This window comes from Polaromonas sp. (assembly GCF_030680935.1).
In the GTDB taxonomy this organism is placed as follows: Bacteria; Pseudomonadota; Gammaproteobacteria; order Burkholderiales; family Burkholderiaceae_C; genus Polaromonas.
In genome coordinates, this window is the sequence record NZ_JAUXUP010000028.1 from 1 (window position 1) to 45,440 (window position 45,440).

Genomic DNA, 45,440 nt, shown 5'->3' on the forward strand with positions numbered 1-45,440 from the left:
GCCATAGGCCTGGGCTGCATGAACCTGAGCCATGCTTACGGCACACCGCCCACGGCAGAGCAGGGCGAACGTGTGTTGCTGGCTGCGCTGGATGCCGGTGTGACGCTGTTCGACACGGCGGCGCTGTATGGTTTTGGCGCCAACGAAACCCTGGTCGGCAAGGTGCTGTCAAAACACCGCAGCCGCTTCACGCTGGCCAGCAAGGGTGGCATGGCGGGTGTTCAGTTTGACGATGGCGTCAAACGTGTCATCGACGGCCGGCCGGAGACCATTCGCAAAAACTGTGAAGACAGCCTGCGGCGCCTGCAGACCGATGTGATCGATTTGTACTACCTTCACCGCTGGGATAAAAAAGTGCCTGTCGAAGACAGCGTGGGTGCCATGGCTGAACTGGTGCGCGAGGGCAAGGTGCGCAGCATCGGCCTGTCCGAGGTGTCGGCCACCACGCTGCGCAAAGCCCATGCGGTACACCCGATTGCTGCGGTGCAGACCGAGTATTCGCTGTGGACGCGCAACCCCGAGATCGCGGTGCTGGATGCCTGCAGCGAGATTGGTGCAGCTTTTGTCGCTTTCAGCCCGGTGGCGCGCGGCTTTCTGTGTGATGCGCTGCATGATGTCGGCACGCTGCAGCCCAAAGACATACGCAGCGCGATGCCACGTTTTACGCCCGACAACTATGCAGCCAACCTCAAGCTGCTGCCGGCCTACAAGGCCCTGGCGCTGGAGGCGGGTTGCACACCGGCGCAACTCGCGCTGGCCTGGCTGCTGCACAAGGCGCCGCACATCGTGCCGATTCCTGGCACCACCAGTGTGGCGCACCTGCAGGAGGACCTGGGCTCGGCGACGGTGCAACTCAGCACCGAGGTTGTCGCTAAGGCGGAAGCGCTGATCAACCAGGACACGGTCACCGGTCATCGCTACAGCACGCAAAGCTGCAGCGAGGTGGATACCGAAGACTTTTAAAGCGCCTGTCGGGGCCGGGCGCTTCAGGTTTAAGTGCTATTGAAACAGGAGCTAGGTGCACACGAACTGGAAAGGCTGGAGGCCTATGTCTTGTAAATCAAGCGGCGCGACCGACCGCGTGGGCGTCGCCGCAACAGCGCAGCACCACGCGGCCGTTGATCTGGCCGCGCCGCATGCGTTCGAAGACCGCGTTGACCTCGGCCAGCGGCTGCGTGTCGATGATGCAGCGCAGCTGGCCGTCGGCGGCCATCTGCAGCACCGCGCGCATGTCTTCGCGTGTGCCCACTGACGAGGCGACAATGCGCGCCTCCAGCCCGACCAGCGCCAGTGCCGGAAAGCTCAGCGGCTCGGCGGGCAGGCCCACCACCGACAACACGCCGTTGGGCCGCAGGCACTTGAGCGCCGTGTCGTAGGCGGCCCGCGCGGCCGAGGTGACCACGGCCACGTGCACGCCGCCGGCCTTGCGCAGCGCCTTGATGTCGTCGGCGCTGCCGGCGTTCAGCACCTGCGCGGCGCCCAGTTCCTTGGCCAGCACCAGCTTTGCCGCATCCAGGTCGAGTGCAATTACCTCTGCGCCCCAGGCCCGCGCGATCTGCACCGCCAGGTGGCCCAGGCCGCCGACGCCGAACACGGCGACCTGCTGGCCGGCCGCGACGCCGGCGCGCTTGAGCGCCCGGTACACCGTCAGCCCGGCGCAAAACAGCGGCGCGGCTTCTTCGGAACTCAGCGTGGCGGGAATCGGCAGTGCATGGCTGGCACGCGCCACCATGTAATCGGCGTAGCCACCGTCCACCATCACGCCGGTGATGACGGCCCGGCGGCAAAGGTTTTCCATGCCCTCCAGACAGGGCGCGCAGATGCCGCAGGTGCTGTGGTTCCAGGCCACGCCCACGCGTTCGCCCAGGGCCAGGTGCGTCACGTTGGCACCGCGCTCGACGACACGGCCGACCACCTCATGGCCCGGAATCAGGTCAGGCTTGGTGATGGCCTGGAGCGCGGGCTGGTCGCCCTCGGCCACGTGCAGGTCCGAGTGGCAGACCCCGCAGGCCTCGACCGCAATCAGCACATCGTCCGGCCCCGGGACCGGGCGCGGCACCTCTTCGATGCTGAGGGTGTGACCGAAGGTGTGAAGGACAGCAGCTTGCATAAGAACTCCTGGTTCGTCACGGCGCCTGCCGCGCTGGTAATGGGATTGTAGGGAGCTGGCCCGGAGGACACGGGCTCCTGCGCCAAAGGCTGTGGCCAGCAACTTGCAGTTGCTATCGTTTGAGTAGCTGGTAGCGCCCGTCCAGAATGGGCTGGAGGCCGACTTGATTGAGATTTTGAGATGATGGCCAGATCGCCTGCCTGGCATCGTTTACCAATAAAAAAGCCCCAGGACCGCTGGACGCAGGCCTGAGGCTTTTTTTATCCAGCCCGGGACAAGCCCGGGCAGCGGATCAGAGCGTGTCGATGAAGCTGCGCAGCTTGTCCGAACGCGAAGGGTGCTTGAGCTTGCGCAGCGCCTTGGCTTCGATCTGGCGGATGCGCTCGCGCGTCACATCAAACTGTTTGCCGACTTCTTCCAGCGTGTGGTCGGTGGACATTTCGATACCAAAACGCATGCGCAGCACCTTGGCTTCGCGCGGTGTCAGGCTGTCGAGGATGTCTTTCACCACATCGCGCAGGCCGGCCTGCATCGCGGCTTCCAGCGGTGCGGTGTTGGCGCTGTCCTCGATGAAGTCACCGAGGTGCGAATCGTCGTCGTCACCGATCGGTGTTTCCATCGAAATCGGCTCTTTGGCGATCTTCATGATCTTGCGGATCTTGTCTTCCGGAATCTCCATCTTCTCGGCCAGGATGCTGGCGTCGGGCTCAAAGCCGAACTCCTGCAAATGCTGGCGCGACAGGCGGTTCATCTTGTTGATGGTTTCGATCATGTGCACCGGGATACGGATGGTGCGGGCCTGGTCGGCGATGGAACGCGTGATCGCCTGGCGAATCCACCAGGTCGCATAGGTCGAGAATTTGTAGCCACGGCGGTACTCAAACTTGTCTACGGCTTTCATCAGGCCGATGTTGCCTTCCTGGATCAAGTCCAGGAACTGTAGACCGCGATTCGTGTACTTCTTGGCGATCGAGATCACCAGGCGCAAGTTGGCCTCGATCATCTCTTTCTTGGCATCGCGCGAGTTGGTCTCGCCTTCGTTCATGCGCTTGTTGATGTCCTTGAGCTGGCCCAGCGGCACCACCACACGGGCCTGCAACTCACCGAGTTTGGTCTGCAGATCCTGAATAGGCGGAATGTTGCGCGCCATGATGACCGACCAGGGCTTGTTGGCCGCGACCTGCTTTTCGACCCACTTCAGGTTCAGCAGATTCGGGGGGAAGTCCTTGATGAACACTTCCTGCGGCATGCCGCATTTTTCGACGATGATGCGACGCAGTTCGCGCTCTTTCTTGCGCACGTCCAGCACCTGGCCACGCAGCAAATCGCACAGTTTTTCAATCGTCTTGGCGGTGAAACGCACCGTCATGAGCTCGTCGCTCAGGGCTTTTTGCGCTTTCGTATAAGCGGGTGTGCCGTAGCCCTCTTTGTCGTAAGTCTTGTGAACCTTCTCGAACAGCGAGGCGATGGTGTCGATACGCGTCAGCGCTTCCTTTTTCAGCTCTTCCAGCTTTTTGGTCAACGCCTTGGAGCCGCCCTTGCCGTCGTCGTCGTCTTCTTCATCGAACTCGTCAAAATCTTCCTCAGCCACGTAATCGTCGGCTTCGTTGGGGTTGGAAAAGCCATCAACCACCGTAGAGATGACAATTTTTCCTTCGCGGATGTCTTCACCGAGGCGCAGGATTTCGGCAATCGTCGCCGGGCTTTCAGAGATGGCTTCCATCATCTTCATCAGGCCACCCTCGATGCGTTTGGCGATCTCGATCTCGCCTTCACGCGTCAGCAGCTCGACCGTGCCCATCTCGCGCATGTACATGCGGACCGGGTCGGTGGTGCGGCCGAACTCGCTGTCCACAGTGGACAGGGCGGCCTCGGCCGCTTCTTCAGCCTCTTCTTCGGTGGCGCCGGCCGGCGCGTTGGCGGTGATCAGCAGGGTTTCTGCGTCGGGTGTCTGTTCATACACCGCCACGCCGAGGTCGTTCAGTGTGACGATCACTGCGTCCAGGGTCTCCGCGTCGATCAACTTGTCGGGCAGGTGATCTGAAATTTCGCCGTGGGTCAGGTAACCGCGCGTTTTGCCGAGTTTGATAAGCGCCTTCAGGCGCGCACGGCGCTTGGCCATGTCTTCTTCGGACAGCACTGTTTCATCCAGGCCGAACTCTTTCATCAAGGCGCGTTCTTTCGCCTTGCTGATTTTCATGCGCAGCGGTTTGACCTTCTCGGTGGTTTCCACCACAGGCTCGCCAACCAGATCGTCCTCGATGTCGGACATGTCCTCGTCGCCTTCACCTTTGCCGACCACCTTGGGCTTGCGGCCACGCTTGGCGCCCCCGGCTTCCACTGCAGCGGCGGGATTTTTGGGCGGGCGGCCGGGCTTTTTCTTCACGGGCAGGTCGGTGCCGGCTGTGGTCGGTGTGACCTTCAGTTCGGCTTCTTTTTTGGCGGCGGGCTTGACGGTGGAGGCAGGAGACTTGGTCGGCACAGGGGGCACTTTCTTGACGGGCTTTTCGGATTTCAGGGGCGCTTTTGCAGCAGGTGCTTTTTTGCCGGTCACTGGTCTGGATATGGCGGGTTTTGCGGGTTTTTCAAGCTTGCTGGCGGTCTTCTTGACAGGCGGTCGGGCTGCAGGCTTGGCTACGGCTTTGGGCTTGGTCACGGTTTTGACGGACTTGCTGGACTTTTGAGCAGGCATGGCGAACTCCCGGGTGAAAACTTTCCTCAACAGACTGGTTTGCCGGCACCCGACGCAGGTCAGGGCACAGCCGCAAAAAATGCCCGGGCCGGGTGGCTGGGCATTCAGGGGCCTTGAAGGGCCCCAGGCAAGGTGTTTGGGCGAACATTTGGTGTGCAGTCCTTGCGGGGATGTAGCCCTTCAACCTGTGAGGTCCCGTTCTTGCGGGGGGCTGTTACCGGAGGTGCTGCTGTCGCGCTTGCCGTGGCGGAAAATCGGATTATACCCGAATGCCTCATTTTTAGGCATTTCCAGACCGCGCGAATCAGCTTTTTTTCAGCAGTGCCGCAAGGGCTTCATAACGCTGGCGGGCGGCCGGATCGGCCATCACGCTGGGCAGCAAATCGACCATTTCCTGCTGGCGTTTGAGCTTGAGCAACTGGTCCAGAATGCTGCGGACCTCGTTCCAGTCGCATTCGATGCCCTCCGGCAGCTGGGCGATCTGGTCGATGGCGTGTTTTTCCTGGGGGTGCTCACGCAGGCCCTCGCGCAGGGCGGCCCAGGGCTGCGGGCCGTGTTCATGCAACTGGCTTTCCAGCCAGACAAACAGCGGGCCGTGCGGTGCAGGCAGTTCACACAGCAGCGCATGTTCTTCGCCGCTGAGCTTGTCCCAGCTCTGCGGGTCGGTCAGCATCAGCCGCAGCACCCGGTCTTCGCGGCTGGCCGGTAACACACGCCCGGCGATACGGCGCACAGGGCGGCTTCGGGAAGAACTGGCGGGTCCGGTCAGCGCAGGCAGCGAGGCGGCGTAGGCGCCTTCGTCATGCAAGTCGGCAAAATTACCCGAAAACTCCTCCAGACCAGGACCGGCACCCGAGGTTTCAGATGATCTGTGCCTGTAGCCCTTATCTGGTGTGCGTGAGCCGCTATTAGTTTTATAGCTGTTTGCATGGGCGGGTTGCCAGATCTGCAGCAACTCGCGGCTGTCGATCTGCACCTGGTCGGCAATCTCGGCCAGCAACTGGCGTTTGAGTGTGCCGTCGGGCAGCAGGCTCCAAAGCGGGCGCGCATTGCTGGCCATGTGGGCCCTGCCCTCGGCGCTGTCGAGCTCGCAGCCTTCGGCGGCGGCTTCCAGCATGAACTTGCTCAGTGGCACCGCCTTGGCCACATAGGCGGCAAAACCTTCCTTGCCGTGCGCGCGGATGAAACTGTCGGGGTCGTGTTCTTCCGGCAGGAATAAAAACTTGACACTGCGCACATCGGTCGCAAAGGGCAGGGCGGCGTCCAGCGCCTTGCGCGCGGCGCGCCGGCCGGCGCTGTCGCCGTCAAAGCTGAAAACCACCGCGTCGGTGAAACGAAACAGCTTTTGCACATGGTCGGCGGTGCAGGCCGTGCCCAAGGTTGCCACCGCGTTGGCAAAACCGAGTTGGGCCAGCGCCACCACATCCATATAACCCTCGGTGACCAGCGCGTAGCCGTGTTCTCGCAGGGCGCTGCGCGCCTCGAACAGGCCATACAGCTCACGCCCCTTGCTGAACACCGGGGTTTCTGGCGAGTTCAGGTATTTGGGTTTTTCGTCGCTCAAAACCCGCCCGCCAAAACCAATACATTCGCCCTTGACGTTGCGAATCGGAAACATCACGCGGTCGCGGAAACGGTCGTAACGCTTGGCTTCGCCCTGGGCGTTTTCTTCGCCGGGCTCGCCGCTGATGACCAGGCCGCTTTCGACCAGCAGCGGGTCGTTGTAGTCGGGGAAGACGCTGGCCAGTGCGCGCCAGCCCTCGGGCGCGTAACCCAGGCCAAAGGTCTTCGCGATCTCGCCAGACAGGCCGCGCCCCTTGAAATACTCAATCGCGCGCGGCGAGCTGCGCAGGTGTTTGATGTAGGCGATGCCGGCTTTTTCAAGCACGCTGGTGAGCGTGGCCTGCTGCTCGCGCATCTGGGCGGCCCTGGCCCGGTCCTGAGGCGAGACGTCGTCCTCCGGCACCTGCAGGCCGACCTGCTGCGCCAGGTCTTTCACCGCTTCAATAAAAGTCATGCCGCCGTATTCGGTCATGAACTTGATCGCGTCGCCGCTGACGCCGCAGCCGAAGCAGTGGTAGAACTGCTTGGTCGGGCTGACGCTGAAAGAGGGCGATTTTTCGCCATGGAAGGGGCACAGGCCCATGAAATTGGCGCCGCCCTTTTTGAGCTGCACATGGCGGCCAACGATATCGACGATATCGGCGCGCGCCAGCAGCTCCTGAATGAATGATGAGGGAATGGCCACGGCTGTATTGTGCCCCGGGAGCCCATCCCCATGCCCCGCCACGCTGTTGCAAGACTGTCAGCCTCAGGCGCCGCTGTGGGGCTAACATGGTCGTACAACCGGCAAAGCCGGCGGCCCAACCCAGGAGACAACCATGCCCAGCATCTTTGACCAGGACCTTGCCCCGAACGCGGCCAATTTTTCCGCGTTGTCGCCACTGTCCTTCATTCAGCGTACTGCCGAGGTGTACCCGCAGCGGCTGGCTGTGGTGCATGGCACTTTGCGGCGCAACTGGGCTGAAGTCTTCACGCGCTGCCGCCTGCTGGCCAGCGCGCTGCAGCGCCACGGCATTGGCAAGGGCGACACCGTGGCGGTGATGCTGCCCAACACACCGCCCATGGTCGAGGCGCATTTTGGTATTCCGGTGACGGGCGCGGTGCTTAACGCGCTGAACACCCGGCTGGACGCCGAAAGTATTGCCTTCATGCTGGACCATGGGGAGGCCAAAGTGGTCATCGTGGACCCGGAGTTTGCCGGCACCCTGAAAAAAGCCCTGGCCCTGCGCAAGTCGTCCGCGCCACTGCTGGTGATTGACGTGGAAGACGCGATGTACGCCGGGGCGGTTGGGCGTATCGGCAGCATGACTTACGAAGAGTTTCTGGCCAGTGGCGACGCCGCTTATGACTGGCACCTGCCGGACAATGAATGGGATGCGATTGCATTGAACTACACCAGTGGCACCACGGGCAACCCCAAGGGTGTGGTGTACCACCACCGCGGTGCGGCGATCAACGCGATCAGCAACATCCTGGAGTGGGACCTGCCCAAACACCCGGTGTATTTGTGGACCTTGCCGATGTTCCACTGCAATGGCTGGTGTTTTCCGTGGACAGTGGCGGCGCGTGCCGGTGTCAACGTCTGCCTGCGCAAGGTGGAGGCCGGCGCCATTCTGGACAGCATCAGGACACATGGCGTCACACATTACTGTGGCGCCCCCATCGTGCACGGCATGCTGGTCAACGCCCCTGATGCGATGAAAGTTGGCTTGCCGCGTGGCGTGAAAGCCATGGTGGCGGGCGCCGCGCCGCCAGCCTCCATGATCGAGGGCATGGAGCGCCTCGGGTTTGATCTGATTCATGTGTACGGCTTGACCGAGACCTATGGCCCGGCCACCGTATGCGCCAAGGACGAGGCCTGGGGCGAGCTTGACATCGGCGAGCGGGCGCGCCTCAATGCCCGCCAGGGGGTGCGTTACCACCTGCAACGTGACGCCAGCGTGATCAACCCGGAAACCATGCAGCCGGTGCCGCAAGACGGCGAGACCATGGGCGAGATCATGTTCAGAGGCAACATCACGATGAAGGGTTACCTGAAGAACCGGGAGACGACAGAAGAGGCGTTTGCCGGTGGCTGGTTCCACACCGGCGACCTGGCCGTGATGTACCCCGACGGCTATATCAAGATCAAGGACCGCAGCAAGGACGTCATCATCTCGGGCGGTGAGAACATCTCGTCGATTGAAGTGGAAGACGTGCTGTATCGCCACCCGGACGTGCTGGCTGCCGCGGTGGTGGCCAAGCCCGATGCGAAGTGGGGCGAGACGCCTTGCGCCTTTGTTGAGCTGAAAGCCGGGGCCACCGTGACCGCCGCAGACATCGTGGCGCATTGCAAAAAACACCTGGCAGGCTTCAAGGTGCCGCGCGCCGTGGTGTTTGGTGAGTTGCCCAAAACCTCCACCGGAAAAATCCAGAAGTTTGAGCTGCGCAAGCAGGCGGGTTCTGCGGTGGCGATTGATGTGTGAGGCGGCGCTATTTCTCTCGAGGGAGAGGGCGGCACCGTGAACCCGGGACCGCAGGCTGCCTACGTCATCCGCCATCCGGGCGCGTTTGTGCTGCGGGTGATCAAGGGTTTTCGCGCCAACCAGGGGCTGCTGCTGGCGGGCGCTGTGGCCTATTACGCCTTGCTGTCGATTGTTCCGCTGCTGATCCTGATGGCAATTGCGCTGTCGCATGTGGTGGACCAGTCGGCGCTGCTGGAAGCGCTGGGCCGCTACATTGGCTGGCTGGCGCCCGGGCAGTCTGACTTTATCGTGGGAGAACTGGAAAACTTTCTGGCACACCGTGATTTGATGGGCTGGGTGCTGCTGGCCACCATGCTGTTTTTCAGCTCGCTGGCTTTTACCGTGCTGGAAAACGCCATGTCGGTGATTTTTCTGCACCGCGTGGCCATTCGGCGGCGCCATTTTCTGGTTTCTGCGTTGCTGCCTTACGCCTACATCCTGAGCCTGGGGGCGGGGCTGGTTCTGGTCACGCTGGTTTCAGGCAGTTTCGCGGCGCTGGGGGAAAAGAGTATTGAATTCCTGGGCTACAGCTGGTCGCTCGACGGATTTTCGGGCGTGCTGCTCTACCTGCTGGGACTGGGCGGAGAGATTTTTGTACTGACCTCGGTCTACATGGTGATGCCGGTCGGCAAGCTGTCGGTGCGCCATGCGCTGATAGGCGGTATCACAGCGGCCTTGCTCTGGGAAGTGACGCGGCACCTGCTGGTCTGGTACTTCGGCACCTTGTCGCAGGTGGGGCTGGTGTACGGCTCGCTCACCACCGCCATTGTGGTGCTGCTCAGCCTGGAAATCGCCGCCACCTTGCTGCTGTTGGGCGCGCAGGTGATTTCGGAGTATGAGCGTATAGGTACCGCCAAACAGGACGCGCCAGCGGAGCCGATGCGGACGGCGTAAGGTGGATCAAATCCCGCACCGAGTCGCATCGGGTTTGATCGGGATCCTTTTCCAGCCTCCGCTGCACAATCATCCGCTCACGCGCAAGCTGCCCCTAAAATTCATGCATGACACAAGAAGGCACCCCGGTTCGACGCGCCCGCCGGGGCAGCGGCGCAGTCACTCTGCATGATGTGGCCCGGCTCGCGGGCGTGGCGCCCATCACGGCCTCGCGGGCACTGAACACGCCGGGCCAGGTTTCTGCCGAGGTGCTGAAAAAGGTGTTGGAGGCGGTGGCCAGCACGGGTTACGTGCCCAACCGTGTGGCTGGTGGCCTGGCTTCGGCGCGCAGCCGTCTGGTGGCGGCACTGGTACCCACGCTTTCCGGCCCGGTGTTTCAGGAAACCATCAAGGCGCTCGATGAGGCGCTGGTTGAGCGCGGGTACCAGTTGATGCTGGGGCAGAGCGGCTACGCCGACTCGCGGGAAGACGCCTTGCTGGAGGCCATCATCAGCCGCCGCCCCGACGGCATCGTGCTGACCGGCATCATGCACTCGCCAGAAGGTCGCAAGCGTCTGCTGGCCGCCGGTATCCCTGTGGTCGAAACCTGGGACTTCACGCCCACCCCGCTGGACATGCTGGTGGGGTTTTCGCATGTGGACGTGGGGCGTGCGGTGGTGGATTTCCTGTACGCAAAGGGGCGTCGGCGCCTGGCGGTCGTCGCCGGTGACGATGAGCGCTCGCGGCGACGTCAGCAGGCATTCCAGGCGGCGGCCAAAGCCGCTGGTTTGTCTGACGTGCCGGTGGTGATCGTGCCTGCTCCGACCACCCTGAAAAGCGGCCGTAGCGCAATGGCCGAGTTGTTGCGGGTTTTACCCGGCATTGACGCTGTTTTTTGCAGTTCTGACCTGCTCGCGCTCGGCGTCATGACAGAGGCGCAGGTGCAGGGTGTGGCGGTGCCCGGCCAGCTCGCGGTCGTGGGCTTTGGCGACCTCGAGTTTGCCGCTGACCTGCACCCTGCGCTCACCACGGTACGTATCGACAGCTCGGCGATTGGCCGGATCGCCGCACAGTTCATTGTGGAGCGTGCGGAAGGCGGGGCGGTTGAGTCCCGCGCCGTTGATATCGGCTTTTCAATCGTGGACCGCGACAGCGCCTGAGGCGCCAGGTACAGGCTTCAAGCCCCGGCGCGATCCCCTGCTTCGCACTGCTGCGTTGGCAAGTGTCGGCTGACGGGTAGCCGAACTACGTAGATTCCCTGATCAATATTCTCTTGACTTCAGAAAAGGTAGCGCTACCATCTGGACGGAATGATAGCGCTACCAAGTGACGCATTCCACCCCAATGTGCTGCCAGGATCAGCTGAAGTTGAACCATCCGCGCAGCTGATCTCGAAACCCGGTCCCACCCAGCAAGTTGCTTATTCAAGGAGACATCGCATGATTAGATTGTTTGGCACACTCAATACCTTCACCAGCGTCGCTGCCATTGCCATCGGTCTGGCCTTCAGCGCCAACGTACAGGGGCAGGCCTGGCCCGCCAAACCCGTTTCCATGGTGGTGCCGTTTCCGGCTGGTGGCTCCACAGACACCGTGGCGCGAGCGATCAGCCCCCGTCTCACCGAAAAACTGGGTCAGTCCTTCATAGTGGACAACAAGGCCGGCGCAACTGGCACGATTGGTGCGACCTTTGTCAAGCGCGCCACTTCTGACGGTTACACATTTCTGGTGACCTCGCTCGGCCCTCTGGTGATTGCACCGCACCTGATCAGGAACATGCAGTACGACGCGCTGAAGGACTTCGATCCGATCACGGTGGCCGTGCAGGCTCCCAACGTTTTGGTGGTGCCGGCAGGCTCCTCCTATAAAACTCTTGGTGCCCTGGTCGCTTACCAAAAACTCAATCCTGGCAGGATGTCCTTCGCATCGTCTGGCAACGGATCGAGTGACCACCTCACGGCTGAGCTGTTCTGGCAACAGACCGGCACCAACGGCACGCACGTCCCCTACAGGGGCGGTGCACCTGCCGTCGCCGATTTGCTGGGCGGCCAGGTTGATGCATCGTTCCAGAACATCAACGCCGTGATCCAGCACATCAAGTCCGGCAAGCTGCGTGCGCTGGCCATCACCTCGGCCAAACGGTCCGCCTTGCTGCCCGAAGTGCCGACCCTGGCTGAAGCGGGTGTCAAAAACGTCGAGGTGTACTCGTGGCAAGCCGTGGTGGCCCCGAAGGGCCTGCCCGATGACGTGCGCAGCAAGGCCCATGCCGCCATCGTCGCTGCCCTGAATGACCCACGGATCAAGGAGCAGTTTGTATCGGTCGGCTTTGAAGTGGTGGCCAACACGCCGGCGCAATTCGCCGCCTTTCAGCGACTGGAGTTTGCGCGCTGGAAGAAAGTCATTGAAACCGGAAAAATCACCATCGATTGAGTCACCTCTGCATGTTGAACACCTCTACGCCGCTGATCACCGACTTGCGCGTGATCCCTGTCGCCGGCCGCGACAGCATGCTGCTCAATCTGAGCGGTGCGCACGGCCCGTTTTTCACGCGAAATTTATTGATGCTGACCGATAGCGCCGGGCGCACCGGCGTGGGAGAGGTGCCGGGCGGCGAAAAGATCCGCCAGACCCTGGTAGACGCCAGAGCGCTGGTGGTGGGCCAGCCGGTCGGCAACTACCTGCGCGTGCTGCAAACCATGCAACAGCAGTTTGCAGAGCGGGACAGCGGCGGCCGCGGGTTGCAGACTTTTGATTTGCGCACCAGCATCCACGCCGTGACGGCCGTAGAGTCGGCATTGCTTGACCTGTTGGGCCAGCACCTGTGTGTGCCGGTCGCTGCGCTGCTGGGCGAAGGCCAGCAACGCGACGCGGTTGAAATGCTCGGCTACCTGTTTTTTGTCGGCGACCGGACCCAGACCAAGCTGGCCTACAACAGCGAGCCAAATGCCGACAATGCCTGGGCACGAGTGCGCCATGAAGTGGCCCTGAGTCCAGAGGCCATCGTGCGCCAGGCTGAAGCCGCGCATGCACGTTATGGCTTCAACGACTTCAAGCTCAAGGGCGGCGTATTGCGCGGCGAGGAAGAAATCGAGGCCGTCACTGCCGTGCACGAGCGTTTTCCGCAGGCCAGGGTCACGCTGGATCCGAACGGCGGCTGGCTGCTCAAGGACGCGATTCGCCTGATGCGCGACACCAAAAACATCGTCGCCTACGCCGAAGACCCGTGCGGCGCCGAGGACGGCTTCTCGGGCCGCGAGGTCATGGCCGAATTCCGCCGCGCGACGGGCCTGCCGACCGCGACCAACATGATCGCCACCGACTGGCGCCAGCTGAGCCACGCGCTCTCGCTGCAGTCGGTGGACATTCCACTGGCCGACCCGCACTTCTGGACCATGGCCGGCTCGGTCCGTGTCGCGCAGACCTGCCGTGACTGGGGCTTGACCTGGGGTTCGCATTCGAACAACCATTTCGACGTATCGCTGGCCATGTTCACCCACGTCGGCGCTGCCGCCCCTGGCAAGGTGACTGCGATTGACACGCACTGGATCTGGCAGGACGGCCAGCGCCTGACCAAAGAGCCACTGCAGATCGTGGGTGGGCAGGTAGCTGTGCCGAAGAAGCCCGGCCTGGGCGTCGAGCTGGACATGGGCGAGGTCGAAAAAGCCCACCAACTCTACAAGCTGCACGGCCTGGGCGCGCGCGATGACGCAGCGGCCATGCAAAGCCTGATACCAGGCTGGAAGTTTGACCCTAAACGTCCGGCATTTGACCGCTAGGTTGTTGCACCGCGTTCAAGACGGTTTGTACGCAAAGTTGACGCAAAGCTGGTGCCCGATTGGCGCAAGCGATAACCGGGTTTTTTCCTGGGGCGAACCTCCGGGAGCCGAACGGCCGGATGCCGGGTTTCAACAGACGATAAACAACGGAGACAAGCCATGCAAGATGACACCATCAGCCACCGCCGCAGCTTCCTTAGATCAGCAGCAGGCACCGGCCTGGCGGTGCTGAGCGGCGCGGTCGGCGCACAGTCGTTCGACTTCAAACCCAACCAGCGTTACCCCGATCCGTCGGTTCTGATTCTGGACCCCAGCTTTGCCAAATACCGCATTTACAGCAGCACCGTCGAGCAGGTGGGCACCGGCATGCGCTGGGCCGAGGGTCCGGTGTATTTCCCCAGTGAGACAGCGGGCAAGCCCGGCTATTTGCTGTGCAGTGACATTCCGAACAACCGCCTGATGAAGTTTGACGAAGCGACGAATAAATTTACCGTTCATAAAGAAAACGTCAACTACGCCAACGGCAACACGCGTGACCGCCAGGGGCGCCTGATCAGTTGCGAACACTCGGTCACGCGCCGTGTGGTGCGTTTCGAAAAAGACGGCAAGCTGACAGTACTGGCCGACAGCTTTGAGGGCAAGAAGCTCAACGCGCCGAATGACGTGGTGGTGAAGTCTGACGACAGCATCTGGTTCACCGACCCGCTGTTTGGCATCAATGGCGAATGGGAAGGCTCCCGCGCCAAACCAGAGCAAGCCACCACCAATGTTTACCGCATTGGCAAGGACGGCAAACTCAGCGCCGTGATCACCGACCTGGTCAACCCCAACGGCCTGGCGTTCTCGCCCGACGAAAAAAAGCTCTACGTGGTCGAGTGGAAGGGCACACCCAACCGCAGTGTCTGGAGCTACGACGTCGCGCCAGACGGCAGTTGCGCCAATAAAACCAAGCTGATCGACGCGGATGGCCCTGGGTCGCTGGACGGCTTTCGGGTGGACCGTGACGGCAACCTGTGGTGCGGCTGGGGTTACAACGGTTCGTTCCAGGCCACAGCCACCGACGTGGGTGGCGGCATGAAAGCGCATCTGCAAAATGGCAAGACCGAAGATTTTGACGGCGTCAAGGTCTTCAATACCGCCGGCAAACCGATTGGTTTTATCCGCCTGCCAGAGCGCTGTGCCAACCTGGAGTTTGGTGGCCCCAAGCGCAATCGCCTGTACATGGCAAGCAGCCACTCGCTGTACGCGCTGTACGTGGAGGCGCACGGGGCGGTCTGAAGGCGGTACCGGTGAGGCCGTGAGCCTGGCAGCGTGTGCATCCTGGCCCAGGATGGATCGCGGGTCAGACCCGCCAGCACATCGCCACCTCCGGTCTCAGGCGCTATAAAAAAAGTAGCTGCTTGCGCCCGCCAGAAAAGGGCGGGGAGCACTTTTCCTTCTCAATCCCCCATCACCACACCTTCGCGGCGCGGATCGGCGCCGCCCAGCCACAGCGGTGTGCCGTGTGCCTGGCCGCGTGTGATGGCCTGCAGGCCGCTGGTCATGGGCATTTCGCGCACTTCGGCGCCGCGGGCTTTCAGGGCCTCCACCGTGGCGGGCGAAAAACGTTTTTCTTCCAGCAGGCTGGGCCCGTTCATTGAGGCGAAGTTGGGAAGGTTGATGGCCTGCTGCGGCATCAGGCCCCAGTTCAGCACGCCGTACAGCGTTTTGGCGGTGTAGTGGATGATCAGCGCCCCGCCAGGGCTGCCGCCGCTCATCACCAGCTGGCCTGTGGCCTTGTCAAACACCAGCGTGGGCGCCATGGACGAGCGCGGGCGTTTGCCCGGCTGCACGCGATTTGCCACCGGCTTGCCTTCGGCGTCGGCTGGGGCGTAGCTGAAGTCGGTCAACTCGTTGTTCAGCAAGAAGCCCCGGACCATCTGACGCGAGCCAAAGGCGTCTTCAATCGTGGTGGTCATGGCCACTGCGTTGCCGTAGGCGTCGACGATGCTGATGTGCGAGGTGCCGTATTCGGGCTGCGCGGGCATGGGTGCATAAGCCATTCGTGTTCCGCCGGGGCTGCCGGGTTTGGCCACCTTCATGCTTTGCCCACCGGGCTGGGTGGCAATCAGTTTGGCGCGTTCGGCCAGGTAGGCGGGGGCCAGCAGGCTCATCCAGCTGCCGCCCGGAGGCTGCACAAAGTCCGGGTCGCCCAGGTACTGGGCGCGGTCGGCAAAGGCCAGGCGCGAGGCCTCGGTGTACAGGTGCAGCCAGTCGGCCGAAGGCGCGGCGCCCACCGTGCCGGGTGTGCCACCCATGCCGGTTTCCAGGGGCAGTGTGGCCGCGTTGGTGTTGTTCAGAATGCCCAGAATCTGCCCGACGGCAATCGCGCCCGAGCTGGGCGGCGGCATGCCGCAGATGCGGTAGTCGCGGGACTGGGCGCGGTAGTCGTGGCAAATCGGATCGCGCTTTTTGGCCTGGTAGCCGGCCATGTCGGCCAGGCTCAGTTTGCCGGGGTTGGTCGGGTGTTGCTGCACCTTGCTGACGATGGCCTGGGCAATGTCACCTTCGAGCAGCGCTTTGGAGCCGCCCCCCGCGATCTTTCTCAAGACATCGGCCAGCGGCTGGTTGCGCAGCAGCGTGCCAACAGCCAGGGGTTCGCCATTGACCGGGTAAAAATAGGCGGCGGCGACCGGGTCTTTTTTCAGGTGTTGCTCGGTTTTGAGCAGGGTGGCAAGGCGCGCGCTGACCTTGAAGCCGTTTTCGGCCAGCGTGATGGCCGGCACAAACAGTTGCGCCCAGGGCAGCTTGCCGTGTTGCCTGTGCGCCATTTCCAGCATGCGCACGGTGCCCGGCACACCGACAGAGCGGCCACCGACCACACCGTCGATGAACGCCATGGGTTTGCCATCGACGCCGAGAAAGAGTTTTTCGTCGGCTGCAGCGGGCGCGGTTTCGCGGCCATCAAAGGCTTCAACCGCGCTGCCGCTGGCGTGCAGCAAAAAGGCGCCACCGCCAATGCCGCTGGACTGGGGCTCTACGAGCGTGAGCACCATCTGCACGGCAATCGCCGCGTCAATCGCCGAGCCGCCGGCTTTGAGCACCTGGTAACCGGCGTCGGTGGCCAGCGGGTTGGCTGCAGCGACGGCAAATTTGGTGCTGGCCCAGCCCGGTTTTTCGGTGTAGCCGGAAGCGCTCTCGGGCTGCTGCGGCACGTTGTAGGCAAACGGCGGCGCCGAGACACAGCCCGCCAGCAGCAGGCTGCTGACCAGTGCGACGGCCAGAAAGGGCGATACAGGGCGCAGACGCGCGGAGGTGGTGTTGTTCATGGCTTCTCCTGAATGGGGAAGCGGCCATGGTAAACCCAAGCCGCAGCCGGCGCAGCCGGGACTTGCCGGGCCAGGTCGCTGATTTGTGTAAGCAGCTGAAAAAAAGGCCAAGCCGACTTCTGCAAGTCGAATCAGCCTTCAGCTCATACGGGACTTGTGCAGGCAGCTATCGATTCAATAGCAGCCCAGGCACTTCCTCAGCGCGGCGCCAGCCGGATCGCGCCGTCGAGGCGAATCACTTCGCCGTTGAGCATGTCGTTTTCAAAGATGTGCTGCGCCAGCTTGGCGTAGTCCTGCGGCGTGCCCAAGCGGCTGGGGAAGGGGACGGAGGCGGCCAGCGAATCCTGCACCTCTTGTGGCATGCCAAACATCATGGGCGTGCCGAAGATGCCGGGCGCAATCGTCATGTTGCGGATCCCGTTGCGTGCCAGGTCCCGCGCGATCGGCAGGGTCATGCCGACAATGCCGCCTTTGGACGCGCTGTAGGCGGCCTGGCCGATCTGGCCGTCGTAGGCCGCGACCGAGGCGGTGGAGATCATCACACCGCGCTCGCCAGTGGCCTCGGGCTCGTTCTTGCACATCGCGTCAGCGGCCAGCCGGATCATGTTGAAGCTGCCAATCAGGTTGACCGTGATGCACTTGCTGAACACGCCCAGGTTGTGCGCGCCGTTTTTGCCGACGGTTTTTTCAGCCGGAGCGATGCCGGCGCAGTTGACCAGGCCCATCAGTTTGCCCATGGAGACGGCCTTGGCAACGACTGCCTGGCCATCGGCTTCCTGGCTGACATCGCACTTGACGAAGGCGCCGCCAATGTCTTTGGCAATTGCCTCGCCTTTTTCAACCTGCATGTCGGCAATGAGCACCTTGCCGCCTTTGGCCGCCAGCATGCGTGCCGTGCCTTCGCCCAGACCCGATGCGCCGCCAGTGACGATGAATACTTTGCCTGCGATGTCCATGAGGTGTTCCTTGGGAAGTGAAAAAGGGGAGGGAAGGGGGGTGAGAGTTGACGTTTACGTCAACGTCATCCGCAATTATCACGCATAAAAAAATAGCCCAACCATCGTTCAACGGTCGGGCTTTTTCGATGAGCGCTGCTCTCTTTTCAAGCAGGGGCCGCGGGTCCGGCTCTGCCGGCCCGCAGGCGCAGCGCCCCCTCGGGGGGCAGAAAGCTACGCGAAGCGAGCGAACGTGGGGGCGTTATTTATAGCCCACCCGGTCCAGCATCTGCTGCACCTTGACCTGGTTGGCGCCTACCGTGCTGATCGGAATGGTCTCGGACTTGAAGCTGCCGCCTGTCATGGCTTGCAGGGCCGGGTTGCTGAGCTTCACGCTGGCGACCGCTGGCCACTCGTTGTTGCCGTTGGCAAAATAGTTTTGCGCCTCAGGGCTGGCCAGGTATTCCATGAACTTCACTGCGTTGGCGCTGTTCTTCGCGTTTTTGGCCACTGCAGCGCCGGCGATGTTCACATGGGTGCCCCAGGACTGCTGGTTGGGAAAAACGACGCCAACCTTTTCCATGATGGCCTTGTCTTCCGGTGCCGACGAACGCATGAGGCGCGCCAGGTAGTAGGTGTTGGTGATGGCAATGCCGCACTCGCCGCTGGCCACGCCCTTGATCTGGTCGGTGTCACCGCCCTTGGGCGCGCGAGCCATGTTGGCCACCATGCCCTTGAGCCACTCTTCGGCCTTGACCGCGCCCAGGTGTTCGGTCACCGCGCCAAACAGCGACAGGTTGTAGGGGTGTGAACCTGAGCGGGTGCACAGCAAGCCCTTGTTTTTGGGGTCCGCCAGTTCTTCGTAGGTGTCCACATCGGCTTTGTTGACCTTGAGCTTGTCGTACACGATGACCCGCGCGCGTGTGGAAAAGCCGAACCAGGTGGTGCCTTCGGCTGTGGCTTGCGCACGCAGTTGGACCGGGATGGCTTTTTCAAGCACGCTTGACTTGATCGGCAGGAACATGCCTTCGCTGTCGCCTTTGGCCAGGCGGGCCGCATCAACGAGCAAGATGACGTCGGCGGGGGAAGCTGCACCTTCGGCCTTGAGCCGGGCCAGGATGCCGGCGTCGTCAGCGTCCACCCGGTTGATCTTGATGCCGGTGGTCTTGGTGAAATTGCTGTAAAGCGCCTCGTCGGTCTGGTAGTGGCGGGCAGAATAGAGATTCAGCACCTGTTCCTGTGCGCTGGCGCTGGAGGCAGCGCCCAGCAGGGCGGCAAGGGCCAGGGTGTTCAGAAGGCGGAGTTTTTGACGCATGGGCTTGAAGCTAAAGGTTGGAATGTGTTCAGTGTAATACAAACGCGAATTATTCTCAATAGTATTGAGATTGAAAAACAGGGTCGTTTGCAAGGGGGTGTTGCGGCGGCGTTATTTGTCAGCCTGTTGTTATTGACTGGCTGCGCCAGCCCGCCTGCCAGGCGGAGTGACGCGGCGGCTACCCCTGTCGCGGAAGTGCCCGCCCCCAGGGCGCCACGCATAGGTCTGGCACTCGGTGGCGGGGCTGCGCGCGGCTTTGCCCATGTGGGTGTGATCGCTGTGTTGGAAGAGGCCGGTCTGCGGCCATCGGTGGTGGTCGGGACCTCGGCTGGCAGCCTGGTGGCGGCGCTTTATGCCAGCGGCAAAAGCAGCGCCCAATTGCAGCAAACCGCGTTGAACATGGAAGAGGCCGCCATCACCGACTGGATGTTGCCGATTTTTGGCCGGGGCATGTTTCGGGGCGAGGCTCTTGGCCGGTATGTCAACGATCTGGTGGCGGGACGGCTGATTGAAAACATGGCCATTCCCCTGGGCATTGTGGCCACCGACCTGAACAGCGGCCAGGCGGTGCTGTTTCAGCGTGGCGACACCGGAACGGCGGTGCGTGCGTCCAGTGCGGTACCGGCGGTTTTTGTGCCGGTGAAAATCAATGGGCGTGAATACGTGGATGGCGGGCTTGTGTCGCCAGTGCCGGTGCGCTTTGCGCGCCAGATGGGCGCCGAGCTGGTGATAGCCGTGGATATATCGAGCCCGCCGGAAGGCAATCCGGCGGAGGGGACGCTGCAAATCCTGTTGCAGACCTTTGCCATCATGGGCAAAAGCATCAACCGTTATGAACTCAAGGACGCCGATGTGGTGGTGCAGCCGTCGCAGGCGGGGCTCAGAAGCTCCGACTTCTCGGCACGCCAGCGCGCCATCGACGCAGGCCGGGCGGCCATGCTGGCGGCGCTGCCTGAGTTGAAGGCCAGACTTGCGAAGGTGCCTCTCGCAGCCCGTTGACACTCTTTTTTTGATAGCTGCCTGCGACCGACCGGCAAGGGTTGGGGCCTGATTTGAGGCAAAAAAAAGCCTGATCTTGCAATCAGGCTTTAAGGGGTCCGTGAAACTGGATTTCTGGAGGGACCCGAGGAGACAACTGGCTGGAGCTAGCTCCAATGGTTGAATGATCGGAGCCGCACCCCTGGTTGGGTAGAGCCGACAGTTCAGGGGAACCGGCAGGGTTTCGAAGCACCAGGCTCTGGCCTGAATCAACTGGCGCCGGGGCCAGCCAATTCAAGCCCTGTCATCAACGCTTTTTGGAAGCGGTTTTGGAGGCGTTCACAGCAGTGGCAGTCACTGCGGTGATGTTGGCTTCGGCCATTTCGCTGGCTTGCTTGACGGCTTTCTGTACCGACTCGAAAGCGTTGTTGGCAGCAGCGACAGCGCTTTTCATCACGGCAACAGCGGTCTCGGAACCGGCGGGTGCGTTTTTGGCGGCGCTGTCAACCAGGCCCATGAATTTGGCCTGGGCTTCAGCGGCCTGGCCTTCAAAGGACTTGCCGACTTCAGAGCCGGTGGCTGTAGCGATGTCGTACAGGTGGCGGCTGTAAGCGGCTGTTTTTTCAGCCAGGGGCTGGAACAGGCCGGCTTGCAGGGCCAGCAACTCTTGTGCGTCTTTGACGCCCATGAGGGATTGGGTGTGGTTGGCGGACTCGGCCAGAGCAGCTTTGGAAGCCTGGACATTCAGTTCAACCAGTTTCTCAACGCCTTCAAAGGCCTTGCTGGTCAGACCAAACAGGGTCTCGACGTTTGCTTTGTGGGAAGCCATCATTTGTTCAGCGGTCAACATATTAAATCTCCAATATAGGTAGGTTAAAACTTCAATTAGTTGCCTGCTGGACAAGCTGCTCCGGGGAGTGCTTTGTCTATTGCTGCACTGCAACATAACTGAAGTATAGGGATTACCCCCGGTAAATACAAGCGGTTTTTGTTGCAGTGCACCATTTTAGACGACAAGCTCTAGGAGTCTGCGGTTTTGCACTTGCCGCCACAATGCAGTTCTGGGTGTCCGCTGTGGACGTTCCTGTTCTGTCCGCGGTTTCCTGGCCTCCTTCCCTTGCAAGCCTTTTACGCCGATCACTTTGTCCTCCCCCTGCCGGCGGGGCACCGATTTCCCATGGCCAAGTACCAGCGCCTGCGTGACCGCGTGGCGGGTGAGTTGCCGCAGGTGCGCCTGGGTGTGGCGCCGCGCGCCAGCGACGGTGAACTGGCGCTGGCGCATGATCCGGCCTATATCCAGGCGGTGGCGGACGGCACCTTGAGCGCAGCGGCCATGCGCGAAATCGGCTTTCCCTGGAGCGTCGAGATGGTCGAAAGGTCGCGTCGCTCGGCTGGGGCCACGGTGGCCGCGGCGCGTGCAGCGCTGGGCCTGCGTGCGCGGCCCGAGGGTGTGGCCGCCAACATGGCCGGTGGCACCCACCACGCGTCAAGCAGCAAGGGCGGCGGGTTTTGTGTATTCAACGACGCCGCCATTGCTGCCCGGCTGATGCAGGCTGAACACGCGCGCCTGCAGCGCAGCGACAGGCATCCGCTGCGGGTGGCGGTGATCGACCTGGACGTGCACCAGGGCAACGGCACGGCCAGCATTTTCAGCCGGGACCCCAGTGTTTTCACGCTGTCGATACACGGGCAGAAGAATTTTCCGTTTCGCAAGGAAGCCAGCGACCTTGATGTGGACCTGCCTGACGGCTGCACCGACGCTGCGTACCTGCAGGCGCTGGAGCAGGCGCTGGAAGAACTCGATCAACGTTTTGAGCCCGGTCTGGTCATCTATCTGGCCGGAGCGGACCCTTTTGAGGGCGACAGGCTAGGCCGGCTCAGCCTGAGTTACGACGGCCTGGAAGCCCGGGACAGGCGCGTTTTCGACTGGGCCTGGCAGCGCCGCATTCCGCTGGCCTTTGCCATGGCAGGCGGTTACGGCGTCAACATCGACGAGACGGTCCAGGTGCAGATGAACACCTACCGGGTGGCGCTGGGGTATTGGCAACGCTGGCAGGCGCTGCCCGGGCTGGCAAAATAGGCGCCCATGACTTCCCCGACACGCCCCCAAGCCGAGCCCCGCAGCGCCTACAAGGTCTTTCGCCCCATTGGCACACGCTGGATGGACAACGATGTTTACGGCCACGTCAACAACGTCGTTTATTACAGCTGGTTTGACACGGCAGTCAACGGCTACCTGATTGAATCGGGCGCCATCGACATTCACGCCGGCAGCGTGATCGGGCTGGTGATCGAGACGCAGTGCAACTATTTTTCCCCGCTGTCCTTTCCGGAGCCGGTGCTGGCCGGTATACGTGTGGCGCATGTGGGGTCGTCCAGCGTGCGGTATGAGGTCGGCTTGTTCCCCGGCCAGGACAGCACGGCACTGACCGCCGCCAAAGGCCATTTCATCCATGTGTACGTGGACCGGTTGACGCGCCGGCCGGCGCCCTTGCCGCCCCAACTTTTGACCACCCTGGAGACCCTCAAGTGAGTGACACCCCCAACGCTGTCGATGCAGCCATCGACAGCCGCATGTCCACGCGTGCTTTTCTGCCGAAAGCCGTTCCCCGTGCCACGCTGGAGCACCTGCTGGCACTTGCCAGCCGCGCGCCCTCGGGTACCAACACCCAGCCCTGGAAGGTCTATGTGTTGCAGGGTGCCAGCAAAGACAGCCTGATGGGTAAAGTCTGCGCCGCGCATGACGCGATTCGCGCCAACCCCGAGCTGGCCGCGCAGTACAGGGAAGAGTACGACTACTACCCCGAGAAGTGGGTGTCGCCCTACATTGACCGGCGCCGTGAAAACGGCTGGGGGCTGTACGGCCTGCTCGGTATTGGCAAGGGCGACAAGGACAAGATGCATGCCCAGCAGCAGCGCAACTACCGTTTTTTTGACGCCCCAGTGGGCCTGATGTTCACACTGGACCGGGTGATGGGCCGGGGCAGCCTGGTCGACTACGGCATGTTCATGCAAAACATCATGGTCGCCGCGCGTGGCCACGGCCTGCACAGCTGTCCGCAGGCAGCGTGGAACGGCTTTGCCAACATCATCCTGCCGCACATCGGCGCGGGTGAGGGCGAAATGCTGGTTTGCGGCATGGCACTGGGTTATGCGGACGAGTCGGCGCTGGTCAACACCTTCCGCACCCCCCGCGTCAGCGCGCAGGACTTCACGACCTGGCTGGACTGACAGCCCCCCACTTGCAACAGCTACATGTGCTTGCAGGTAAAGTCGAGGCTTCGCGCGCTCAGCGCACCCTTTTTTCCAGAAAGAATTACCCATGAATACCACTCCCTCCGGTCTCCAATACGAAGACACCGTGCTCGGTACCGGCGCCATTGCCAAAGCAGGCCGTGATGTCAAGGTGCATTACACCGGCTGGCTTTACAACGACGGCGTACAGGGCGCGAAGTTTGATTCCAGCAAGGACCGTGGCCAGCCATTCGAGTTTTCGCTGGGCGCCGGTCAGGTCATCAAGGGTTGGGACGAAGGTGTGCAGGGCATGTCGGTGGGTGGTACACGTCGCCTGGTGATTCCGGCTGAACTGGGTTACGGCGCACGGGGGGCCGGTGGTGTCATTCCGCCGAATGCCACGCTGCTGTTCGAGGTTGATTTTCTGGGGTGATTTTTCTAATTGCACGCGGCCCGGGCATTTCCAGAAATTCAGTTTTTGGGATGAAGTGCAAGGCGCGCGGCGCGCAGGACACCGGAATGCACTTGGGTGCATGAGGATTCCGAGCACCGCGCAACGCCGCAATTCGCCCACAAAATGGATTTATGGGAATGTCCAACGATGATCATTACGAGCCTGCTTGATACAGATCTGTACAAGTTCACGATGATGCAGGTGGTGTTGCACCAGTTTCCGGGTGCACAGGTGGAGTACCGCTTCAAATGTCGCAATGCCGGTGCGACCGGGGTCAGTGATCTGGCACCCTATGTGCGTGAAATCCGTGAGGAAATCCGGGCCCTGTGCCGCTTGCAGTTTCAGGACGCAGAACTGGCTTATCTGCGCGCCTTGCGTTTCATCAAAAGCGACTTTGTTGATTTTCTGGGACTGTTCCGGCTCAATGAAAAATACGTCAGCGTGAAGGCGTTGCCGTCGGGCGAAATCGAGGTGGTGATTGAAGGGCCGTGGCTGCACACCATACTGTTTGAAATCCCTGTGCTGGCCATCATCAACGAGGTGTACTTCCGCAACACCCAGAAGCTCGCTGATGTGATGCAGGGACGCCAACGCCTGGATGCCAAGATCGGACTGCTTCAGGCAGATGGGCTGCGTGAGCTGAAGATCGCCGATTACGGCACTCGCCGGCGATTTGGCCAGGCCTGGCATGAGGAAGTCCTGCGCACCCTGATTGCGCGTCTGGGCACCGGCCCCGACGGCCAGTTTGCCGGCACCAGCAATGTGCTGTTTGCGATGAAACTCGGCCTGACGCCGCTGGGCACCATGGCGCACGAATACCTGCAGGCATGCCAGGCGCTGGGGCCGCGTCTGCGCGACAGCCAGGTATTTGGTTTCGAGTCCTGGGCCAAAGAGTACCGGGGCGATCTGGGCATAGCGCTCAGCGACGTGTACGGTATGAGCGCTTTTCTGCGCGACTTTGACATGTATTTCTGCAAGCTGTTTGACGGTGCCCGTCACGACAGTGGCGACCCGTTTCAGTGGGGCGAACGCATGCTGGCGCACTACGCCAAAAACCGCGTTGATCCGAAAACCAAAACGCTGATTTTCAGCGATGGTCTCACCGTGCCGCGCACCGTCGAGCTGTACCAGCAGTTCCGTGGGCGCTGCCAGCTGGCGTTTGGCATTGGCACCAATCTGACCAATGATCTGGGCTACGAGCCGCTGCAAATTGTCATCAAGATGGTGCGGTGCAACGGGCAGCCTGTGGCCAAGCTGTCAGACACGCCGTCCAAAAACATGTGTGACGATGAAAAGTACCTGGCCTATCTGCGTCAGGTTTTCGAGATTGCCTGAGGGCGCAACATGCAGACCTGCGCTGATGGGTCGGGCTGCCAAAACAAGAGGAGACATCATGAAATCGTTGCGATGGACACCATTGGCGGCCCTGCTTTTTTTCTGTCCTGGCTGGGCACTGGCGGCTGGCTTTGACGGCAGCCAGTTGTCACCGCTGTGGGGTGTACCGTTCGCCGGCCTGTTGTTGTCGATTGCCCTCATGCCGCTGTTGCTGCCCTGGTTCTGGCATCACCATTTTGGCAAGATATCTGCTGCCTGGACCTTGGCTTTTTTCATCCCGTTTGCGCTGGTTTTTGGCCCCTCGGTGGCCGGTTTCAGCCTCGTGCATGCGCTGGTCGCTGAGTACATTCCCTTCATCATCCTGCTGACCGCGCTGTTTACCGTGGCGGGCGGTATTTTCATTCGGGGCAACCTGCATGGCAGCCCGGGACTCAATGCCGCGCTGCTGCTGACAGGTGCCGTTCTGGCCAGCTTCATGGGCACAACCGGCGCATCCATGCTGATGATCCGGCCCTTGATTCGCGCCAACGACAACCGCAAACATTCGGCGCATATCGTTGTCTTTTTTATCTTCATCGTCTCCAATGCCGGCGGTTCACTGACTCCGCTGGGCGATCCGCCGCTGTTTCTGGGTTTCCTGAAGGGTGTGGACTTTTTCTGGACCGTCCAGCACATCTTTCCCGAGACCCTGTTTCTGATCGTGAGCCTGCTGGCGATTTTTTATCTGCTCGACACCTGGTATTTCCGCAGGGAAGGTGTGCAACCGGTGGACCCGACGCCCGACACGCAGCGGGTGGGCTTTGACGGCGCCTTCAACTTCCTGCTGCTTGCAGCGGTGGCTGGTTTGGTACTGCTCAGTGGCTTCTGGAAGTCGCCGCTGGTGTTTGATGTATACGGCACCGAGGTCGGTTTGCCTGGACTGGCGCGCGATGCAGGCCTGATCGCCATCACCCTGTTGTCCCTCCGCTTCACCGCCGACGGGGTGCATGAGGACAACCAGTTTTCCTGGGGACCCATGGCCGAAGTGGCCAAGCTGTTTGCCGGCATTTTCCTGACCATCATCCCGGTGATTGCCATGCTCAAGGCGGGCAGCAGCGGGCCTTTTGGCGCGGTGGTGTCTGCCGTGACGCGGCCGGACGGACAGCCCGATCCGGCCATGTATTTCTGGGCGTCGGGTATCTTGAGCTCGTTCCTGGACAACGCGCCTACCTATCTGGTGTTTTTCAATACCGCCGGCGGCGACCCGCAGGTCCTGATGACCACACTGGCGCCGACGCTGGCCGCGATCTCGGCCGGTGCGGTTTTTATGGGCGCCAATACCTACATCGGCAACGCGCCCAATCTGATGGTCAAGGCGATTGCTGAAGACCGGGGCGTCAAGATGCCCAGCTTCTTTGGCTACATGGCCTGGTCGGGCGCGGTGCTGATCCCCTTGTTTGTCCTGATGACCTTGATCTGGTTTCGATAATTTGTGGTTGAAAGACATTCATGAGCAAGCCCAAAATCCTGATAGCCCGAGCCATTTTTCCAGAAGTCATTGAAAGACTGGCACAGCACTTTGAAGTGGAATCCAACCAGCTTGACGAGCCTTTTTCAAGGGAAGAGCTGGTTGCGAAACTGCAGGGCAAGGACGGGGCCCTGACCGCCGGTAGCGATCGCATTGATGCCAGTGTGTTGGCCGCCTGCGCGCAACTGAAGATATGCGCCAACATGGCCGTGGGCTACAACAATTTTGAGCTTGACGCCATGACGGCCGCTGGTGTGCTGGCAACCAACACGCCCGACGTGCTGACCGAAACCACGGCCGACTTTGGTTTTGCACTTCTGATGGCGACAGCCCGCCGCATCACCGAGAGCGAGCATTTCCTGCGCGCTGGCAAGTGGAACAGGTGGAGCTACGACATGTTTTCCGGGGCCGAAATCCACGGCAGCACGCTCGGCATTCTGGGCATGGGCCGTATTGGCCAGGGTATTGCCAAACGTGGCGCGCACGGTTTTGGCATGAAGGTGATTTACCACAACCGTTCGCGCCTTGACGCGGCACTCGAAGCCGAGTGCAAGGCCGGTTATGTAAGCAAGGAAGAACTTTTGAGAACTGCAGACCACCTGGTACTGGTGCTGCCGTATTCGCCCGCCTCACACCACGCGATAGGCGCGGTCGAGCTGGCTCTGATGAAGCCCACTGCGACGCTGGTCAACATCGCGCGCGGCGGCATTGTGGACGATGCAGCGCTGGCGCAGGCCCTGCGTGAGGGGCGTATCGCCGCTGCCGGGCTCGATGTTTTTGAAGGGGAGCCCCAACTGAACCCTGACCTTCTACGGGTGCCCAACGTGGTGCTGACACCGCACATCGCCAGTGCCAGTGTGCCTACGCGCATGGCCATGGCCAACCTCGCGGCGGACAATCTGATTGGGTATCTCAAGGATGGAAAGCCGTTAACCCCTTTGAATCCTGCGGTACTGGCTCCACAATAGATCGCACCTATGACCCCTTTCCAGGCCTGGCTGGCGCTTGCCGTGCTGCTGTTGAACCTGTTGCTGCTGGTGTGGCTGTTGCTGCGCAAACCAGCTGCCAGTGGCCGCGAGGAGCTGCTGGCTGGCCTGGCGGCGGGCAATGACCGGCTGGAGCGCGAATTGCGGCGCGAGATCAGTGACAGCTCGCGCAGCAGCCGGGAGGAACTGGGCACCACTTTTGCCACCTTCCAGCAGACGCTGGTGCAGCAAAGTGCCGAGGCCATCCGCACGCAGAACGCACAAATCGATGCTTTCTCGCAGCAGCTGACCCTGCTGCAAAAAACGCTGTCTGACACCCTGAGCACGCAACTTCAGTCGGTCAGCGAGTCGAACGCGCGGCGCATGGGTGAGGTGCGCGAGACGCTTGAAAAGCAACTGGCCCAGTTGCAGCAGACCAACTCGGCCAAGCTCGATGAAATGCGCAAGACGGTGGATGAAAAACTCCAGACCACCCTGGAGACCCGACTGGGCGAAAGTTTCAAGCAGGTCGCCGACCGGCTGGAGCAGGTGCACAAGGGCCTGGGTGAGATGCAGTCACTGGCCGTGGGGGTGGGCAACCTGCAGCGCGTGTTGACGAACGTGAAGACGCGCGGTGTGTTTGGCGAGGTGCAACTGGAAGCCCTGCTGGAGCAGGTTCTGACCACCGACCAGTACGCCAAACAGGTCGAAACCAAGCCGCGCAGCGGCCAGCGTGTGGACTTTGCGATTCGCTTCCCCGGTCGGGGCGATGGCGGCGTACCCGTGTGGCTGCCGATTGATGCCAAATTTCCGCGAGACGACTATGAACGCCTGATCGATGCACATGAGCGGGTTGATCCGGCAGCAGTGGAGCTGGCGGGCAAGGCGCTGGAAGCACGTATCCGTACTGAGGCCAAATCGATTGCCGAAAACTACCTCGCTGCGCCGCACACCACCGACTTTGCCATCCTGTTCCTGCCGGTCGAAAGCCTGTATGCCGAGGTGCTGCGGCGCCCGGGGCTGATGGACGCAATTCAACGCCAGTACCGCGTGACGCTGGCCGGCCCCACGACGCTGCTGGCCATGCTCAACAGCCTGCACATGGGCTTTCGCACGCTGGCGCTGGAGCAGCAGGCCTCGGAAGTGTGGAAGGTGCTGGGTGCGGTCAAGACCGAGTTTGAGCGTTACGGTGAATGGGTGGCCCGCATCAAGGAGCAGGTGGCCAAGGCCTCGGACACCCTCGACAAGGCCGACACCCGGGCCAAGCAGATGCGGCTGGCGCTGCGCAAGGTGGAAGCCCTGCCGGATGCCGAGTCCCAGGTGCTGCTGCCGCCAGCGACCGAGGCCGATCTGCTGGACGAATGACCTGGATGGACGGCTTTTTTGCTACTGATTTTATAGCTACTTGCGCACGTTCCATAAGGGCCAGAGCCCTATTTTCTTTGTATTCGTGACGCCATGACGCCTGAACTGGCCCGCCTTATCCTCGCCCAGATTTGCCTGCACGCCTGTATGGCCGGTACCCGCATGGCCGCACCCTTGCTGGCCCTGCGCGAAGGCTACAGCCCGCTGGCTGTGGGGGTGCTGCTGGCGCTGTTTGCCTTGACGCAGGTGTTTCTGGCGCTGCCCGCCGGGCGTTTCGCCGACCGCCGCGGCCTGAAACGTCCGATCGGCTACAGCGTGATGGCCGCCATGCTGGGCGCAGGCATGGCGGTGGCTTACCCGATCTTTCCGGTATTGTGTCTGGCCGCTTTGCTGACGGGTGGAGCCACCGGGGTGGCGGTCATCGCGCTGCAACGCCATGTCGGCCGCGCTGCGGCGGGCGCCTTGCAGTTGCGGCGGGTGTTCAGCTGGCTGTCTATCGGGCCGGCCGTGTCCAATTTTGTCGGGCCGTTTTCGGCTGGTTTGCTGATTGATCACGCCGGTGCACTGCCCAACAGCACAGACGGCTATCGCGCCGCGTTTTTCCTCATGGCGGTGCTGCCGCTTGCCAGCTGGTTTCTGGTGCGGCGTACGCGGGAGCTGGCCCCGGTGCTGGCTGCAGCGGGCAGTACGCCTGTCAATACCTGGGATCTGTTGCGCGAGCCGAATTTTCGCCGGCTGATGCTGGTGAACTGGTTTTTATCGTCCTGCTGGGATGTGCACACCTTTGTGGTGCCGGTGTTGGGGTTTGAGCGCGGCATCAGCGCGTCGGTGATTGGCACCATCCTGGGCGCGTTTGCAGCAGCGGCGGCGGCCATTCGTTTCGTTATGCCACTGGTGGCAGCGCACCTGCGCGAGTGGCGCGTACTGGCCGTGGCCATGCTGGCGACGTCGGCGCTGTTTGCGGTTTACCCCTTCATGCGGACGGCGCTGGGCATGGGGGTGTGCTCGGTATTGCTTGGCCTGGCACTGGGGACGGTACAGCCCATGATCATGAGCATGCTGCACCAGATCACACCCGAGGCGCGGCACGGTGAGGCGCTGGGCCTGCGGCTGATGGCGATCAATGCGTCGAGCGTGTTGATGCCCGTGCTGTTCGGAACCATGGGCGCCGTGATCGGCATTGCAGGTGTGTTCTGGGCGACCGGCGCAGTGGTGGGGGCGGGCAGCCGCCTGGCGTGGCTCCTCAGGCCAGCAAGACCCTAAAGCTTGTAGAACGACTTGATCGCGTCCCAGGCCGCCTGCGGCTCATCGACGTATTCGATCAGCTTCAGATCCTCTGGCGAAATGGCTCCTTCTTCAATCAGCACGTCAAAGTTGAACAGTCGTTTCCAGTAGCTGGAGCCAAACAAAATGATGGGCACCGGTTTGGCCTTGCGCGTCTGCACCAGTGTGATCACTTCAAACAATTCGTCCAGCGTGCCAAAACCCCCAGGGAAGGCCACCAGCGCCTTGGCACGCATCATGAAATGCATTTTGCGCAGCGCGAAGTAGTGAAACTTGAAGCTCAGCGAGGGTGTCACGTAGGGGTTGGAGCCCTGCTCGTGGGGCAGGGCGATGTTCAGCCCGACGGTGGGTGCGCCCATCTCCTGCGCGCCCCGATTCGCCGCCTCCATGATGCCCGGGCCACCGCCGGTGCAGATAAACAATTGCTCCCGTGCCGGCAGGGACTTGCTGTGGGTGGCCACGATCTGGCCAAAAAGCCGCGCCTGCTCATAAAAAACTGCATTGCGAGTCTGCCGCTCGGCCAGCGCCAGTGCTTGTGCGTCGCCAGAGTCTTGGGCCAGTGCGAGCGCCTGCTGCGCCTGCTCGGGCGCCGGAAAGCGCGCACTGCCAAAGACGACGATGGTGTTTTCAATGCCCTGGGCTTGCTGCTCTACGTCGGGCTTGAGCATTTCCAGCTGAAAGCGTATGCCGCGGGTCTCACGCCGCAGCAGAAACTCCGGGTCGGCAAAGGCCAGGCGGTAGGCGTCGGCCTCCAGCGGGTTGCCTTTGTCGGCGTGTGATTGCAACTCGGCCCAGGCATCGGCCAGGCGGCTACCGGATATCTCTTGTGTCTGTTCCATAAACTGCCTGTTCAATGTCGGTATGTAAAAAGGCCCCCTCAGGAGCCTTTTGCGAGTCGGGAGGGGAAGGTCTGACTCAGACCCGCTTGCGGTATTCGCCCGTGCGTGTGTCGATTTCGACAATATCACCCTGGGCCACAAAAATCGGCACGCCGATTTCAAAACCGGTGGCCAGTTTGGCGGGTTTCAGCACCTTGCCGGAAGTGTCACCCTTGACGGCGGGCTCGGTCCAGGTGATCTCGCGCTGGACGCTGGTGGGCACCTCGACCGAGATGGCTTTGCCGTCATAAAACACGACTTCAAGCTCCATGCCGTCCTGCAGGTAGTTCAGCGAGTCCCCCATGTTTTCGGCTTCGACTTCGTACTGGTTGTACTCGGCGTCCATGCAGATGTACATCGGGTCGGCAAAGTAGGAGTAAGTGCAGTCCTTCTTGTCCAGAATGACCTGGTCGATTTTGTCGTCGGCCTTGAACACCACTTCGGTGTTGAAGTTGGCAATCAGGCTTTTGAGTTTCATGCGCACGGTGGCGGAATTGCGCCCGCCGCGGCTGTATTCGGTCTTGAGCACCACCATCGGGTCTTTGCCGTTCATGATGACGTTACCGGCGCGTATTTCTTGAGCGATTTTCATAACAGTTTCTAGTAGAGTTTGGCCGCCGGATGTTTCTGCGGCAGCGCAGGTCTTTGGCCGATTGGCGGCATGGCCCGATGGCGTTCCATGCAAAGCCCTTTATTTTAGCGTTTTTTGTGCCACCCCCCGGGCGGCCTCAGTCTGGCCGGCGCAACAAGCGCTCCCAGGTGCTTCAGAGGTACTTAAGGCTGGTTTAAGTGTCCGGGTCGCAAGATGGCTGGCTGTTCGAATCCCGGGTATGCCAGTGGCCGCCCCGCCTGACCTCTATGACTCTGCATCCTGCTGGCGCTGAGAAGCGGCTTCGCCACCGGTTTCTGAAAATGCACTTGCCCCGTCCGACCCTGCAGGTGGAGACGCTGGTGCTCTTGTGTGTCGGCCTTCTGCTGCTTGCCGGCAATGGTCCGTTCTGGCGCGCTGCGCTGGCTGATCGCAGTTGGGCGTCTGCCGCCAGCTGGGGTTTCGCTGCGGCGCTGTTTGTGGCTTTTTCCGCCTTTTATTTTGCTTTCACCTCGCTGCTGGCAACCCGCCTGACCGTGCGGCCACTGCTCAGTGTGCTGGTGCTGTGCACGGCTTTCGCGTCCTGGTACATGGACCACTATGCGATTTACCTGGACCGGGCCATGCTGCGCAACGTGCTGGCCACCAATGTGCATGAAGCCCGGGAATTGCTGGTCTGGGACATGGTCCCGCACTTGCTTCTGCTTGGTGTGTTGCCGGCTGCACTGGTCTGGTGGCCGCAAGTGAAGCAGCGCAGCATCGGGCGCGCGCTGGCTATCCGCCTGGGCTGGGTGACCGCTGCCCTGGTCATTGGCACTGTCAGCCTGTTGCTGGTGTTTGCCGATTTTGCATCGCTGATGCGCAACCACCGGGAGGTGCGTTATTTGCTGACACCGGGCAATGTGGTGGCAGCCTTGGCGGGTAATGCGCTGGCGGGGGTGCAGCAACCGGCCCAGTCCAGACTTCCGGTGGGCGAAGATGCGCGGCTCGGTGCTGCCTGGCAGGCGCGAAGCCGGCCGGTTCTTTTTGTACTGGTGGTGGGTGAAACCGCACGTTCGCAGAATTTTTCACTCAACGGTTATGGCCGACTGACGAATCCGATGCTGGCCCAGCGCGATGTCATCAGTTATCCGAACGCGACGGCCTGCGGCACCTCCACCGAGGTGTCGCTCCCCTGCATGTTTTCCCCTTTTGGCCGTGCACGCTACGACGAGGCCAAAATTCGTACCCATGAATCCGTCCTGCATGTGCTGGCGCGGGCTGGCTTCAAGGTCTTGTGGCGCGACAACCAGTCGGGCTGCAAGGGGGTTTGTGATGGACTGCCCGCAGAGCAACTGGACCACGCCAAAGTGGAAGCCCTGTGCGCAGAGGGTCAGTGCCTGGACGAGGTGCTGCTGCATGGCATGGAAGGTATCGCCCGTGACAACCAGGGCAATCTGCTGGTGGTGATGCACCAGCTGGGCAGCCACGGACCGGCGTATTTCAAGCGCTACCCGGCGGTATTCAAGCAGTTTGCCCCGGCCTGCGAGAACGAAAACCTGCGTGGCTGCAGCGCCGCCGAAATTATGAACGCCTACGACAACTCCCTGCTGTACACCGACTTTTTCCTGTCGCGCGTGATCGACTTTCTGGAGCACTCGCAAAAGCAGTACGACACCGCCATGCTGTATGTGTCAGACCATGGCGAGTCGCTGGGCGAGGGCGGCCTGTACCTGCACGGCATGCCCTATGCGATTGCCCCCGAGGTGCAGACGCGTGTACCGCTGGTGATGTGGCTGTCGCCCGGTTTGCGCGCCAGCTTCAGCATCAACCAGGAATGCCTGCGCAAAAACGCTGGCAACCCGCTGAGCCACGACAAGCTGTTTCATTCGCTGCTGGGTGTGCTGGATGTGCAAACCCGGGCTTATGACCCTGCCCTGGACCTGTTTGCGCCTTGCCGTCCGGCGCCGGTGGTGACAGTCATCGGGCCGCAAAACGCACACTGATGCGCAAACCCGGGCCGCCGGGCGCGTCTTCCAGTGAGATATCGGCGCCATGGCGCTTGGCCACCGCCCGGACAATCGCCAGCCCCAGGCCGCTGCCGTGCGGCATGCCGCCCCCCTCTGTGTTGCTGTTGCCGGTGCTGCGGTAGAAGCGGTCAAACACCCGCTGGCGTTCAGCGGGCGGGATGCCCGGGCCACTGTCGGTGATACGCAGGCAGGGGCGGCCCTGATCGGTGCAAGCTCCGACATCGATGCGTCCGCCCGCTGGTGTGTGCCGCAAGGCGTTGTCCACCAGGTTGTTCAGCAAAATGGTCAGCTGCTGGGCGTCGGCCTCGGTCACCGGGCTGCCATCGATCACCGCCCCGAGGTCAATCCTGCGCTGCTCTGCGCGTGCGCTGAAGCGGCTCACGGCGGCACGTACCAGGTCCGCCAGGTTCACTGGCTCGCGCTGCAGGGCAGGCGTTTCAGGTGCCAGCCGCGAGAGCTGCAGCAATTGCTCGACCAGGTGTTGCGCCCGCTCTATCCCGGCGCGCAACTGCGCCAGAGCGGCCTGGCGTTGTGTATCGTCACCGGCACGTTCGAGCAGTTGCAACTGCAGCCGCAATGCCGTGATGGGTGTGCGCAACTCGTGCGCCGCATCGGCCAGAAAAAGCCGCTGCAGGGCCAGCGCACCGCCCAGGCGGGCCATCAGGTCGTTGATCGCGCCTATCAGCAGATGCAGCTCGGTCGGATGCGCCGACAGCGTGATGGGGTGCAAGGCCTCGACACTGCGCGCAGTGACATCGTCTGCCGCATGGTCCAGCGGCGCCAGCCCGCGCCGCAGTGCCAGTGTCAGCAACACAGCCAGTATGGCCAGCAGCACCAGCGCTGGCACGATGAGCACCGCGCCGGTTTCTCTGGCCAGCGCCTGGCGCTCGCTGTCGCGCTGGGCTGCCTGCACAATGCCGTCGCTGAGCACGATGGTGTAGAGGTGCCAGCGCTCCTGGCCCAGGTTGACCACGCTCAGGCCGCTGCGCGACAGAAAGGGCAGAGTGACTGCCGGGTCGGAGCGGTGCAACAAGGTGCCGCTGCGTGTCCAGGCCGCGGTGACAAACTCGAACTTGCCGTATTCCTCATAAACTTTGGGCAACTGCTCGGCCAGACTGGGTGTGCGCGCCATGCCATAGGTGCCGTGGTGGTTGGCCACTGCCAGTGCCACCTGTTTGAGGTTGTCCTCAAACACTTCCTCCATTTCGTGGGCCAGCGTCCAGTACGAGGTGGCCACCAGCAGGCTGGCACCGAGCGCCAGCGCGCCCATGGCCCAGACCAGCACGCGGCGGTGGATGGATTGAACGGCGCCGCTCATGAGGGCTCACAGACTTTGTAACCCACGCCGCGCACATTGCGTATGGTGTCGGCGCCGAGTTTGCGGCGCAGTTTGTGCAGGTGCACTTCGACGGCGTTGCTGCCGATCTCTTCGGTCCAGCCGTAGATCGAGTCTTCCAGCTGGGTCCGCGACAACACCGCGCCGGGGCGCTGCATCAGGGTCTCCAGCAGGGAAAATTCACGCGCAGACAGATCGACCTTGTCGCCTTTCAGGCTGACCAGTTTATGCACCGGGTCCAGCGTCAGCTCACCGCATTGCAGCAGGGGCGAGGCGCCGCCGGCATGCCGGCGCAACAGGGCTCGCACGCGGGCAATCAGCTCGTCCAGATCAAACGGTTTGAGAACATAGTCGTCGGCCCCGGCATTGAGCCCGGCAATGCGGTCTGCCACGGCGTCCCGGGCGGTGACGATGAGGACCGGAATGGCGTCCCCGCGCGTGCGCAACTGCCTGAGTACCGCCATGCCGTCCTGGCCCGGCAGGCCCAGATCCAGCACTGCCAGGTCATATACATCGTTGGCCAGCGCCCGGCCTGCGGCGAGGCCGTCCGTGACCCAGTCCACGGTGAATCCGGCCTCGCTAAGGCCCTGCCGCAGCGCGCGGCCAATCATGGTGTCGTCTTCAATCAGTAAAAGTCTCATGGTGGGTCAGGTCGATTGTGCGTGACAAAACGCATCAGCCGGGTGCTCAGATCCTCTTGTGCCAGCAGGGCTTGCCGGGCGGTCGCTGTGCAGTCGGTCCATTCAGCCGTGGCCAGTCCAGGCAATACCGGCGGCGATTCGGCCGCATTCCACGCCCGGTGAAAGTCGCGCAGCGAAGGTGGTGCCTGCAACATGTCCAGAAAAGCCTGCAGCTTGTTCAGGTGGGCCGCATCGGTCTGCGGGTAGATCTGCCAGACACAAGCCTTGCCCGCCCACAAGGCGCGCACCACCGAGTCTTCGCCACGCACAAAGTTGAGGTCGCTGGCCCAGAGCAGGTGGTCAAAGTCAATCTGCGTCAGCCAGGGCAGGTATGAAATTAATAGCTGCCCACGACCGTCCGGATTGGGCTGCTGCCACTTTTGATCATCAAGAACGGCCTGAACGGCGGCATGGGCGCGCCCTGCAGCCACCATCAAGCGCACCGGCTGTCCGTCAAGCCCGTTTTGGGACAGCGATGCCAGCAGGGCGGCGAGTGCAGGGGGTTCGTAGCAGAACAGCGACACCAGCTTCTCACCTTGCCAGGCGATGCCGCGCTGTGCCAGCCAGACCGTGCGGTCAAACCCGGCCTGACGGTTTGCCAGGTCCGCTTCACGCAGCAAGCCACCGGTGCCCGCGGTGAAGCCGGGGTAAAAAAACCACTTGGTCCAGCCTGCGGCCGGGCCGCGCTGAACCGGGGAGGGCATGGCGTGGTTGCGCTCGGCATAGGCCTCGGCAGACAGGTATTCAAGGTTGATCCATACAGGTTTTTGGCCTGTATCCCATTCTCCATCTGCGCAAGCAGCTATGAATTCAGGAGCAACTTCGCAGCCGAAGGCCTCGACGAGCACATCGCACGGTGCTGCGTCCAGGCGCAGCAGGTTCAGGCCCAGCGGCTCCAGCCAGGGCAGGACGGTCACGCCCTCGCAGCCGTCAGGCGCCATCCAGTGCAGGGCTGAGGCATCGTCGACCCAGAGCCGCACGTTTTGCCCGCGCGCTGCGAGGGCCGTGCTGAGCCGCCAGCAGACCGCGATGTCGCCATGGTTGTCGATGACTTTGCAAAAAATGTCCCACTGCAGTCTGTGATCCATTGCCGGATTGTCCACAATACGCATACTTCACCCCCAAGCATGACCGCATCCCACGAATTTGATCCCCAGCTGCTCAGCGAAGTGGCGGCCTTGCCTGCCATGCCGGGTGTGTACCGCTATTTCGATGCGGAAGGCGCGGTGCTGTACGTCGGCAAGGCGCGTGACCTGAAAAAGCGCGTCTCCACCTACTTCCAGAAGAACCACGGCGGCACGCGCATTGGCCATATGGTGACCAAAATCGTACGCATGGAAACCACGGTGGTGCGCTCTGAAGCCGAGGCCCTGCTGCTTGAAAATAACCTGATCAAGACGCTGAACCCGCGCTTCAACATCCTGTTCCGCGACGACAAAAGCTACCCCTATCTGAAGCTCGCATCCCACAACTTTCCGCGCGTGGCCTATTACCGCGGCGCGGTCGAAAAAAAGCACCGTTATTTCGGGCCCTATCCCAGCGCCTGGGCCGTGAAAGAGACGATATTGCTGCTGCAAAAGGTGTTCAAGCTGCGCACCTGCGAAGACACGGTGTTCAACAACCGCACGCGGCCCTGTCTGCTGTATCAGATCAAGCGCTGCTCGGCGCCTTGTGTGGGCCATGTGACGCCAGAGCAGTACGCGCTGGATGTCGCCAATGCCGAGCGCTTTTTGCAGGGCCAGGCCGAAGAGATATTGACCGAGCTGGAAAAGCAGATGCGCGGCCATGCGGACAAGCTGGAGTTTGAGCAGGCCGCCGAGTTGCGCAACCAGATGTCGGCGCTGTCCAAGGTGTTGCATCAGCAGTCCATGGAAACCGGGGGTGACAAGGATGTGGACATCCTGGCCGTCAAGGTGCAGGGCGGCAAGGCCTGCGTGAACCTGGCCATGGTGCGGGGTGGCCGGCATCTGGGTGATCGGCCGTATTTTCCGACCCATGTGGAGCATGCGGCTGATTTGGCTGGACTGGACGAAGAGGCGCCGGGGGACAGCGGCGTGGTGCCTGCAAAAAGCAAGAGCATTGAGGCCCTGGTGCTGGAGGCCTTTGTCGCCCAGCATTACATCGATGTGCCGGTACCGCCGGTGCTGGTCTGCAGCCAGCCGGTGGACAAGGACTTGATCGCTGCCCTGATCATGCAGACCGGCAGCAAGATCAACGCGATTCACCAGCCGCGCGAGCAGCGCCGCATCTGGCTGGAGATGGCGCAGAAAAATGCCGATCTGCAACTGGCGCGGCTGCTGGCCGAGCAGGGCTCGCAGCAGGCGCGCACGCGTGCGCTGGTCGAGGCGCTGGACCTGAAGATGGACGACCTGGACACACTGCGCATCGAGTGTTTTGACGTCTCGCACACGGCGGGTGAAGCCACCCAGGCCTCCTGTGTCGTGTTTCACGATCACAAGATGCAAAGCGCCGAGTACCGCCGCTACAACATCGAGGGCATCACCCCTGGCGACGACTACGCGGCGATGCGTCAGGTGCTGATGCGGCGTTACAGCAAACTGGCCGAGGCGGCGCGCAACAACACCGCGCGTCTGCCCGATCTGGTGCTGATTGACGGCGGCAAGGGCCAGGTGAGCATGGCACGCGAGGTGTTTGAAGAGCTGGGCCTGGACCTGGGCCTGATTGCCGGTGTTGAAAAAGGCGAGGGCCGCAAGGTGGGTCTTGAAGAGCTGGTGTTTGCCGACGGCCGCGACAAGGTGTACCTGGGGCGTGACTCCGCCGCACTGATGCTGATTGCGCAGATCCGCGACGAAGCGCACCGCTTTGCGATCACCGGCATGCGTGCCAAACGCGCCAAGGTGCGGGTCGGCGCCAGCCGGCTCGAAGACGTGGCGGGCATAGGGCCCAAGCGTCGCGCGAGTCTGCTGCAGCGTTTTGGCGGCATTCGCGGTGTGAGCGCAGCCAGTGCTGCGGACATTGCCACGGTAGAGGGCATCTCGCGCGAACTGGCCGAGGAAATCTACCGGGCGCTTCATTAGTCCTTCAATCGGGTTGCAGCCCAATGGATGTAAGCGTGAACAGCTATTGAAATCATAGCGTTGCGGAGCATGTCAAAATCGGACCATGTTTCTGACCATACCCACCGTGATGACCTGGACACGCATTGTTGCGATTCCGCTGATCGTGGGCATTTTTTACATCGAGATCGAGCCCGAAAAAGCAAACCTGATCGCCACCGTGATGTTTGTGGTGTTTGCCGCCACCGACTGGCTCGATGGCTTCCTGGCGCGCAAGCTGAATCAGACCTCGTCCTTCGGTGCTTTTCTTGACCCAGTGGCTGACAAGTTTCTGGTGTGTGCGTCGTTGCTGGTGCTGGTGCATCTGCAGCGCACCGATGTGTTTGTGGCTCTCATCATCATTGGCCGGGAGATTGCGATCTCTGCGCTGCGTGAATGGATGGCGCTGATAGGCGCGACCAAAAGTGTGGCGGTGCACATGCTGGGCAAGCTCAAGACCACGGTGCAGATGGTGGCCATTCCGTTCTTGCTGTTTGACGGTGTTCTTTTCGGCGTCGTGGACACCAACGAGTGGGGTACCTGGCTGATCTGGTTGTCGGCGGTCCTGACGGTCTGGTCGATGATTTATTACCTGAAAAAAGCCATTCCCGAAATCCGCGCGCGCGCCAAATGAGTTCGCCCGGTTCGGGCAGCGCCCTGATCCGTGCGATGCCGGTCGTGTTTGTGCTCATCTGGAGCACCGGCTTCATCGTCGCCAAATACGGCCTGCCTTACGCGCCGCCCCTGACTTTCCTGAGCATCCGTTACGCACTCTCGCTGCTGTGTTTTGTGGCGTGGATCGCTTTGGCGCGTGTGGCCTGGCCGCAGAGCCGGGCGCAGTGGCTGCATCTGGGTGTGACCGGTATCCTGATCCACGCGGGTTACCTCGGCGGCGTCTGGTCGGCCATCAAGGGCGGTATGGGCTCGGGTTTGTCGGCGCTGATTGTCGGCCTGCAGCCGGTCCTGACCGCCGTCTGGGTATCGCGCATGGGGGATGCCAGAAAGAGCGAGAACCGCGTGAGTGCCCGTCAATGGCTGGGCCTTGGCATGGGGCTGGCCGGCCTGCTATTGGTGGTGTCGCGCAAGTTTGGCGCGGGCGATGAGGCCACCCCTTACACGCTGCTTTGTGCGGTGGTAGCCCTGCTGAGCATCACTGCCGGCACGTTGTATCAAAAACGTTTTGTAAAAGCTGCCGATGTGCGCAGCGCCAACGCCATCCAGCTGGGTGCGGCCCTGCTGGTGACGCTGCCGTTTGTTTTCTTTGAACACGAAGCGGTGCAATGGACGCCCGGCTTTGTGGGGGCGCTGGCCTGGTCTGTGCTTGCATTGACACTGGGCGGCAGTTCCCTGCTCTACATGCTGATCCAGCGCGGCGCAGCCACGGCCGTGACCAGTCTGCTGTACCTGGTGCCGCCTACCACTGCGCTGATGGCCTGGCTGCTGTTTGGCGAAGCCATCACCGTGGTCACCGTGCTGGGCACGGCGCTGACAGCGCTGGGGGTCTGGCTGGTGGTACGCAGCGTGCCCCGGTCCGCCTGACACCTGATTGACGTTGTCAGGTCGGGGCTTTTGCGACGGGGCGCCATGGCTCGTTCCGGAATTTTTCTGCCAGGCAATCAATCAGCAGGCGCACCCGCTTTGGTGTCTGTGGTCGGTAGGGCGCCAGCCACTGGATGTCCGCGTCCAGCATGGCGTACTGCGGCAGCAGGCGGACCAGCTTTCCAGAGGCCAGGTGCGCTTGCACATCCCACAGGCTGCGCAGCATCACGCCGCGTCCTTGCAGGCACCAGTCGCGCACCACTTCGCCTGAGTTGGACGACAGCAGACCCTGCACCCGCACGCGCTGGACAGCCAGTGTGCTGCCCTTGCTGCGGGCTCCGCGCACTGACTGCAACTGCCAGGTGTCAAACTGGCGTCCGTTCTCCCGGACAATCAGGCAGTTGTGTTGTGCCAGATCTTCAGGCGTGGCGGGCAGTCCGTGTTTGCGCACATAGGCGGGAGAGGCCACCAGCACGCGCTGGTTGCCGGCCAGTTTGCGCGCCGTCCACACAGAGCTGCGCTGCGGCCCGGGCGACCACAGCCAGACCGCACCGTCAAAACCCTCTGCGGCCAGATCAGGCAGGTGCTCGCAGAGCTGCAGCTGGATCTGGATGGCGGGGTGCAGGGCTTGAAACTCAGCCAGTACGGGCGCCAGCCAGATCCGTCCGAAACCCAGTGTGGCCGCCAGCCTGATCAAGCCCGAGGCTTCTGATTTGCGCTCCTGAAGCGATTGCTCCAGCGCTTCAAATTCGGCCAGCAGAAGGCGCGCCCGGTCACACAACAGTTCGCCCTCCAGCGTGGCTGCGACACGCCGCGTGGTGCGCTGGAACAGCAGCAGGCCCAGTTCTGCCTCCAGCCTGGCCAGGCGTTTGGTAACGGCCGAAGGCGCCATTTGCAGTGCCTCGGCGGTGGCAGTCAGGCTGCCGTGCTGCGCAATCGCAAGCACCAATGTCAGGTCCGTGCGGTCCATAATTTCCTGATTGAGAATAATGTGTTGCCTGATTATTCCTTGATGGACGGCCTGATGGCAATCACAATCGCAGCATGCTGGAAGCTTTTGAGACCTTTGAATGCAAGCGCGGCGCAGTCAGGCTGCATGGCCGCCGGGGCGGGCAGGGCGCGCCCCTGCTTTTGTTGCACGGGCACCCGCAAACCCATGTGATGTGGCATGCCGTGGCGCCTGCACTTGCGCAATATTTCAGCGTGGTCGTGATGGATTTGCGCGGTTATGGAGACTCGGGACGACCGGCCGCCGATCCTGCGCATGAAACTTATTCCAAGCGCGAGATGGCGCTCGATGCGCTGGCGGTGATGCGGCTGCACGGTTTTGAACAATTCCAGGTGCTCGCACATGACCGCGGGGCGCGGGTGGCACATCGCCTTGCGGCGGACCACCCGGGTGCGGTGCAGCGGCTGATGCTGCTGGATGTTGCGCCCACACTGGCGATGTACCAGCAGACCTCGGACGCCTTCGCACGCGCCTACTGGCACTGGTTCTTCCTGATCCAGCCCCCGCCCTTGCCGGAAGCCCTGATAGCGTCTGACCCGGTGCGGTATCTGCACAGCGTGATGGGCAAACGCCATGCCGGGCTGCAGGCCTTCGCACCACAGGCGCTGCGCGAATACGAACGCTGTGCGCAGATTGCCGGCAGCGCAGAAAGTATTTGCGAGGACTACCGTGCGTCAGCCAGCATCGACCTGGTACACGACCGCGCGGATGTGGCCGCCGGTCTGCGCCTGGTGCAGCCACTGCGCGTACTCTGGGGCGAACACGGCGCGGTCGGACAGTGTTTTGATGTGATGCAACTGTGGCGTGAACGCGCTGAGGATGTGTCAGGCCAGAGCCTGCCCTGCGGACATTACATCGCCGAAGAAACGCCGCAGCTTCTGCTTGGGCAAGCCCTGAATTTTTTCAAACCCTGAAACCGAGAAAGAACTTCATGAACAAGACCACTGGAACGAAAAAAATCGCAGTCATCGCCGGTGACGGCATCGGCAAGGAAGTCATGCCCGAAGGCATTCGGGTGCTGGAAGCTGCAGCTGTGAAGTTCGGCATTGACCTGCAGTTCGATCATTTTGATTTTTCAAGCTGGGACTATTTCGAGAAGCACGGACAGATGTTGCCCGACGACTGGAAGGACCAGATAGGAGGCCATGATGCGATTTATTTCGGCGCTGTCGGCTGGCCGGACAAGATTGCGGACCATGTCTCGTTGTGGGGGTCGCTGCTGCTGTTCCGTCGCGAGTTTGACCAGTACATCAACTTGCGCCCGGCCCGCTTGATGCCCGGCATCATTGCCCCGGTGGTGCGGCGCGACGGCTCGGCGCGTGCGCCCGGTGAAATTGACTTTTACATTGTTCGGGAAAACACCGAGGGCGAATACTCCAGCATTGGCGGCAAGGCTTTTCCGGGCACAGAACGTGAGTTTGTGTTGCAGGAGTCGGTGTTCACCCGCATTGGGGTGGACCGCGTGCTCAAGTTTGCATTTGAGCTGGCGCAGTCCCGGCCCAAAAAGCACCTGACCAGCGCCACCAAATCGAATGGTATTTCAATTTCCATGCCTTACTGGGACGAGCGTGTGATTGAAATGGCCAAGGGTTACCCCGGCATCCAGCTGGACAAATTTCACATCGACATACTGACTGCGCATTTTGTGCAGCGGCCTGATTTTTTTGATGTGGTGGTGGCCAGCAATCTCTTTGGCGACATCCTCAGCGACCTGGGGCCGGCCTGTACCGGTACCATAGGCATCGCGCCCAGTGCCAACCTCAACCCCGAGCGAAAATTTCCCTCACTGTTTGAACCGGTGCATGGATCGGCCCCGGATATCGCGGGGCGCGGCTTGGCCAATCCCATCGGCCAGATCTGGTGCGGCGCCATGATGCTGGAGTTTCTGGGTTACAAAACCGCGCACGATGCCGTATTGGCAGCGATTGAAAAGGTGCTGGCGCCAGGCAGTGGCGCGCCGCGCACGCCTGACCTGGGCGGCACCGCCGGCACGGTTGATGTGGGCAAGGCGATTGCAGCAGCGCTGGGCTAAGCCGCAGGTTTGGCCCTTGATGGGCCGCTTCGCAAATGCAGGGCACGCTTACGAATATGACGGGAAAGCGTGAAAAAAAAGACTAGAATCCGCCACCGCACGTTGTAAAAGTCTGATGTTGTATTGACACGATAGGAGTCCATGGCTCTAATTGGAATCAGCAGACGATCTGCACATGCCGCCTCCACTGCCATCTTTGTCACAGATGCACAGGGGAGTAATTTCCAGAGACAACCAGATTAACCTATCAATCAACGAGGGGCTCCTTGTGAACAAGACTGAACTGATCGAGCACATTGCCAAACACGCCGATATTTCCAAAGCCGCTGCAACACGCGCGCTGGAGTCCACCATCGGTGCTGTCAAATCCACCCTGAAAAAAGGAGGCTCTGTGTCTCTTGTGGGTTTTGGTACTTTTGCAGTGGGCAAACGTGCTGCCCGCACCGGCCGCAACCCCCGCACCGGCGATGCGATTAAAATCAAGGCAGCCAAAGTCCCCAAGTTCCGTCCGGGCAAAGCGCTCAAGGACGCACTGAACTGATGCACATGAATAGATAGTTGAGGTGGGGTGCTTAGCTCAGTTGGTAGAGCAGCGCCCTTACACGGCGTAGGTCGGCGGTTCGAGCCCGTCAGCACCCACCAGAAACTGGACAAAGGCGAACACAAGGTTCGCCTTTTTTATTGATGGCTTAACATGGCCGATTGACAGCCGCACAGGATATCCGAGATGTTTGATTTCATTCGCAAGCACACCAAAATCACCATGGCGCTGCTGTTTTTGTTGATTGTCCCGTCCTTCGTGCTGGTCGGTATGGATGGCGCCAGCCGTTCGGGCGGCGGTCGAGATGGTGTGGTTGCCGTGGTCGATGGCCGCGACATCACCCAGCCCGAGTGGGACATGGCGCACCAAAACGAAGTCAACCGCCTGCGTGCTGCCATGCCCACACTTGATGTCAAGCTGCTGGACTCACCGGAGGCCCGCTACGGCTCGCTGGAGCGTTTGGTGCGTGACCGTGTGCTTGCAGCGGCAGCCGCGGCCAGCGGGCTGGTGGTGCCGGACCAGAAGTTGCAGCGCCTGTATGCCGAAGACAAGGCCATTGCCGCTTTCAGGTTGCCCGACGGTAAATTTGACCGCGCCGGTTTTCAGGCCCAGACTGGCATGGCACCGGAGCAGTATGAAGCCGGTTTGCGCAGCGACCTGGCCATCCGGCAGGTAATGGCCGGTGTATCGGGCACCGCCTTTGCGTCCAAGGCAGCCGCCGACACCGCACTCAACGCATTTTTTGAAAGGCGTGAGGCGCAGGTGGCGCGTTTTTCTACCGCCGACTATGCGGCGAAGGTCAATCCGAATGAAGCCGAACTGACGCAGTTCTACAAAGACAATCAGTCGCTGTTTCAGGCGCCCGAAGAGGCCACGGTTGAATATGTGGTGCTGGATCTGGATTCGGTTCGCAAAAGCATCACTGTCAATGAGCAGGACCTGAAAACCCAGTATGAGCAGAGCATCCAGCAGCAGGCCGGCAAGGAAGAGCGCCGTGCCAGCCACATCCTGATCGAGTCCCCCGCTGCCGCCCCGGCAGCCGAACGCGAGAAAGCCCGGGCGAAAGCCGTTGAATTGCAGGCCGCCGCCAGAAAGGCGCCCGACACGTTCGCTGATCTGGCGCGCAAAAACTCGCAGGACGCCGGTTCAGCACCCGCCGGCGGCGATCTTGATTTCTTCGCCCGCGGTGCCATGGTCAAGCCCTTTGCAGATGCTGCTTTTGCCATGAAAAAAGGCGATATCAGCGATGTGGTCGAAACCGAATTTGGTTACCACATCATCCGGCTCACCGATATCCGGTTGCCGAAGCAGAAAACCTACGATGAGATGAAGCCAGAGCTGGAGGCCGACATCAGGCAGCAGCTCGCGCAGAAGAAATTTGCCGAAACGGCCGAGACCTTCAGCAACGCCGTGTATGAACAATCCGACAGCCTGCGGCCGATTGCCGAGCGCCTCAAACTCGAGGTGAAAACTGCCGCCCGACTGACCCGCAATCCGGCGCCGGGCGTCACTGGTGTGCTGGCCAACCCCAAATTTCTTGCCGCCTTGTTCTCGCCCGATTCGGTGGAGAAAAA

At 61.7% G+C, this 45,440-nt stretch carries 38 protein-coding genes and 1 tRNA gene; 26 read left to right on the forward strand and 13 right to left on the reverse strand.

All coding sequences use genetic code 11. The annotated features are described in order from the left end of the window. Window positions 1–963: aldo/keto reductase (locus tag Q8L50_RS07860; RefSeq protein WP_305348111.1), on the forward strand; the 963-nt coding region annotated here is incomplete at its 5' end. Window positions 964–1,060: 97 nt separating this feature from the next. On the opposite strand, the gene Q8L50_RS07865 is transcribed toward Q8L50_RS07860, so the two are convergent. From Q8L50_RS07865 to dnaG, 3 genes are all read right to left on the reverse strand, one after another. Beyond that, on the reverse strand, window positions 1,061–2,110 hold the full coding sequence (locus Q8L50_RS07865; RefSeq protein WP_305348112.1) for an alcohol dehydrogenase catalytic domain-containing protein: 1,050 nt from the start codon (window positions 2,108–2,110) through the stop codon (window positions 1,061–1,063). Window positions 2,111–2,402: 292 nt separating this feature from the next. Next, window positions 2,403–4,802: an RNA polymerase sigma factor RpoD gene (gene rpoD / locus Q8L50_RS07870; RefSeq protein WP_305348113.1), complete on the reverse strand. Its 2,400-nt coding sequence runs from the start codon at window positions 4,800–4,802 to the stop codon at window positions 2,403–2,405. Window positions 4,803–5,106: 304 nt separating this feature from the next. Continuing rightward, window positions 5,107–7,050 carry a DNA primase gene (gene dnaG / locus Q8L50_RS07875; protein WP_305348114.1) on the reverse strand — a complete coding sequence of 648 codons (1,944 nt, stop codon included), beginning with the start codon at window positions 7,048–7,050 and terminating at the stop codon, window positions 5,107–5,109. A gap of 133 nt (window positions 7,051–7,183) precedes the next feature. Here dnaG and Q8L50_RS07880 point away from each other — a divergent pair, with 133 nt between their 5' ends. From Q8L50_RS07880 to Q8L50_RS07905, 6 genes are all read left to right on the forward strand, one after another. Then, complete coding sequence (locus Q8L50_RS07880; RefSeq protein ID WP_305348115.1) at window positions 7,184–8,830, forward strand: acyl-CoA synthetase; 1,647 nt, start codon at window positions 7,184–7,186, stop codon at window positions 8,828–8,830. 36 nt (window positions 8,831–8,866) lie between these two features. Beyond that, window positions 8,867–9,763, forward strand: a complete 897-nt coding sequence (locus tag Q8L50_RS07885; protein ID WP_305348116.1) for a YihY/virulence factor BrkB family protein — start codon at window positions 8,867–8,869, stop codon at window positions 9,761–9,763. Between the two features lie 107 nt (window positions 9,764–9,870). After that, window positions 9,871–10,902 carry a LacI family DNA-binding transcriptional regulator gene (locus tag Q8L50_RS07890; protein ID WP_305348117.1) on the forward strand — a complete coding sequence of 344 codons (1,032 nt, stop codon included), beginning with the start codon at window positions 9,871–9,873 and terminating at the stop codon, window positions 10,900–10,902. Window positions 10,903–11,181: 279 nt separating this feature from the next. Further along, window positions 11,182–12,171, forward strand: coding sequence for a tripartite tricarboxylate transporter substrate binding protein (locus Q8L50_RS07895; RefSeq protein ID WP_305348118.1), 990 nt, complete (start codon window positions 11,182–11,184; stop codon window positions 12,169–12,171). 11 nt (window positions 12,172–12,182) lie between these two features. Next, window positions 12,183–13,517, forward strand: a complete 1,335-nt coding sequence (gene gudD / locus Q8L50_RS07900) for a glucarate dehydratase (RefSeq protein WP_305348119.1) — start codon at window positions 12,183–12,185, stop codon at window positions 13,515–13,517. Window positions 13,518–13,676: 159 nt separating this feature from the next. Further along, window positions 13,677–14,795, forward strand: coding sequence for an SMP-30/gluconolactonase/LRE family protein (locus Q8L50_RS07905; RefSeq protein WP_305348120.1), 1,119 nt, complete (start codon window positions 13,677–13,679; stop codon window positions 14,793–14,795). Between the two features lie 161 nt (window positions 14,796–14,956). On the opposite strand, the gene Q8L50_RS07910 is transcribed toward Q8L50_RS07905, so the two are convergent. From Q8L50_RS07910 to Q8L50_RS07920, 3 genes are all read right to left on the reverse strand, one after another. Further along, window positions 14,957–16,825, reverse strand: a complete 1,869-nt coding sequence (locus tag Q8L50_RS07910) for a gamma-glutamyltransferase family protein (RefSeq protein ID WP_305348121.1) — start codon at window positions 16,823–16,825, stop codon at window positions 14,957–14,959. 197 nt (window positions 16,826–17,022) lie between these two features. Then, entirely contained in the window at window positions 17,023–17,781 is a 759-nt protein-coding gene (locus tag Q8L50_RS07915; protein ID WP_305348122.1) for a 3-hydroxyacyl-CoA dehydrogenase, read from the reverse strand. 241 nt (window positions 17,782–18,022) lie between these two features. Continuing rightward, a complete protein-coding gene (locus Q8L50_RS07920) occupies window positions 18,023–19,075 on the reverse strand; it encodes an extracellular solute-binding protein (RefSeq protein ID WP_305348123.1) in 1,053 nt (350 codons plus the stop codon). Window positions 19,076–19,144: 69 nt separating this feature from the next. Here Q8L50_RS07920 and Q8L50_RS07925 point away from each other — a divergent pair, with 69 nt between their 5' ends. Then, a complete protein-coding gene (locus Q8L50_RS07925; protein ID WP_370869765.1) occupies window positions 19,145–20,074 on the forward strand; it encodes a patatin-like phospholipase family protein in 930 nt (309 codons plus the stop codon). A 286-nt stretch (window positions 20,075–20,360) separates the two neighbouring features. On the opposite strand, the gene phaP is transcribed toward Q8L50_RS07925, so the two are convergent. After that, entirely contained in the window at window positions 20,361–20,903 is a 543-nt protein-coding gene (gene phaP, locus Q8L50_RS07930) for a TIGR01841 family phasin (protein WP_305348125.1), read from the reverse strand. 327 nt (window positions 20,904–21,230) lie between these two features. On the opposite strand from phaP, the gene Q8L50_RS07935 reads away from it, so the two are divergent. The 9 genes from Q8L50_RS07935 to Q8L50_RS07975 all read left to right on the forward strand — a co-directional run bounded on the left by Q8L50_RS07935 (window position 21,231) and on the right by Q8L50_RS07975 (window position 30,176). Then, a complete protein-coding gene (locus Q8L50_RS07935; RefSeq protein WP_370869764.1) occupies window positions 21,231–22,133 on the forward strand; it encodes a histone deacetylase in 903 nt (300 codons plus the stop codon). Between the two features lie 6 nt (window positions 22,134–22,139). Then, window positions 22,140–22,586 carry a thioesterase family protein gene (locus tag Q8L50_RS07940; protein ID WP_305348127.1) on the forward strand — a complete coding sequence of 149 codons (447 nt, stop codon included), beginning with the start codon at window positions 22,140–22,142 and terminating at the stop codon, window positions 22,584–22,586. 41 nt (window positions 22,587–22,627) lie between these two features. Beyond that, complete coding sequence (locus Q8L50_RS07945; protein ID WP_305348147.1) at window positions 22,628–23,284, forward strand: nitroreductase; 657 nt, start codon at window positions 22,628–22,630, stop codon at window positions 23,282–23,284. A 91-nt stretch (window positions 23,285–23,375) separates the two neighbouring features. Next, window positions 23,376–23,720 (forward strand): FKBP-type peptidyl-prolyl cis-trans isomerase, encoded by a 345-nt coding sequence (locus Q8L50_RS07950; protein WP_305348128.1) that lies wholly within the window; start codon window positions 23,376–23,378, stop codon window positions 23,718–23,720. A 168-nt stretch (window positions 23,721–23,888) separates the two neighbouring features. Then, on the forward strand, window positions 23,889–25,076 hold the full coding sequence (pncB, locus tag Q8L50_RS07955; protein WP_305348129.1) for a nicotinate phosphoribosyltransferase: 1,188 nt from the start codon (window positions 23,889–23,891) through the stop codon (window positions 25,074–25,076). Window positions 25,077–25,134: 58 nt separating this feature from the next. Further along, a complete protein-coding gene (locus Q8L50_RS07960) occupies window positions 25,135–26,544 on the forward strand; it encodes a sodium:proton antiporter (protein ID WP_305348130.1) in 1,410 nt (469 codons plus the stop codon). Between the two features lie 20 nt (window positions 26,545–26,564). Further along, window positions 26,565–27,551: a D-glycerate dehydrogenase gene (locus tag Q8L50_RS07965; RefSeq protein ID WP_305348131.1), complete on the forward strand. Its 987-nt coding sequence runs from the start codon at window positions 26,565–26,567 to the stop codon at window positions 27,549–27,551. Window positions 27,552–27,560: 9 nt separating this feature from the next. Then, the gene (locus Q8L50_RS07970; protein WP_305348132.1) at window positions 27,561–28,913 is read left to right on the forward strand and encodes a DNA recombination protein RmuC; all 1,353 of its coding nucleotides are present in this window, start codon (window positions 27,561–27,563) and stop codon (window positions 28,911–28,913) included. Window positions 28,914–29,006: 93 nt separating this feature from the next. Beyond that, complete coding sequence (locus Q8L50_RS07975) at window positions 29,007–30,176, forward strand: MFS transporter (protein ID WP_305348133.1); 1,170 nt, start codon at window positions 29,007–29,009, stop codon at window positions 30,174–30,176. Here Q8L50_RS07975 and Q8L50_RS07980 read toward each other — a convergent pair. Both Q8L50_RS07980 and efp read right to left on the reverse strand, forming a co-directional pair. Continuing rightward, window positions 30,173–31,036 (reverse strand): TIGR00730 family Rossman fold protein, encoded by an 864-nt coding sequence (locus Q8L50_RS07980; RefSeq protein ID WP_305348134.1) that lies wholly within the window; start codon window positions 31,034–31,036, stop codon window positions 30,173–30,175. The genes Q8L50_RS07975 and Q8L50_RS07980 overlap by 4 nt on opposite strands. A 76-nt stretch (window positions 31,037–31,112) precedes the next feature. Further along, window positions 31,113–31,667 carry an elongation factor P gene (gene efp / locus Q8L50_RS07985; RefSeq protein ID WP_305348135.1) on the reverse strand — a complete coding sequence of 185 codons (555 nt, stop codon included), beginning with the start codon at window positions 31,665–31,667 and terminating at the stop codon, window positions 31,113–31,115. A 326-nt stretch (window positions 31,668–31,993) separates the two neighbouring features. Here efp and Q8L50_RS07990 point away from each other — a divergent pair, with 326 nt between their 5' ends. After that, window positions 31,994–33,649, forward strand: a complete 1,656-nt coding sequence (locus tag Q8L50_RS07990; RefSeq protein WP_305348136.1) for a phosphoethanolamine transferase — start codon at window positions 31,994–31,996, stop codon at window positions 33,647–33,649. Here Q8L50_RS07990 and Q8L50_RS07995 read toward each other — a convergent pair. Genes Q8L50_RS07995 through earP form a run of 3 tightly spaced genes read right to left on the reverse strand, consistent with a single transcriptional unit; the run spans window position 33,624 to window position 36,777 of the window. After that, a complete protein-coding gene (locus Q8L50_RS07995; RefSeq protein ID WP_305348137.1) occupies window positions 33,624–34,991 on the reverse strand; it encodes a HAMP domain-containing sensor histidine kinase in 1,368 nt (455 codons plus the stop codon). The genes Q8L50_RS07990 and Q8L50_RS07995 overlap by 26 nt on opposite strands. Then, window positions 34,988–35,650, reverse strand: coding sequence for a response regulator transcription factor (locus Q8L50_RS08000; RefSeq protein WP_305348138.1), 663 nt, complete (start codon window positions 35,648–35,650; stop codon window positions 34,988–34,990). The genes Q8L50_RS07995 and Q8L50_RS08000 overlap by 4 nt, the downstream gene beginning before the upstream one ends. Next, complete coding sequence (gene earP / locus Q8L50_RS08005; RefSeq protein ID WP_305348139.1) at window positions 35,647–36,777, reverse strand: elongation factor P maturation arginine rhamnosyltransferase EarP; 1,131 nt, start codon at window positions 36,775–36,777, stop codon at window positions 35,647–35,649. Before earP ends, Q8L50_RS08000 begins: the two co-directional genes overlap by 4 nt. A gap of 39 nt (window positions 36,778–36,816) precedes the next feature. Here earP and uvrC point away from each other — a divergent pair, with 39 nt between their 5' ends. From uvrC to Q8L50_RS08020, 3 genes are all read left to right on the forward strand, one after another. Next, the gene (gene uvrC / locus Q8L50_RS08010; protein ID WP_305348140.1) at window positions 36,817–38,727 is read left to right on the forward strand and encodes an excinuclease ABC subunit UvrC; all 1,911 of its coding nucleotides are present in this window, start codon (window positions 36,817–36,819) and stop codon (window positions 38,725–38,727) included. Window positions 38,728–38,812: 85 nt separating this feature from the next. Beyond that, complete coding sequence (gene pgsA / locus Q8L50_RS08015) at window positions 38,813–39,379, forward strand: CDP-diacylglycerol--glycerol-3-phosphate 3-phosphatidyltransferase (RefSeq protein ID WP_305348141.1); 567 nt, start codon at window positions 38,813–38,815, stop codon at window positions 39,377–39,379. Further along, entirely contained in the window at window positions 39,376–40,284 is a 909-nt protein-coding gene (locus Q8L50_RS08020) for a DMT family transporter (protein ID WP_305348142.1), read from the forward strand. Before pgsA ends, Q8L50_RS08020 begins: the two co-directional genes overlap by 4 nt. Window positions 40,285–40,300: 16 nt before the next feature. On the opposite strand, the gene Q8L50_RS08025 is transcribed toward Q8L50_RS08020, so the two are convergent. Further along, the gene (locus tag Q8L50_RS08025) at window positions 40,301–41,254 is read right to left on the reverse strand and encodes a LysR family transcriptional regulator (protein ID WP_305348143.1); all 954 of its coding nucleotides are present in this window, start codon (window positions 41,252–41,254) and stop codon (window positions 40,301–40,303) included. A 74-nt stretch (window positions 41,255–41,328) separates the two neighbouring features. On the opposite strand from Q8L50_RS08025, the gene Q8L50_RS08030 reads away from it, so the two are divergent. The 5 genes from Q8L50_RS08030 to Q8L50_RS08050 all read left to right on the forward strand — a co-directional run. After that, a complete protein-coding gene (locus Q8L50_RS08030; protein ID WP_305348144.1) occupies window positions 41,329–42,207 on the forward strand; it encodes an alpha/beta fold hydrolase in 879 nt (292 codons plus the stop codon). A gap of 17 nt (window positions 42,208–42,224) precedes the next feature. Further along, window positions 42,225–43,325, forward strand: coding sequence for a tartrate dehydrogenase (locus Q8L50_RS08035; RefSeq protein WP_305348145.1), 1,101 nt, complete (start codon window positions 42,225–42,227; stop codon window positions 43,323–43,325). Window positions 43,326–43,593: 268 nt separating this feature from the next. Further along, a complete protein-coding gene (locus Q8L50_RS08040; RefSeq protein WP_188709168.1) occupies window positions 43,594–43,866 on the forward strand; it encodes an HU family DNA-binding protein in 273 nt (90 codons plus the stop codon). 25 nt (window positions 43,867–43,891) lie between these two features. Continuing rightward, window positions 43,892–43,967 (forward strand) — tRNA-Val (locus Q8L50_RS08045). Window positions 43,968–44,052: 85 nt separating this feature from the next. Beyond that, window positions 44,053–45,440, forward strand: a 1,388-nt coding sequence (locus Q8L50_RS08050) for a SurA N-terminal domain-containing protein (RefSeq protein WP_305348146.1), incomplete at its 3' end; no start/stop codon positions are given.

Coding starts and splice junctions, on each gene's coding strand:
- Q8L50_RS07865 (WP_305348112.1), bottom strand. CDS start 2,110: ATGCAAGCTGCTGTCCTTCACACCTTCGGTCACACCCTCAGCATCGAA.
- rpoD (WP_305348113.1), bottom strand. CDS start 4,802: ATGCCTGCTCAAAAGTCCAGCAAGTCCGTCAAAACCGTGACCAAGCCC.
- Q8L50_RS07880 (WP_305348115.1), top strand. CDS start 7,184: ATGCCCAGCATCTTTGACCAGGACCTTGCCCCGAACGCGGCCAATTTT.
- Q8L50_RS07890 (WP_305348117.1), top strand. CDS start 9,871: ATGACACAAGAAGGCACCCCGGTTCGACGCGCCCGCCGGGGCAGCGGC.
- Q8L50_RS07895 (WP_305348118.1), top strand. CDS start 11,182: ATGATTAGATTGTTTGGCACACTCAATACCTTCACCAGCGTCGCTGCC.
- gudD (WP_305348119.1), top strand. CDS start 12,183: ATGTTGAACACCTCTACGCCGCTGATCACCGACTTGCGCGTGATCCCT.
- Q8L50_RS07905 (WP_305348120.1), top strand. CDS start 13,677: ATGCAAGATGACACCATCAGCCACCGCCGCAGCTTCCTTAGATCAGCA.
- Q8L50_RS07910 (WP_305348121.1), bottom strand. CDS start 16,825: ATGAACAACACCACCTCCGCGCGTCTGCGCCCTGTATCGCCCTTTCTG.
- Q8L50_RS07915 (WP_305348122.1), bottom strand. CDS start 17,781: ATGGACATCGCAGGCAAAGTATTCATCGTCACTGGCGGCGCATCGGGT.
- Q8L50_RS07920 (WP_305348123.1), bottom strand. CDS start 19,075: ATGCGTCAAAAACTCCGCCTTCTGAACACCCTGGCCCTTGCCGCCCTG.
- phaP (WP_305348125.1), bottom strand. CDS start 20,903: ATGTTGACCGCTGAACAAATGATGGCTTCCCACAAAGCAAACGTCGAG.
- Q8L50_RS07935 (WP_370869764.1), top strand. CDS start 21,231: ATGGCCAAGTACCAGCGCCTGCGTGACCGCGTGGCGGGTGAGTTGCCG.
- Q8L50_RS07940 (WP_305348127.1), top strand. CDS start 22,140: ATGACTTCCCCGACACGCCCCCAAGCCGAGCCCCGCAGCGCCTACAAG.
- Q8L50_RS07945 (WP_305348147.1), top strand. CDS start 22,628: ATGTCCACGCGTGCTTTTCTGCCGAAAGCCGTTCCCCGTGCCACGCTG.
- Q8L50_RS07950 (WP_305348128.1), top strand. CDS start 23,376: ATGAATACCACTCCCTCCGGTCTCCAATACGAAGACACCGTGCTCGGT.
- pncB (WP_305348129.1), top strand. CDS start 23,889: ATGATCATTACGAGCCTGCTTGATACAGATCTGTACAAGTTCACGATG.
- Q8L50_RS07960 (WP_305348130.1), top strand. CDS start 25,135: ATGAAATCGTTGCGATGGACACCATTGGCGGCCCTGCTTTTTTTCTGT.
- Q8L50_RS07965 (WP_305348131.1), top strand. CDS start 26,565: ATGAGCAAGCCCAAAATCCTGATAGCCCGAGCCATTTTTCCAGAAGTC.
- Q8L50_RS07970 (WP_305348132.1), top strand. CDS start 27,561: ATGACCCCTTTCCAGGCCTGGCTGGCGCTTGCCGTGCTGCTGTTGAAC.
- Q8L50_RS07975 (WP_305348133.1), top strand. CDS start 29,007: ATGACGCCTGAACTGGCCCGCCTTATCCTCGCCCAGATTTGCCTGCAC.
- Q8L50_RS07980 (WP_305348134.1), bottom strand. CDS start 31,036: ATGGAACAGACACAAGAGATATCCGGTAGCCGCCTGGCCGATGCCTGG.
- efp (WP_305348135.1), bottom strand. CDS start 31,667: ATGAAAATCGCTCAAGAAATACGCGCCGGTAACGTCATCATGAACGGC.
- Q8L50_RS07995 (WP_305348137.1), bottom strand. CDS start 34,991: ATGAGCGGCGCCGTTCAATCCATCCACCGCCGCGTGCTGGTCTGGGCC.
- Q8L50_RS08000 (WP_305348138.1), bottom strand. CDS start 35,650: ATGAGACTTTTACTGATTGAAGACGACACCATGATTGGCCGCGCGCTG.
- earP (WP_305348139.1), bottom strand. CDS start 36,777: ATGGATCACAGACTGCAGTGGGACATTTTTTGCAAAGTCATCGACAAC.
- uvrC (WP_305348140.1), top strand. CDS start 36,817: ATGACCGCATCCCACGAATTTGATCCCCAGCTGCTCAGCGAAGTGGCG.
- pgsA (WP_305348141.1), top strand. CDS start 38,813: ATGTTTCTGACCATACCCACCGTGATGACCTGGACACGCATTGTTGCG.
- Q8L50_RS08020 (WP_305348142.1), top strand. CDS start 39,376: ATGAGTTCGCCCGGTTCGGGCAGCGCCCTGATCCGTGCGATGCCGGTC.
- Q8L50_RS08025 (WP_305348143.1), bottom strand. CDS start 41,254: ATGGACCGCACGGACCTGACATTGGTGCTTGCGATTGCGCAGCACGGC.
- Q8L50_RS08030 (WP_305348144.1), top strand. CDS start 41,329: ATGCTGGAAGCTTTTGAGACCTTTGAATGCAAGCGCGGCGCAGTCAGG.
- Q8L50_RS08035 (WP_305348145.1), top strand. CDS start 42,225: ATGAACAAGACCACTGGAACGAAAAAAATCGCAGTCATCGCCGGTGAC.